The organism is Oceanobacillus sp. Castelsardo (assembly GCF_001659985.1).
Classification (GTDB): Bacteria; Bacillota; Bacilli; order Bacillales; family Amphibacillaceae; genus Oceanobacillus.
This window is the reverse complement of sequence record NZ_LYCS01000009.1, coordinates 57672-115342: the sequence shown is the minus strand read 5'-3', so window position 1 is coordinate 115342 and position 57671 is coordinate 57672. Positions and strand designations below refer to the sequence as shown.

Here is a 57671-nt window from a genome sequence, read left to right as displayed (position 1 = left end):
TACGTCCCCAATATGAAATACACTTGAATTGGAAACACTGATTACTTTAATCGCTCCAACGATTGCAGGCATATAAACATCCTCCTTCATCACAGTTTATGCTTCATTTTAAAAATGTGCGAATGTCCATGTTCATAAAAAAGGATGCTATAATAGAATTAGAATCTTAAGGATGGAGAAGGGAATGAACTATGAAAAATAATGCGATGCCATTGCAAGAATCGAATCGGTTAGAATGGATTGATGCAGCAAGGGGATTAGCGATATTTGGAATATTTATCGTAAATATTGGATCTTTTAGTGCACCTTATTTTATGTATGGTGGAGCAGAAGAAGCATGGACATCTAATGTAGATCAAGCTACTCTAATTTTTATTGATATCTTCTTTCAAGCTAGTTTTTACACATTATTCTCCCTTTTATTTGGATTTGGGCTACAAATGATGAGGGAACGGATAATGGCAAAGGGAAATAACCCTAATCTTATTTTATTAAGAAGATTATTCATTTTATTTTGTTTTGGTGCCATGCATGCGTTCTTACTTTGGCATGGAGATATTCTATTATCTTATACATTAGTTGGTATACTGTCACTTTTATTCCTTCGTGTTAGGTCAAATGTGAAACTGGCAATTGGAACATTTTTAATGGGTGGGAGTGTTAGTTTTCTTTCTTATTTATTCTATTTAACTAAAGATTTTTTAGATTATGTAGATGTTGTCATGATTGAACAGTCTTATAAAAATTATCAAAGCAATGAAATAGGGTTGATTTGGTTACAGAATTATGAGGATTGGTTGTTCGCGAATAATCCTTTTAATCTTGTTTTTCTATTACTGGTACTGCTTCCTTTATTTTTATTCGGTATGTTTATAGCAGAGAAACGTTTGCTGCATGAACCTAAAAAATATAAATCTCTTTTAATCAAATGCTGGTTCGTTTCCCTTATTCTCTTTATCGGGTTGAAAATGGGAGCGTATCTGTTCGGGAACCCAGTATGGTTTTCTTATATTCAGGATAATGTTGGCGGAATGTTTTCAGCTTTATTTTATATTTTTTCTATTACACTTTTATCAGGAACAGTCTTAGGGAGAAAAATAATAAAACCTTTTACGTATGTCGGAAGAATGGCATTATCCAATTATATATTGCAGTCCTTTATTAGTTTCTTCTTGTTTTATGGAGTAGGGTTTGGTTTATATGGTAAAATTGGACCTTTTACCGGAGTAGTAATGGTTGTTATCATTTATATAGGTCAAATTATTTTCAGTAAGTGGTGGTTTAGCCGTTTCCGGTTTGGACCATTAGAATGGGTATGGAGAAGCCTTACGTATTGGAAGCTGCAACCATTTCTAAGAAAATAAATACCAAAAATGACCATTGTACTAGATTATGGTATGATATCGTTAGAATTAATGGAAATTGAAAGGGAGGATACATACTAGATGACACATATGCATATTACTTCGTGGGTACTAGGTTTTATTCTTTTTATTATTGCACTAGTCTTCCTTAACCAAGGAAAAGAAAAACCTGCGAAAATAGTTCACATGATTTTACGTCTTGATTACTTATTTATTTTATACACTGGTGGAAGCTTACTCGGAATTTACTTCCAAAGTATTCAAATGCCATTGTTTGCGGAAGCCATTACAAAATCAGTAGCTGGTATATGGTTAATTGCTGCAATGGAAATGATTTTAGTGAAAAAATCGAAAGGGAAACCAGTCAAAAGCTTCTGGATTCAATTCGTTATTGCTTTAATCATTGTCTTGATTTTAGGTTTTGTAAGATTACCGATGTAGTTTATCATAAACGGAAAAAACTGTCTAAATGGCAGTTTTTTTTATATCTGTAAGGGCGCTTCGGCTTTTGAGCATTTATGAACCATTTTCAACAATATTGTGAATCAGGTTGACTAATCGTTTGATTGGTTAATAATGAAAGGTGAATACATATTTTTGGGGGACAGTTGGATGAAAAAAGTAATAATGCTATTCCTAATAGCATGTGTTTTCTTCATAAGTAATGAAAACGCTGTGTTATATGCAGAAGAACAACAAATTCAAGAAGAAATTATCTATAACATCTTAATCGACCGATATAATAATGGCGATCATAGCATTGATTATAACGTTGATGTTAACGATCCGTATGCTTATCATGGAGGGGATTTCCAAGGAATTATTACAAGATTAAATGAACTTCAAGAACTTGGAATTACAACACTTTCTCTTTCACCAATTATGGCGAATGCTGAAAAAGGCTATCACGGTTATTGGATTGAAGACTTCTTTCAAGTGGAAGAACAATTTGGATCAATGGAAGACTTTCAATTGCTTGTGGAGGAAGCGCATAAGAGAAATATGAAGGTTGTCATTGAATATGTAACCCAATTTATCGCACCGTCGAATCCCATCGTTCAAGACTCAGAAAAAGCGGATTGGATAGTGGACCAGGAATTATCAGAACCCAAATGGATTAATGATACTGTGAAATTAAATTTGCAAAATGAAGCTGTTCAACAATATTTATTTGATGTTGCTGATTTCTGGATGAATGAAACTGAAATTGATGGCTTTAAAATTCAAGCGGTTGACCAAATGCCAGTTTCTTTTTTACAAGCGTTAACGGAACATATTAAATCTATAAATCCTAACTTTTATTTAATAGGGGATATTCTTGAAGCAGATAAGAATAGTCAAGAAATATTAGTTAGTACTGGGATACAAATGATTGAAAATACCGCCTTAAATCAAACGATACGAGATACTTTCTTAAAAGAGGACAATGAAGTTTCTGATATTTACGAAGTTTGGGAAGGAAGCGGTAACCAACTACCAATACTCTATTTGGATGATATGTATTCGAAGCGGTTTACGCAAGAGTTCTCAGAAAATGGACGAAACTCATTGACAGCTTGGAAACTGGCATTGACATATATGTATACAACGCCAGGGGTTCCAATGATCTTCCAAGGTTCCGAGATTCCGATGTATGGGGAAGATGCGGTTGCGGCTCAAAGTCTTGTTCAATTTAATAGTGGGGATTCTGATTTACAAGAGTTCTTTCATAAAATATCATCCTTACGAACCCAATTTCCAGCATTACAATATGGGGATTTCGAATTAATAGATTCAAGTAATGCCATGAGTGTTTTTCGTAGGTCGTATGAAGGGGATACCTTATATATAGCAATTAACAATAGCAGTACATCTCAAGATATTACCGTGTCAGGTATAGAGCCTGGAATGCAATTGAGGGGGTATTTAGAAGATAATCTAGTACGTGCTAATGATAATGGAGATTATCGTATTGGATTACCTAGAGAATCCGTAGAAGTTTTTCATTTGCAACCAGACAAAGGATTAAACTGGGGATTTATTAGTTTTGTTTGTGGGATATTGCTACTCTTCGTTGTTGGGGTTATATATTTAAGTAGAAAACAAAAACAACGTGAAGCCGAGGAGTAAAAGGATATTTTCCTTTTGCTATATAATAGGGGGTGCAAAAAACGATTGGACTTATTGCATTAACACTAGTATTATGCGTTAGTCTTAGCACCATAATTTTAAGTGAAGTCACTGAATAAAATGAAGCGGCCATCTCAGATGGCCGTTCTCCCCATTTAGTATTCCTAACCAATTAAAAGTTATCTTACCCATTCACAATCGTTCCACCATTCACATGAATCATTTGCCCAGTTACATAGCTGCTATCATCGCTAGCTAAATACACATAAGCAGGTGCAACCTCTTTCGGTTGGCCAGGGCGCTTCATTGGGGTATTAGCTCCAAATGAATCCACTTTCTTTTTATTAAAAGAAGCAGGAATGAGTGGTGTCCAAATCGGACCTGGAGCAACAGCATTGACTCGAATACCTTGGTCAGCCAAAGCTCCGGACAATGATCTAGTAAATGAAGTAATTGCCCCTTTTGTTGCTGAATAATCAATCAAATCTACGTTTCCCTTATAAGCAGTAATCGAAGAAGTATTAATAATCGAACTTCCTTTTTTTAGATGAGGAAGGACAGCTTTCGTTAAGTAAAACATACTGAATATATTCGTTCGGAATGTTTTTTCTAACTGTTCACTTGTTATGTCTAAAAAACTTGGTTGAGGATGTTGTTCTGCAGCATTATTTACTAATATATTAATTTGATGAAAAGTATCAAATATCTTTTTTATTGCTTCCGAACAAAAAGCTTCATTACCTATATCTCCACTTATTAATAAACATTTTCTACCTTCCTGTTCCACGAGTTCTTTTGTCTTATTAGCATCGTCATGTTCATTCAGGTAAATAATCGCAACATCTGCTCCTTCTTTAGCAAAATGTACGCTCACCGCTCGACCAATGCCACTATCTCCACCAGTAATTATAGCTATTTTGTTCTTTAACTTATTACTACCTTCATAATCATGGCGGATAAATTCTGGATTTGGAATCATCTCTGATTCGATTCCAGGTTGTTTTCCTTGAACTTGTTTAGGTGGAGTAATCTTCCCGTTATGATGCTCCATACCCATTCACATCTCCTCCTTCATCATTAATGTACCCTTAGAGGAAGAATCCAATCATGATGAAAAAGGTAAAAGAAAAAAATCCTTTTTAAAAAGGACTTTTTCTTTTAAATATTAATAAATTACCGCAATGTCACTACCATTTTTGTAATCAAATGCTGATACGGCACCTTGCTCATGCAAGTATGCAAAGATATGCCGATAGTCTTTCACATCAATTTCCCCCATAATGTATTTCTGCTGATAAAAATCAAGTAAGTCGTTAACTGAATCTGGCATGTAATTTCGAGCTGACAAATATCTGTCTACTAAGTCGAAAATATGCATTTAGATTCCCCCTTGTTAAAGTGTAAGACTTTATATCTATATTTAATTGAATATATGTTAAAAAAATAGATATCATGCTTTTTATCTGAAAGTTTTCATGTGGTAAGGTGCACTATTAATCTGGTTTAGGTTTATTAGAAAAGAATAGTGCTATCGTTCCGGGACCTGCGTGTGCTCCTATAACGGAACCAACCATTTCAATTACAATTTGCTTTTCGTTAACACCAAATTTATCTTGAATCATGATGGAAAGTTGCTCGGCCCTTTCACGATCATCACCATGGCTTATCCCAATTGTTTGATTGGTGAAATCTGCTCCTCGCTCTTCCATTAATTCTAGCATTCGACTTAAAACCTTTTTGGATCCTCGAATTTTTTCGAGTGGAACCAACTTTCCATCTTCTACGTGTAGTATAGGTTTTACTTTTAATAAAGTTCCAACAAAAGCTTGCGCCTTACTAATACGTCCTCCACGTTTTAAGTATTCTAAATCATCCACGGTAAAAACATGTTCCATATGTTCAGATTGATATTTCACTGCATCTATCACTTCATCTAATGAAGCTCCTTGTTTAGCAAGTTTTGCAGCATGTAATACAACTAAACCTTGCCCAAGGGATGCGCATTTTGTATCAATAACATGTATTGGTGCATTAGGATACTCTTCCTTTACTTCCTGTTCCATCATTTTCGCTGTTTGATATGTTCCTGAAAGTTGGGAAGAGAAAGCTATGTATACTAATGGCTTATTTTCTTTTGCGTGGGTAATGAATATATCTTTAAATGTTTGTGGAGAGATCTGGGAGGTTTTTGGTGCTTTTCCTTGTCTCATGGCATCATAAATAGTTTTTGCTTGAATCGTTACACCGTCTTCAAAATCCTGTTCATCTAGATGCACTTTTAACGGTGCAATTTGTATGTCTAACTTTGAATACTGCTCTTCCGATAAATCGCAACTAGAGTCAGTAAGTATTTGAATTTCCATATAATCACTCCTAAAAAGAAATCTTTCTTTAAGTTTATAGCGATAACGAAATTTAGTCAAAATAAAAATGCAAATCGATTTTAAGGATTTTTAGAATAGTTTACCTTACTTCACAAAGGTGGTTAAATTTTGGAAAAGAGTTTACAATCTATCTATGCGGCGTTACTAAATCTCCCGCCTTCAAAAGCGGGAGATAAGTGCCGCCAAGCTTCGAAATAAGGGCGACTAAGTTTCAGGTGGAGTTAAAACTCTACCTGAAGCAAGTCTTCTTTATGATAGCTATAGTTATTTAAAAAGGTATGAGGAGGGAGAGAGAAAAAATGAAACAAATTATGTTATTGATATTAACCGTTGTTCTTCTAGTTGGTTGTAGCAACACTGACAGGTCGAACTCAGAAATCAGTACAACGAGTACAATAGATATTCGCAATGTGGATGTCCAGGTTGAAGAACTTACAGCCAATTTAGTAGCTGATGTAAAAACAACGCGTGAAGAAATATACTATCGAATAGAGATGGGTGAGGAAGTTTTGCAAGATGAAAAACCTATCCAACTTAATGGGGAAGAATGGAAGCCTTTTGAGATTGAATCCACGTTACCTGTAAAAGTAATGGAAGCAGAAGATGCCCCAATTTTTGTTATTTATGGAAAAAACGAAAAAGGTGAAACGACTAATCCTAACTACATACCAATAGAAATAAAATAGAGACCAAGAATAACTTTTGGTCTCTATTTTCTAGCGAAACGATTTCCTATTTGCGCTTTGCTTATGTATTAATAACCATACTTTTCCATTACCTCTACGACACGGGGTGTTAAGTCTTCCCATTCCGTATCAAATTGTTTATTAATTGTAATAAAGTTTTGATATCCAAAGACGTTATCAACGCCTTCCACTTTCATTAAATCGTTTAAAATATCGTGTTCACTTGTATTTCCTGGCATAACAGAAATACTGTTTGTACCTTCGAAAATAATTTTATCTGTTGTGAATTTCATAGCGTTTGGATTTGGTGTGCCTTCAACATGAATTGCCATATTTGTCATTCCTCCTCGAATACATACTTGTCTTTATATTACCAAATTATTTTTCATGATGAAAGTAACATCCCCTTCCCGTTATTTAAGGAAGGGGATGTTTATAAGCTTTTTGTTTTAAAGATGAGCAGAGGCTATTTTAACTGGTTCGATTGCTTCAACTGCTGCTCAAGTTGCTGTAGATGTTCCTTCTCTTGCGGAGATGCATCATCATATGCAGATTGAATCGCATTTTGTGCAGCCTGTTTATCAGCTTCACTAGCATTTCCATTAAAAAGGTTATTTACTGCATCTTTTGCTTGTTGAAATAAGTTGTTTTGCAATTAAAACCCTCCTATTTAAGCTCCTAGAGATTCTCTTGTCCATTCTCCTGTCTTTCGCGTTCAGCTAATGTAGAACGATAGGGGAAACGTTCGGCATGTCTTTTAACGGAATCAGAACCTTGCTGTACAAATCGACGTGATTTACTTCCTTTTCCCATACCTGAATTCCTCCTTAGAAATTAGAATGGATTCATCAGGAGTTCAACGGAAGCTTAACTCCTGAATGATGCTCAAGAAGTAAAACAAAAAGTGAACGTTTGTTGGACACGTTCAATTATAGTATGGATGGCCTGAACAAAATTAAGCGTGGTAATAATCGGGAATTAGCCCGAGTCTGTTCAGTCTAATTTTAAATACTTTTCAAGAAAGGTACCAATACCATTTTGTTCGTTCGTATTTGTTACATGATTAGCGACTTGTTTTAGTTCGTTAATAGCGTTCCCCATTGCAACACCAACGCCAACATAATCAATCATTTCTAAATCATTATCTTCGTCCCCAAAGGCAATGATATTTTCTTTTGAAATATTGTAGTATTTAGCAATTTTATGGAGGCCGACTGCTTTATTCATACCCTTTTTTATAATCTCTATAACATGATATGGAGCTCCCCAATTACGATGTTCGATGAATTCAGCGTGAAAATCCGTTAAATGGCTACGCAGTTGTTGAACATCTTTTTCGTTTGGAAAAATAAGAAGGGAAGTTGGATCTTCCGTTAATTTGTTTTTTAGATTGCCAATCGTAAACGGAGGATCGTTTTTGACTTCTTGAAAGAGTTCAATAACTTCTTCATCAAATTGCTCAAGGTACACATCATCCATTACCTCAGCTAAAATATTCCGCACATTTAAGTCATAGCTTGCTTCAATAATCTTTTTAGCTGTTCTTAATGACATTGGATTATGTAGTACATCCCACTTTTTTTCAGTTGGATGATGAATGAGTGCACCATTAAAATTTACCATAGGTGTATTTAGGCCAAGTTCGTGGTAATAATCTATACTTGACCGATGTGGTCTCCCAGTAGCAATAACAACTATGTGGCCTTCGTTCATAGCTTTAAATAACGTTTGTTTCGTACGATGATTTATTTCTTTCTTATCTGTTAACAACGTTCCATCTAAATCTAGCGCAATTAAGTATTTCTTTGACATTCCATTCACCCCATTTGCATTTAGAAAACTTGGCATTCGCCTAAAGGCTTTAGCAAATGCCTTAGTTGCACTTATGCAGTAGGAAAGTTTTATACTTTCCTTTCTGCCAAGTTTATAGTGGAAAAGGCATAATGTAAAGGTGCAATATGTTTACTAAATTTGCAAGAAGGAGTTCAACAGGCTTAAAATATAGTTATTAAGATATCAAGGAGAGACGTATCGTAATGATTGGTGTATTTAAAGAAGAAATAAAAAAGATACCTAGTTTAATCGTAGTTGAAGCTTCAAAAGAAAAAGAAAAATTGCCGACAGTAATTTATATTCACGGATTTACAAGTGCGAAAGAACATAATCTGGATTTAGCTTATTTACTTGCTGAGAAAGGTTTCCGGGTTATTTTACCAGATAGTTTACATCATGGTGAAAGGGAATTTGATATAGAACCGGTAAAGAGAACGTTAGCTTTTTGGGAAATTGTAGTCCAAAATTTAAAAGATATTGAAACCATATATCAAGAATTAGAAGACAGACAAATCTTATTAGATGGAAGAATAGGTTTAGCTGGTACGAGCATGGGAGGGATAACAACATCTGCAGCGTTAACACAATTTCCATGGATTAAAGCAGCTGCCGTTTTAATGGGATCGCCTAAGCTTTCGATATTTGCAAGGGAATTAATTAAAAGTTATGAGGATCAGATAAAGATACCTAATTTTGATGAGATGATTGCTCAATTATATAATCAATTGAAGGATATTGATTTATCATTAAGAATGGATACATTGAAAGATCGACCGTTATTATTTTGGCATGGTGAAAAAGATTCGGTAGTACCATTTAATCATTCTTTTTCCTTTTATAATGAAGTGAAAGAACAGTACAACAATCAAGAACATATTCGTTATATAAAAGAAAAAAATCGTGATCATAAAGTTAGTCGTATGGCAAAGCTGGAAACTGTTAAATGGTTTGAAAAATACGTATAATGGGGTTAATTGATATACATCATTTAAAAAGTATAAAAAATATGTTTAAATATAGGAAAGGTATAAGAGGGAGGTAGTAATTGATGGATCAAGCACTTAAAGAAAATATTATGGGTGCATTAGAAAACGTTATTGACCCTGAGTTAGGTATAGATATTGTAAACCTAGGACTAGTTTATGACGTTGAGATGGACGAAGAAGGACTATGTTCGGTCATCATGACTTTAACATCAATGGGATGCCCGCTTGCTGGGCATATTGAACGTGATGTTAAATTTGTATTATCGGATATTCCTGAAATAAAAGAAATAAAAGTTGAGATTGTTTGGGAACCAGCTTGGAATAAGCATATGATGTCTCGTTATGCAAAAATTGCACTAGGTATTCCGGATTAAGAACAAAAGCGCAAGCGCCCGTTTAGCGACGTACGGACTGGACTGTGCCGTAGGAGATAAAGGAAACACGACGACCGTAGGGAGTCGATGTTGACTTATCGTACGGAGGTGAAGGAAGTCTCGCTAGTCGCTGGGCGCTGGAGCTGGATGCGGCCTTTCTTAAGAATAGATTTAATAAGGTTATCATCAATAATTTTAAAGAAAGCGCAAGCTCTAAAAAGGAGCTTGCGCTTTTGTTCTTGGTTATTTACAAAAAGAAAATAACTAACAATCCTACTATGACACAATAATAGGAGAAGTATTTTAAGTTTCCTTTGGCCATGATCCCCATAAACCATTTAAGCGCAAAATAGGTTGCGATAAAGGTTGTAATGAATGCAATGATATGTGGAATAAGCATAGTTTGGAATTCGGGACTTTGAATTAAATCTGGTATTTCGAGTAAGCCTGTCCCAAGACTAACTGGAATATATAATAGAAATGAAAACCGTAAAGCAGTATCTTGCTTCATACCTACTAACATAGATCCAACGATAGTTGCTCCTGAACGACTAATACCAGGAGTAACGGCTACTGTTTGTGCTAGGCCGACGATAATCGCATCTTTTGTTGATAAATCACCATCGTTTTTTCTACCACGAAGATTACGAATAATCCACAAGGCAACAGCAGTAATTAATAAAGTATAACCGACTACTTTTGTGCTACTTAAAGCTTCCCCAATTGCATCTCCAAATAATACTCCAACGACTCCGACTGGAATAGTAGCGATAACTAAGTAAACGATAAAGCGAAAATCATCCTTAGCAGCATCTTCTTTTTTAAAAACAAATAAGTATCCATTTTTTATTAAGCGAATAATATCTTCCCGATAAATGACTAAGACTGCAAGCAAGGATGCAAAGTTAACAAAGATTTCGAATGAAAGTCCTTCAGCTTCAATGCCGAATAACTCACGGAAAATAATTAAATGGCCACTAGATGAAATGGGAATAGGTTCTGTTATTCCTTGAACTAAACCTAAAATAAAGTACTCAATCAACGTCCATAACTTTTCAAAAAAATCCAATTCATTCTCTCCTAACTTGTAATAAAATTCACCTCCAAAAATAATTCACCAACTAATAGGCTACTGAATAGTCTAGATGGTGAGGAGGTTGAAGGGATGAAACATAAACATATGTATGATTTATGTAAACAGCATATGCACTCATATGTACTAGCCGAAACAAATGATAATCAGAAATTTGATGGAATTTTAACAGGCCTTGATGAGGAATACGCTTATTTTGCTATTCCAATTGAACAAGGGAATATGGGGCAAATGATGGATTACCCACATCAGCCTGGCATGATAGGGAATATGCGAAATTATCCATCTCATCCAGGAATGATGAATGAACATACCCATGATCCCTACCAAAATGATTCACTTGGATACATGCATGGCGAACAAGAAGAAATGAGACAATTTGGTTATTATGGATACGGATATCCTGGCTATGGATATTACCCTAGAAGAAGATTTTCAAGACTTGTATTACCATTAGCTGCGTTAGTTGCCCTTACCGCATTACCGTGGTACTAAAACAAAGTAAACCCTTGCCATTTGGCGGCAAGGGTTTATCATCTAACCAATCTTTTAATTATCCTCTTTTAATAATCCGTCACCTAAAATAAAGGCTGCTACAGAGAATAATGCAGCTAAAATCAATGAATGAGAAAGTACAAATGGTTCTCCACCCATACTTGTCAATACATAAGAAATAGCAAAACTGATTAAAACTGCCCAAAAAATCGAAGCTATGTATCGCATTATTACACCCCACAATGAACTATTTATTTCTAGTTTTTTTAACAATTATAAATATAGTTTAACAAAAGAGAGCATAAAGGAAAAGCCTTATTTCTATAAAAAGAAAAGTAGAAATTTGAGGAGGTATAAAATGTCTATTTTAATTGTGAATTGTAATCATTGGATTGGTTTTCATATTATAAATACGTTACTTGAACATGATTTCAAAGTAGATGGAATTATTAATCCAAGTTTACAAGATGATTTATTGATGTTTTTTGGGAGAAATAGTGATTTTCAAATGGTTAATAATAATAAAAGAGAGTATTCGACGTGTGTTATTATAGGTGATAACCCAAATGTTGAAGAATTTAAGGCTAAAAATAAATGGCTTTTACCAATGAATGGGATTCAGAAATTAGAGGGAACAGATTTAACTACTATTCATACTCCAATTTTATTCGGGGAGTGGATGCCGATGAATGAAAATGGTATCTACCATAATAATAAGTTTATACCATTTGATTCTGAGGAGTTTAAGAATGATTCTCTTTCCATTCATTCCTTTACCCCAGTATTGCTACAGTTGATTCAGACTTCAGGCCAAAAGAATGAGCTTTTTGTTCATGCTAGACAAGAAAGGGAGAAGAATACCGAGAAGAATGGGATATACATTAGGGAAAGTGAATCAAAATGGAAATACGTAGCCGATTTGAAAAAGCATTATAAACGGCATGGAAAATTTTACTAATAATTCATGATATCTATGTTTACTCAATGGTGATTAGGCTATAAAATAGTAATAAGATAAGGTGAGTGATTTTTAGATTGGAGTGCCAATATTTTGAGATCGTCTAAAAGTATCTTGTTTATCTGCCTAACGTTCCTATTTTTATCTGGATGTAGCTATTTTGAATCAGGACAAATTCAAAATGTTGGTATGCTTCTAGATAGTACAATTGATGGCAACGCGTGGAATGAAAGCGGATATGAAGGTTTACTTCGTATCGGTGAGAAATTTGATACGGATGTATATTATAAAGAAAATATGGATACGGAAGAAGAAATAAGAAAAGCAGTTGATGAACTAGTTTATGATGGTGTTAATCTTATTTTTGGTCACGGTAGTTTGTACGGGAACTATTTTTCTGAGCTATCGCGTTATTATCCTGATGTTCACTTTGTTTATTTTAATGGTGGAATATACGGAGAGAATATTACAAGCCTTAACTTTAACTCTCACGCAATGGGATTTTTCGGAGGAATGGTTGCAGGAAAAATGACGAAGACAAATGAAGTCGGAGTAATAGCAGCTTTCTTGTGGCAACCAGAAATTGAGGGTTTTTATGAAGGGGTAAAATACCAAAACCCAAACGCAGAGGTTGAAATAGATTATATTAAAGGTTGGGATGATACAGAGGTTGCTATTTCCATGTATGAGGAAATGAAGCATGAAAATGTAGATGTTTTTTATCCAGTTGGAAATGCATATAGTGAAAAAATTATTAAGCAAGTAGAAAAAGATGGGTTATACGCTATTGGTTATGTGGAAGATCAATTAGAATTTGCTCCCAATGCGGTATTAACGAGTACCATTCAACAAGTGGACATGCTATATGAAATTACCGCAGAGAAATTTAATAAGGGGAAATTAGAAGGGGATATTCTAACGTTTGATTTTCAAGACGAAGTAATTTCTTTAGGAGAATTTAATAAGGATATTCCTAAGGATTTTATAGAAACGATAGATAAAACTGTTGAAGAGTATATGGAAAGTAATTTACTTCCCAATGAACACTAAAAAAATGACTTTTTCTTGCCAATTGCATCCTTATATATTAAAATTAGTACCAAGTCATAATAATTGATTGTATGAATTGATATATATTGCTGAACGATAGTAACGTGACATCATTCAGGGTCTTGATTAGTTTAATTATAATTTAGAAGAAGGTGGGAGAATAAACTCCCACTGAATGGGATTTTTACTTTATACAACATTTTTTAAGGAGCGGTGACTATGGGTGTTGGTTTTTTAGGGTTAGGACATTTTGTTCCACCAAAAGTAGTAACCAATCATGATTTAGAAAAAATAGTAGACACAAATGATGAATGGATCCGTACAAGAACGGGTATTGAAGAGAGAAGAATAGCAGATGATGATATGAAAACGTCTGACATGGCATTTCATGCAGCTGCTAGTGCATTAGAAGATGCCAATGTAAAAGCGGAAGAACTTGATCTTATTTTAGTTGCTACCGTTACACCAGATACATCCTTTCCATCTGTAGCATGTATCATACAAGATAAACTCGGTGCAGTGAAAGCAGCAGCTTTGGATGTAAGTGCTGCATGTTCTGGATATATTTATGCTCTTACAACTGCTAAACAATTTATCGAGACAAAAACATATAAAAAAATTCTCGTAGTTGGAGTAGAAAAATTGTCTTCCATTACCGATTGGACAGATAGATCTACATGTGTACTTTTCGGAGATGGTGCAGGTGCAGCGGTACTTGGAGAAGTATCGGAAGGAAGAGGAGTTCTCGCTCATGAATTAGGATCTGATGGGTCTGGTGGAAAACATCTATATGAAGATCCAAAAAATATGATTATTATGAACGGTCGCGAGGTATTTAAATTTGCAGTTCGAAAAATGCCAGAGGTATCTGTAAATGTCATAGAAAAAGCGGGACTAAGCAAAGAGGATGTAGATTATTTAATTCCTCATCAAGCTAACGTTCGTATTATGGAAGCTGCTAGACAAAGATTGGGAATTTCTGAAGATAAGATGAATCAATCGATAAAGAAGTATGGAAATACATCTTCAGCATCCATCGCTATTGCACTATCAGAGTCTTTTAAGGAAGGCAAAATAAAAGATGATGATGTAATTGTTTTAGTAGGATTTGGCGGTGGTTTGACATGGGGATCTATGGCTATACGCTGGGGAAAATAGAGAATTGTTAGGAGGATCCGTATTGGACAAGAGACGAGTAGTAATTACAGGTTTAGGAGCAGTTACTCCCGTTGGTAATGACGTTCAAAGTATGTGGGATAGCATTGTTAATGGGAAGTCGGGAATTGATTTTGTAACGAAAATTGATAAAGATAAATATCCTGCTAAAGTTGCTGCGGAAGTAAAAGACTTTGATCCAACTGAATTTATGGATAAAAAAGATGCTAGAAAAATGGATCCATTTACTCAATATGCAGTAGCAGCAGCGAAAATGGCTGTGGAAGATGCTAAATTAGATATAAATGATGAAAACCGTGATCGTGTTGGAGTATGGATTGGTTCTGGAATTGGTGGAATGAAAACGTGGGAAGATCAACATACCATTTTAATGGAAAAAGGACCACGTCGTGTTAGTCCGTTTTTCGTTCCCATGATGATTCCAGATATGGCTGCGGGTCAGGTATCTATCCAACTTGGAGCAAGAGGAATTAATTCTTGTACGGTAACAGCTTGTGCCTCAGGTGCAAACTCAATTGGGGATGCATTCAAAGCAGTGCAACGCGGTGATGTCGATTATATTATTACAGGTGGAACTGAAGCACCTATTTCCGATATGGCTTTCGCAGGATTCTCATCGTCTAAGGCTTTATCAACAAATGACGACCCTAAAACGGCAAGTCGTCCATTTGATAAGAACCGTGATGGATTTGTGATGGGAGAAGGAGCGGGGATTCTAGTAATGGAAGCCCTCGATAAAGCTTTAGAACGCGGAGCTAAAATTTATGGTGAAATTGTCGGTTATGGTGCCACAGGTGATGCTTATCATATAACCGCACCAGCAGAAAATGGAGAAGGTGCAACACGTGCGATGAATCATGCATTATCTGATGCTAATTTAAACAAGGAAGAAGTAGACTATGTAAATGCGCATGGTACAAGTACGGCATTAAATGATAAGTATGAAACACAAGCAATTAAAGCGGTATTTGATGAGCATGCACGTCAATTAGCTGTTTCTTCTACTAAATCGATGACAGGTCATTTACTAGGAGCAGCAGGTGGAATTGAAGCAGTTATTTCCCTTCTAGCTATTCAAAATGGAATCGTACCACCAACTATCAATTATGAAACACCTGATGAGGATTGTGATTTAGATTATGTACCAAACAAAGCTCGTGAACAAGAAGTGAATATCGTAATGAGTAATTCACTAGGATTTGGTGGACATAATGTAAGTCTAATTTTTAAAAAATACAATGGATAATAGTGCGTGTTCAAAAAGGAGGATAAAAAGGACCGAGTCGGCAAAGAACGCAAAGTCCTTTTGCAAAGCCGACACTAGCACGTCCTGTTCGTCGGAAGTTCGAGGCGGCGTAGCCTTGAGCATAAGGAAAGCTTCTCTGATTCCGCATCGCACGAAGGAAAAGTGTTCTTCTTTTCCAAGGACCGGAATGTACATTAAAGGGTACATGAGGAGCGTAAAGGTAAGCCAACGAAGAAATTCGATGTGTCATTTTTACCGGACTTTTTGAACATCCTCTAATAGAAATAAAGAGTAGTTGAACCCTGATAACTGGGAGCAACTGCTCTTTTTTCATTAATTAGGGCATATCAACCCTATGGACAAGCATATACATTCTTAAAGTGGACAAGGTGTAGGTGAAAAAAATGGGAGCAGTTTTTCTATTCTTAGTAGGATTTGGACTTGCTATCACAGGCGGAATTTCCTCCATCATCTATTTGAACTTTTTACCAGCAGGATTGATGTGGTCCGATTATTTTGCGTTCATTGTTACTAGAATCGAGTGTTACTTCTTGCCGTTAGGAATTTTAATAATGTGGATCGTTCTTTACCGATTTCCAAACAACCCATAATCGCAAAGGAAGAGAATATTTTTTATTAGGATTGGTCATAATGTATGGTAAGTTAACCATTTAGTTCAGCTGAACCAAATGATCATAATCACAATGGACTGATTTTTTAATTTAAGTTTTTATTTAAAGCGAGGGTTGTCTATGTTATATTTGCATGACGTTTGGGTGAATTGGTTTGAAGGAGAAGAAAACGGGTATAATGTTTGTTATTTTCATGAGTGGCGGAAAGATGATGGAATTGAATTACTAGATCAAGTACCTCTATTGTACATAACACCAGGATTGTTTGATTATATTGAAAATGATATGCATGATCTACCAAAAGATTTAACTGATGCTATCTATAAGCGTGCCTACATTAGAAAAGGGCATGAAAGAACAGTGCTAGAATATGCATGTGTCGTAACTAATGGGGAAGATATTTTAGCGATTGATACAGTTGGATATCATATCCCAATTCGTAAAAGTAGATTAATCCCAAGGCAAGAACAGTTAGTATACGATATGATTAAGAAAACGAAGCCTCTATCATTTGGTTTTGAAGAAGAGAATTATCAAAAAGAATATCATTTATTATCGATGTCACCGGATCTTGTGTTTGGTCTTACAAGAAAGGAACGTCAATTAAAGCATTTATTAATGATTGGGCTAGATCAATTACGTACCTCCAATAATTTGGAGGAGTTACGTTACTGGTTAACAGAATGGGATCCAAAGCAGTATCCTTATATAAAATATATGGATGAAGAGAGAGCTTGGGATACATTATATAATGGTGTAAAAGATGGTTGGAGTAGAGAGCATGAAGATTTATGTGGAAAATTAATTAAAGGTCAGCCGTTTTTGGAAAAAATGTGGGAAGTTGAAAATGGTCAAACGCAGAACACGTCAAGTCAATAAAAAAGAGGTCATTCTATCTAAATAGAATGACCTCTTTTCAATACAGAAAGTTACTTTTTCTTTTTTACTCTGCCTAGTCCCATTGCTTTTTTAGCTTTTGCCAATGTTTTATTCGCTGGAATAGCAGCTTTTTCTGCACCTTGGTCTAATATATCATCAAGGATATTGGAATCCACTAATTCTTTATATTTATCTTGAATTGGTTGTAACACAGAGATAACTGCGTTTGCTACATCTTGTTTAAATTCTCCGTAACCTTTTCCTTCGTATTTCGCTTCTAGTGCTTCGATGGATTCACCTGAGCAGCTAGAATATATAGTTAATAAGTTAGATACCCCTGGTTTGTTTTCCTTATCGTATTGAACGATACCTTCAGAGTCTGTAACAGCACTTTTAATTTTTTTCTCAATACGCTTAGGATCATCAAGCATCGAAATAAATCCTTTTTCATTTTCATCTGATTTACTCATTTTCTTCGTTGGATCTTGCAAAGACATGATTCTTGCACCAACTTTTGGAATACGAATTTCAGGAATCGTAAACACTTCATTCTCGTAACGATTATTAAATCGCCCGGCTAAGTCTCTTGTCAATTCAAGATGTTGCTTTTGATCGTCTCCAACCGGTACAATATTTGACTGGTATAGTAAAATATCTGCAGCCATTAAAGAAGGATAAGTTAAAAGGGCAGCAGATACAGCTTCTTTCCCTTTTGATTTATCTTTATATTGTGTCATTCGCTCTAATTCACCAACATAGTTCATGGATTGTAGAATCCATCCTAATTGAGTATGTGCCGGTACTTCAGATTGAATGAATAGCGTTGCTTTTTCTGGATCAATTCCTGAAGCAAGATAAAGCGCTGCTAATGAGCGGATATTGTTGCGTAATTTTAATCGATCCTGTGGTACAGTTATTGCATGTTCATCCACAATACAGAAATAGCATTCATAATCCTCTTGTAACTCTACAAATTGTTTAATTGCTCCTAAATAATTACCAAGTGTCAATGTACCACTTGGTTGTATGCCAGAAAAAATCTTTTCCATTTGTTTCACTCCATTTTATTGAATTCCCCGTTTAAAAAAGGCCATTCCCCCATAAATAAGAGGGAAGTATGAACAGAATTGCTACCTTAATTAGCTTAAATATGTAAGACTGCTTTAGACTCATAATAATGCGAAAGCCCAGTTCCAATATAACTCGGCACTTGTTCTTACTAGTCAAAAACACACGACGGCACATAATTTATTTATTATTTTTACATTTGTGTACGCTAAATATGCTAAATATGTTAGTTTCTGTAATATTATATAAATTCTTTTGTTTAAATGCAAGGGAACCGTGATATAAGTATGTATTTGGAAGTCGATTGTCAAGGCTTTGAAGGAAGAACTTGAAAAAGTAGAACTCGACGGAGAGAGAGGCCGTCAGTGTTGATTGCGATACGGAAGAGGATTGATTATATGAATTAATGAATGATTGATTTTACATTATATAACTATAAATGCAGGGGGAATATAGTAAATGGCTGATATTAAGAAACTTAAAATACCGGAATTAAAGAAGCATTTAAAAGAATATGACCAAGGTGAGCTGATTAAACTAGTTGCAGATCTATATAGACAGAATCATCATATACAAAGCTATTTATCTGTAAAGTTTTTAGGTGGTGAAACGATTCAGGATTTATATGAGAATGCTAGATGAATTTTTCCCAGCTAAGGGATTCGGGAAGATGCGTTTAACTAAAGCCAAAAGTGCAATTACTAACTTCAAAAAGTTAACAAATGATCATCTTAAAACGGTTGCCTTAATGCTATTTTATGTGGAAGTGGGAACAGAATTTACAAATACATATGGGGATATAGACGAGAGATTTTATAATAGTATGCTGTCGATGTACAACAAAGTTATTATGGAATGTGAAAAAGATGAAAAACTATTCCATGATCTTAAAAATCGGTTGTATGATGTAGTGATAAAATCAGATGGAATTGGTTGGGGTTATCATGATGGCTTAGAGGATTTGTATTATTCAATTAGTTTTTTACAGGAATAGCAAGGATTTTACTACAATAATAAACTTTTTTAGTTAGAGTGCGATTTATATGAATCATTTTGATATAACTTTTAAAAAAATATAACCAACATAAGCCGTAATTTAGGCGGTTTTCCCTATATTTTAAATCCCTTTTTCAATCTCCGCGAAACCCCTGATATATTTGACCTTTACTACAATTAACCCCAATACATACAATGTCATAGCTCCAATTAGATATGGGGGTGAAAATATGTCGGTTGGTCAATATCATGCACTTTGCCAAAGATATAGAGGGAGAGCTGTTGAAATAAGGACCCGTGATGGGAGACGTCACAGGGGAATTATTCAGCGTGTAAGCAACAACAGGGTGTTTATTCAACCACTTGGACGAAATAGAAATTTAGGTGGGTTTGGTTACGGATATGGATATGGATATGGTGGATTCGGATATGGGCTTGCATTAGGTGCTATTGTTGGATTAGCTTTGCTTCCATTTTTCTTCTGGTAATTACTAATAAAATATAATTAAGGGAGTAGGTAAAAAGATAAAACAGACGATATTTCTCTCTGTTTTATCTCCCCTGTGTTCGCCATAGATATGCCTCTTTTTACTCAACCTGTGCAATTATATCGGAGTTAATTTTTAGTAACTCTTTTGTTGTTAATCGGTTCTTTTTTACGTATTTTGTAACTAGATAATATCCGATACAATATCCAATCATACTGGGATAGCGACGAAATCCATACAAAATGTCCTGATGTTTACGATCTATTTTTAAAGTATCTTTATTTGGGAGAATTAGCTTTTTCCACCATTCCTCTAATCGCTTTTCTGAATAATACGTTGTCCAACTAGCTACATATTTTTCACCAAATCTTTCAAAAACCGCGTTTTCGGCCAAACCTTCTAAAATAATGGTATCCAACAATACGTAATCTTCTTCTTTTTTTGAATAACGGGATAGACGACAAACATGGTTATACTCATGACTAAATAGTGCTCTTATTTCCTTATCCGCATTATCAGGTGAAATAAATAGAAACAGTTTATTGTTGAAAGCAAGCCCTGATTTTCCGTTATGGTCCTGTTTCAATTTTCGGTTATTAGGATCGGAGGGGAAAATAAAAACTGGGATATCCGGTCCCCCCCATAATTTTCGGAGTTGTTGTTCTTCCTTTTCAATAAGTTCCCATATTTTATTATCCTGCAATTTTTGTATTAATTCTGTCCCATTCTTTGAGGGGTAACGATACATACCATGGAAAATCAAATGATTATAGATTTCCTCGGCATAAACACCGTCAAAGTGTGCCGTCAGTTTTTCACATAATTCAACCGGTTTGTCATACAAATCAAGTAACCATTTATCTGTTCTAATCACACTCATAGCAATACTCCTTATGACACTTCTCTAACGTACAATATGCCTATTTTCAGTTAAACGTTACATTCTTAATATAAAGGAACCAATTTTTTCCAACCACATATTGTAAATATAATTATTACGCATAAAGGAGCGGACTACGTGTGAAGAACAAATATCTTGATTGTTTGGCATTATTTGGTGTTGGGGGTGCTCACCCAGGGGGACTTCAACTAACGAAAAGAATATTATCTCGGGAAAAAATAGATAAAACGAAGACAATCCTTGATGCCGGTTGTGGAACTGGTCAAACAAGCGCATATATTGCAGAAAAATACCAATGTCATGTTACATCTTTGGATACCAACAAATTAATGTTGGATAAAGCAAGAAAAAGGTTTTTATCTTTACAATTACCTATCGAAGTGAAGCATGGGAGCACTGAAAATCTTCCCTTTGATGGGGAATTATTTGATTTTATTCTCTCAGAATCTGTAATTTCTTTTACAGATGTCCCCTTAAGTCTTCAAGAATTTAATCGAGTATTAAAACCAGAAGGCGTATTATTTGCAATTGAAATGGTACAAGAAAAACCAATCGCTAAAAAAGAATTATCATCGCTCCTTACTTTTTATGGAATACCCCGGTTACTTACTGAATCAGAGTGGTGCAATCTATTGAAAAAATCTGGCTTCAAACATGTAAAGGTTGAAAAGGATCTGCAACAAATAGATGAAATTGATTTAGAACTTGGTGCAGATTTTACACTTTCAGAAGATATAGATGGTAACTATTTTGAAATATTAGAAAAGCATCAACACCTAACGGAAGTTTACAAGGATGTCCTTGGTTTTAGAGTTTTTAGGTGCTGTAAGTAGAATGAATTGTAAGTTCGTTTTGAAGGGGATGAAAAAAATGACTATTAGAAAAGCTACTTATCGTGAAACACGAAAAATACTGGATCATTCGTTAGAGGTATTAAAAGAAGCAAGCATGGGGTATGTTATTCCGACAAAGGAAAAAGCACGTCAAATGGTGTTCCCATTTTTATCTGATGGTTATTATCTTATTTATATTGAAAATAACGTGATAATGGGATGGATTGCTGTTGCTAGTACCATTGACTATTATTCAGATGATACAGTAGGAATTATTCCTGAACTCTATGTTTTGCCTGCCTATCGTAAACAAGGATTGGCAAAAATACTGTGTAAAGAAGCGCTTAATCTTTTGAAAGAAGAGGGGCATACTAGAGTTCAATTAAATGTCTTTTCAGGAAACCATATAAAACACCTTTATCAAAAGCTAGGTTTTCAGGAAGTTTCTACGTTAATGGAAATAAAACTAGATAATGAAATCTAAAATGCATTATCACGGACGTTTTGGAAGAAAAAAAGGAAGAAGTCAACCGAGAGAAGAGCTATCGCGGTTGAGTCGGAAAGAAAAATGGAAGAAGTCAACCGAGAGAAGAGCTGTCACGGTTGAGTCGGACTAAAAAAAGGAAGAAGTCAACCGAGAGCAGGGCTGTCACGGTTGAGTCGGAAGAAAAAATGGAAGAAGTCAACCGAGAGCAGAGCTGTTTTAAAGAAAAAAATGTCCTTCACATTATTGGAAGGACAAAAGTATGATATACATTTTATATTACTCAAAGTATGACCAGCGATGTTCTCCTATTTTAGTGAATTTACGTAAAAGAATGTTTCTGATTCTTCTTTCTGGTACGACTTGACACCAATTATGAATTGTTTTAGTTGTTAGTTTTTTATTTGGGAATAAGAGTTTAAATTCTTTTATGCTTCTTAATACAGCTTCATCAAGTAACTCTTTATGCTGGCATTTTGTGCATTTATAGTGCTTTAAACCAATCGTTGCTGAAAATGAATGACAGTTAGGACAGATAATCCCCTTTTGTAGTTGATCATAACTGTAAGAAGGAAGCTTTTCATATGGGGACTCCGTCATATGCAAAGCCAGCAACTGATCTGCAAGTTTTTTATGTTTTTTAGTTAATTTTGATGGTGTTGCATTTAAATTAGCTAAGTAACTTTTAATTTGAGTTGGAAAAATAATTGGTTTATCGAGAGGTAATTGGTATAAGGTGAATTTCGGGTTGATGAAAACAACAGAAGCATCAATTGGGAGATTGAATCCGTGATTGAGAAGTAACTGACGAAGTAATGATTCACTTCTACTTAACTGGTGAAGTGGGTTAATAATTTCTAATTTATGTTTCTTGTACAATTTATCCGATTCGTAATAATAATCCCCTTCAAAATTTTTCACTTCATAAAAATGAATCTTTCCTTGCACAATAATTAAGGAATCAATTTGGAAGGTAGTATTGTTTACTTCTAATAATAAATCATTTAATATCAAACATTCACATTGTAACTTCTCGGTTAAGGAATCAAACATCACTTCTCCTTCATAGCCTTTTTTTAGATTAAAATAGTGTTGCTTATCTTTCTTGGCTAATTGCATTCGGTCGTTTAATATTTCTAAAATTGCTAATTCCTTGGATTTAGTTCGTTCTTTATAAGCCATTGTCCACTTCCTTTTTTTATAATCTAAGTCAATTATAAGAGATAATTAATAAATTTCAATGTTAGAGACGGGGCTAGAAGCAATCATAATAGTTTATTTCTTTAAAAATGACAAATATGTTAACTTCATCCCTATAATTTTACAAGTATCATACTAGTTATGTATAATTTTGTGAAAGTGTTCACTATTATGTTCGGGAGGCAAAAGCATGATTGGGCTAAAAGATATGGCAAAAAAACAGAAAGAAAAGCTAATTTTCTTAGGAATTTTTGCCATATTATCAGGTACTTCAATTATTGGTCAGAGTTACTTATTTGTCATAATCGTAGATCGTATTTTTGTAAAAGATTATCCATTCTCTGAAATAATTCCTTTATTAATGGAACTATTGGCAGTTCTTATTGCAAGAACATTATTCCATTATTTAAGTGGAAGAACTGGAATTAAGATGGCTTCTAAGGTAAAACGTGACCTTAGAAATTCTCTATTACATAAATTCTCTACTAATCCAGTGCAAACATCCATCCAAGGACAGTCAGGGCGAAAGGTTAGTGTGATGATGGATGTGGTAGATGAAGTGGATAGTTACTTTAGTAGCTATATTCCACAGCTATTTCAGGCAAGTATTATACCACTTATGATTCTTTTTGTTATTTTCACAGAGCATGTCACCACAGGGATTATCATTTTAATAACAGCTCCATTTATTCCTATATTCATGATGGTAATAGGGTTTAAAACAAAAGATAAAACAGAAGAACAATTAGACAAGATGTCGGCTTTTTCCGGCAAATTCCTTGATACGTTACAGGGGCTTACAACGTTGAAATTGTTTGGTCAATCAGCGGAGCAAAAAGTAGCGATTCGAAAAAGTAGTCTAGGATTCAGGGAAGCAACGATGGATGTTTTGAAAATTGCTTTCCAAAATTCCTTAGCGTTAGAATTTATTTCTATGTTAAGTATTGGACTTGTTGCATTAGAAGTTGCTTTTCGTATGATTATATTTCAAGACCTTTCCTTTTATACCGGATTCCTTATGTTAGTGTTGGCCCCGGAGTTTTATACGAAATTAAAGGACTTAGGAAGTGCCTTTCATACAGGTAGAGGAAGCATGGGGGCAGCTAAAAAATTAGATAATGAATTAGCAACTTCCGCAAAGCCTATTGAATGGGGAGAAGAAAGTTTAGATAACACAACGCCACCTAATATTGAATTACGGGGGGTAGAATTTAGCTACGGAGAAACTGATGCATTTGCCTTAAAAAATATTCATGTATTAATAAGTCCGTTTGAACGAGTTGCAATTGTCGGAAAAACTGGATCTGGAAAAACAACATTATTACATGTTATTGCTGGGCTTGTACCACTTTCTAAAGGGGAAGTATTTTTAGATGGAGACCCACGAAAAGTATACAGTGAAAAGTCCTGGTTTGATAGAATTAGCTTTATTTCACAAAATCCATATCTTTTCTCGGGTACTATTGCTGAGAATATTGCGGTCGGTGGTAACGCGAATGCTACGAGGGAAGTCATCGTAGAGGCCGCCCGAAAAGCCGGAATTTCCGAGTTAGTCCAATCGCTATCTAATGGATACGAAACACCAATAGGGGAAGCGGGGAGAGGGCTTTCCGGTGGAGAAAAGCAGCGGATTGCCATCGCTAGAGCATTTTTAAAAAGTCCATCCATTATTCTATTCGATGAGCCGACAACTGGCCTAGATTTGCAGACAGAGCGTATTTTGCAGACCTCAATGATAGAATTATCAAAGAAGTCCACCGTTATTACAGTGGCACATCGTCTTCATACGATTAAAAATGCTGACCAAATTCTATTTATGGATAATGGGGAAATAATAGCATCCGGTACATATAATGAATTGCTCCAATCTAATGAAATGTTTCGTAATATGGTATCCGTACAGCAGGGGAGGCTTTAGAATGAAGGATTTACTCGCGATTACCAAAGTAATGTTCGTGGAGAAAAGGGATATTATAATCTCCATTCTTTGTGGATTTATTGCTGGAATAACAGCAATTGGTTTATTTGCCTTAAGTGGATATTTAATTTCCAAGTCCGCACTGGCACCTCCTATTTATACGTTAATGATTCTCGTTGCATCCGTTAAAATGCTAGGAATTATTTCAGCGTTAAGCCGTTATGGTGAGCGTTATTTTTCACATCGAGGAACTTTTACAATGTTAAGTAATTTACGTGTTTCCTTTTACGAGAAGCTAGAGCCATTAGCACCAGCTATTTTTCAAAGATATAGAAGTGGGGACCTTCTTTCAAGGATTGTTGGTGATGTAGAGACATTACAAAATTTCTTTTTACGTGTTTTTTACCCACCAATTGTTTTAATGTTAGTCTTTTTATGTACTATTTTCTTCACCATCTTTTATTCAATCGAGGTAACATGGATTATTCTTGTTGGTTTTATTTTGACAACGTTTATATTCCCAACAATCATTACATTAAGACAAAGAAAAGTTGAGCGGAGAGTTAGGGAAAGTAGAGGAGAACTGTCTACAGAAGTATCGGAATTTCTATTCGGATTTCGCGACCTGAAAATATATCAAAAACTAGAGTTAAAAGAGAGTAGCTTACGTCATTCCGCTGATGTCTACTTAAAAGAACAGGAACATGAAAGTGTTTATAACTTATTTAGTGAGTCATCCAATACTTTCTTATCCTTAGTTGTTTCGTTCACCGTTCTAGGCTATGGGGCTTATTTAGTCTCTATGGGACAATTAGATGGAATCTTTCTAGCAATGCTAGTAATGGTATCATTAACCGCTTTTGAGAATACGACACCAATGGCGGTATTTCCAAGTCACTTAGAGGATAGCAGACAAGCAGCTACTAGATTGAATAACGTTGTTGGTAATAAACAAGAACAGGAAACGATGAGTAAAGAAGAACTGATTATAAAGAAATCACCATGCATTAGAGTGAATGATGTATCATTTGCGTTTCCTGATGAATCAAGGAATACTTTATCTGGTATATCCTTTTCGTTACCACCTGGTTCCAAAACAGCTATTGTTGGGCCAAGTGGATCTGGAAAGTCAACGTTGATGCAATTATTATTACAAATATACCCCGTCAATGAGGGTGAGATTGATATAAATAATAGGTCGATGTATTCATTATCAAAAGAAAGCATTTGGCAAAGCACGAACGTTGTACTGCAAAAGAATCATTTCTTTTATGGAACCATTCGTGAAAACTTAATGATTGCCAAAAGCGGATTGACGGATGAAGAGATGGAAAATGTATTAGAAAAAGTGAAACTCCATCATTTTGCTTTAAACGACCGGGTACTTGAAAAGGGAGAGAACCTTTCGGGAGGAGAGAAGCAACGACTTGCAATTGCTAGAGTATTGCTAAAGAAAGCTCCGATATGGCTTTTGGATGAGCCGACCTCATCGATTGATGCATTAACTGAAGAGTACATTTATAATTATCTTTTTGAAGAAGCAAAAGAGGATACCGTTGTACTTATCAGCCATCGATTAACAGGATTAGAAAGTATGGATCAGATAATCGTAATGGAATCTGGAAGAATTGTTGAAATAGGAACATTTGATGAACTGATGGGGAACAAAGGATATTTTTATGAAATGAAACAAATTGAGCAGAGTGTGTTTTTAAATGGATAATTTAAATTAAAAGAAAAGAGCTTTGTCCAAACCCAGTGGCAAAGCTCTTTTGATGTTTAATTTTCTTCATTAATTACAGGGTCATCCCTAAACGCTACAAAGAATGCTAGTATCAGTGCCACAATGATGATAATAAATGGAGCGACAAAAATCAGAAAATCTGTTAGCATGTCTTTCACTCCTTCTTTTGTTTTCCTTTTAGATAATTCTTATCAAACAAGAACAATTTAAATAATAAATAGATAGAAGGTATTAACAGTGCAAGACCGAGAATAAATACAACGACGAGTGAAATGGCCATTGCTTGATTGGTAAACCCTTCGTAAATGGTTAAGTATGGATATAACAAGTATGGATAATGGGAAATTCCGAATCCATAAAAAGCTAGTGCAAATTGACCGAACATTAGCCAAACGGAAATTCCATACTTTCTTCGTTTCCAAATGAACCAAACGGTTGCAATCCATAATAAAAAGGATAAACCAAACATCCACCATAGGTCTATGATTCGTTCATAATGTTCAGGACTGTGGAATTTTAATTCATAAATAATTCCGCCCGCGGTAATGATTAAAGGTAATGCCCAAATGAGTGCATATTTGCGCATTAAATTGGTAGCTTTTAAATCACCTGTTTTATTTGCATACCAAGTAAGAAATACGGCCGAAATATAAAGCACTGCTACAATACTTAAAATGACAATCGACCATGATAATGGACTGGTGAATAATGCCCAATAATCAAGGACAGGATTCTCATCTTCTATAAAAACAAACCCACCTTCTGATATCGTGAGCACAATGGAAAGGGAAGCAGGAATAATAAGTCCGGATAGTCCATACATAATCGCATATCCTTTATGTCCTTTAGTTCCATAAGTTTCAAATGCATAATAGGACCCACGTATTGCTAGTAAGATTAACGCAATACTGCCCGGTATGAGAAAAATGGTTCCAAAATAGTAGGCTGTATCGGGAAAGAATCCTACAATCCCTACAAAGAAAAACACGAAAAATACATTGGTAACTTCCCAAACAGGGGATAGGTAACGCTGAATAACATTAGATAAAATATGATCCTTCCCTGTGATGATACTGTATGCATTAAAGAAACCAGCACCATAATCAATCGATCCGACAATAATGTAACCAAACAAAAATGTCCACAGTACGGTTATACCTAAAATTTCTAGTGTCATGCGTTTTCACCACCTTGTGAAGCTTTAAGCTCTTTTTCCACTGGATTGTCTTTAAATATGCGGCGAAGTACAACAACTGTACCAATTCCTAATATGATATATAAAGCAATAAATAGAATGGATATTAATCCTACATAGTCACTCGATGTGGCTGCCTCTTCTACAGTCATGATTCCGCGAAGAATCCATGGCTGTCGTCCAACCTCTGTCATCCACCAACCCGCTTCGATAGCTAAAAAGGATAATGGACCACCAAGGACGATTAACCAACGGTACCATGTTGCTTTTACAAAAGCCCAACCACGCTTTATACCTATCCAAAAAACAAGAGATAGAACAATCATAAAGACACCAATGGTAATCATTAAGTCAAAGTAATAATGGACAATAAGGGGAGGAGTTTCCTCAACAGGAAATTCATTTAATCCAATAACTTCTGATGTAGGAACACTAAAAGCCAATATACTTAAAGCGTATGGTATTTTGATAGCACCCTTCACTTCATTATTTTCATCTAGTACCCCGTATAATAATAGGGGTGCTCCTTCTTCGGTTTCAAAGTGCCATTCTGCTGCAGCTAGTTTTTCTGGTTGATACTCTGCTAAATATTTTCCAGAAAAATCTCCAATAATCGCTGCTGCAATGGCGAAAATTAATCCAACTTTCATCGTTAAATGAAGTGCCTTTTTGTGATAGACATGCTTAGAACCTTTTATTAAATTGTAAGCGGCAATCGCTGCAAGCATAAATGCGACAGTCATGTAAGCAGTCGCAAGGACATGCGATACTTTTGTCGGCATAGCTGGGTTAAACATCGCAGCAATTGGATTTGCATTAACGATTTGCCCATCCATGATATCGAACCCTTGTGGTGTATTCATAAAAGAATTTACTATCGTGATGAATAAAGCTGACATCCCCGCTCCAAGGGCGACTGGAATTAATAAGAAAAAGTGTTTTCGCTGATCTTCAAATCGGTCCCATGTGTACAAGTAAATACCTAAAAATATCGCTTCAAAGAAAAACGCGAATACTTCCATGAATAAAGGAAGTGCTATAATTTGACCTGCCAATTCCATAAAGTTCGGCCAAAGAAGGGAAAGTTGAAGTCCAATCACAGTCCCTGTAACTACACCAACTGCAACCGTTACAACAAATCCCCTGGCCCAACGTCTAGCCATCAAAATATAATGTTCATCGTTTTTTCTGATTCCAATCCACTGCGCAATCATAATCATAAGCGGAACACCTACTCCGATCGTTGCGTAAATAATGTGAAAGGAAAGAGTAAGTAACGTTAAAAATCTACTAGCTATTACTGGATCCTCAAATAGCATGTTTCTAATTCCTCCTTTAACTCTTATACAATTAAGTGTAATACTGAGCATTCGTCTACTGAAGTTAGAGTTAACACTATATACATGGTGTAAATGTACTTAGCTTAATTATAGATGAAATTTCTAATAGGAAATTAGTAACTTATGACAAATTAGCTAATACATTATGAAATTATTGTGAATGAAGATGGTATTACTGCTGGGAGGCACGAAAAAAAGGATTGCACCCGACCGAGAGGAGCTATCACTACCGGAAGCACGAAATAAAAGTCCGGACTCGACCGAGAGAGGGGTAATCACTGCCTAAAGCACGATAAAAAAGAAAAAAGTAATGATGAAAATCTAATACTAATTTAGCGACCCAGATAAAGTTTTTAGCAAAAGAAAATTTAAAACTTGCTTTCCTCCCCAAAATATGTAAAATAGGGTAGAAACTATCAACTCTGCCAAACTAATATTTAATGGCGCTATGCTTTCTTGGTCCCCTCACTGGAGGAAGTATTAAGAGCAATCAAATAGATGGACATGTTTAGGCAGAATATAGTTTTTCCCAAACTCTTTTCGCATCGGTTAATCTACCAGATGTAAAAGTGAACCACCTCATACACTAGTCATTTAGGAGAAACACCGTCTCTTTCAACATTTGTTGAAAATGAATGACACACACTTGTTCTAAAATCTAAAAACAAAATATCGTTAAGTGAAACGTGACGAATAGTTAGGTACCATCACTAAATAGTTACTTTGTTACGCATTTCACATAATATCTAAAAAGGAGGTAAAAATGAAAGTTAATCTAATTTTTAGCAATTGCTAAACTTATAAAAAACCACAGGATTAATTTATCCTATAACATGTTTTCAAAAGTTAAATATTGGAAATGCTTTTTAATATATTTAAAACCCTCAAGGAGGTTATAACATGCAATTATTGCCACGTGAAATAGATAAGTTATTAATTGTTGTTGCAGCAGATCTCGCTAAACGACGAAAACAGAGAGGTCTAAAATTAAATCATCCAGAAGCGATGGCACTTATCACTTATGAAGTATTGGAAGGTGCAAGGGATGGTAAATCTGTTGCTGAATTAATGGAGTATGGAGCAACCATTTTAACACGAAATGATGTGATGGATGGGATTCCTGAAATGATTGATGATATCCAGGTAGAAGCTACATTCCCGGATGGTACAAAACTTGTTACAGTGCATAATCCAATTCGCTAAATAGTTGGATCAGACTTACTAGTAATAGTCAAACTTATGTGATTTCTAATACGAAAGGGCTGAGATAGTGATGATACCAGGAGAAATAATCCTAAAAGAAGAAGAGATTATTTGTAATGAAGATAGACAAAGTTCAAAAATTACGGTTGTTAACACAGGCGACAGACCTGTACAAATAGGTTCACACTTTCATTTCTATGAAGTAAATAATGCGCTCAAATTTAATCGAGATGAAGCATATGGGAAACGATTAAATGTTCCTGCGGGGGCTGCGGTACGCTTTGAACCGGGTGATGAAAAGGAAGTCGAATTAATTGATTATGCTGGTAAACGTGAAATATATGGATTTAATAACAAAGTAGATGGACCATTAGAAGGCAGGGATAGCAAATGAGTTTTAAAATGTCTAGGGAACAGTATTCACAAATGTACGGACCGACGACTGGTGATTCAATCCGCTTAGCAGATACAGACTTGTTTATCCAGATTGAAAAAGATTACACAACCTATGGAGAAGAAGTTGTTTTTGGTGGGGGAAAGGTAATTCGTGATGGAATGGGACAGCACCCACTTGCTACACGTGAAGACGGTGTTCCAGATACGGTTATAACTAATGTTATTGTTGTGGACTACACTGGGATTTATAAAGCGGATGTAGCACTAAGAGATGGGCTCATTTATAAAATAGGTAAAAGCGGAAATCCACTTGTAATGGATAATGTCGATATTGTTATCGGAGCTTCCACAGAAGTCATTGCAGGTGAAGGGAAAATTTTAACCGCTGGTGGAATTGACACCCATGTACATTTCATTAATCCAGAACAAGTCGATGTAGCTCTAACAGCTGGATTGACTACGCTAATTGGTGGAGGTGTTGGGCCTGGTGCTGGATCTCGTGCCACTACTGCGACTCCAGGTGAATGGAATATGTATCGCATGCTACAGGCTGTTGAAGGGTTGCCAATTAATGTAGGTCTAACTGGAAAAGGGCATGCAGCTAGTGAAGAACCGTTGGCTGAACAGGTTCGTGCAGGAGCAATTGGTCTAAAAGTTCACGAAGATTGGGGCGCAACTACTTCTTCATTAGATTATTCACTAAGGGTTGCGGACAAGTATGATGTTCAAGTAGCTCTTCATGCAGATACGTTAAACGAAGGCGGGTTTATGGAAGACACGATGAGTGCTGTTAAGGATCGTGTTCTTCACATGTATCATACAGAAGGGGCTGGGGGAGGCCATTCGCCAGATTTAATTAAATCGGCCGGAATGATGAATATCCTTCCTTCATCAACTAATCCTACATTGCCATACACTGTCAATACTATTGATGAACATTTGGACATGTTGATGGTTTGTCATCATTTGAATCCTTCTGTACCGGAAGATATTGCTTTTGCCGATTCTCGAATTCGTAGTGAAACCATTGCAGCGGAAGATATACTGCAGGATATGGGTGTATTTAGTATGGTTAGTTCCGATGCACAAGCAATGGGACGAGTTGGTGAAGTTGTCTTAAGAACGTGGCAGACAGCGGACAAAATGAAAAAGCAGTTAGGGATTATGAAAGGTGACCAAAAGTACGCAGATAACAATCGTGTGAAGCGATATATAGCAAAATACACCATCAATCCAGCCATTACACATGGTATTTCAGAATATGTTGGCTCGATAGAAGTTGGTAAAGTTGCAGATCTCGTATTATGGGATTCGAAATTTTTCGGGGCAAAACCAGAAATGATTTTGAAGAATGGTTTAATTGTCCAAAGTTTGATGGGGGATGCCAATGCTACTATCCCAACACCACAGCCATTAATTTACCGACCAATGTATGCATCTGTCGGTAAGGCGTTAGGTAAAAGCTCGTTTACATTTATCTCTCAGGCTGCATACGACAATAAGGTTCACGAAAAACTTGGTCTAGAGAAGCAGATTCGACCTGTAAGGGGCATCCGTAACTTAACTAAAAAAGATATGAAATTAAATACCGAGACACCTGATATTGATGTGGATCCACAAACATATGAGGTGAAAATTAATGGGGAAGTAATCACTTGTGACCCCGTTGATACAGTTCCAATCGGTCAACGTTATTTCTTATTTTGAGGTGAAGACAATGATTATCGAAAAAGTTGTAACAAATATACATGATTTAGAATCAAAGGATTTAGAAAAGCGCCACAAAGAAAAGGTTTATTTAGAAAGTGCGCACTTAGTGAAACGGATCCAGAGAGTGGAAACAGATCATGGACGTGAGTTGGGGATTAGGTTAAAAGAACAGAAAGACCTCCAAGATGGCGATGTTCTGTACATGGACGATGAAAACATGATTATCATCGATGTCCTGTCCGAAGATTTGTTGATTATACATCCGCGAAGCATATACGAAATGGGAACTATCGCACATCAATTGGGGAATAGACATTTACCAGCACAGTTCGAAGGAGACGAAATGCTGGTTCAATATGATTATTTAGTAGAGGATTTATTAAAAGAGTTAGGAATCCCATATACACGTGAGGATCGTAAGGTGAAAGAAGCGTTTCGTCATATAGGACATAGCCATGGATAAGACATTATCTTTGTTTCAATTATGTGATTCTAACTTTCCAACGGGAGCATTTAGCCATTCGTTTGGTCTGGAAAGTTACATTCAAGACGGAGCGGTCTATGATGAAGTGACATTTTCAAAATGGTTGGAAGTATACTTACATGAACAACTTGTCTATTCGGATGGCTTGGCAGCAAGTCTTGTTTATGAAGCACTTGAAGCTAATAATTTGGAAAAGATATGGGAATTAGACCGTAAAATAACGGTACAGAACCTTGCAAGAGAAACGAGAGAGGGTTCGGCGCGAATGGGTGAAAGAATGGTTACGATAGCGGAAACCCTATATGAAGCACCTATTTTAACTCTATATAAAAAGCGAATAAAGGGAAAGCAATCATTTGGAAATCCAGCAATTGTATTTACGATGGTAGGACACTTTTTACAAGTACCAAAGGAGACAACCCTTTTATATTACTTATATTCGACTATTGCAAGCCTCGTTCAAAATGCGGTTCGTGCTATCCCATTGGGACAAACAGTTGGACAGAAGATAATCTATACGTTTCAATCCGAATTGACAAGAGCTGTCAAAAGTATCACTAATCTAAGTGAAGATGAATTCGGAATTGTTTCTCCTGGACTAGAATTGTCACAGATGCAGCATGAACGGTTAAATATTCGAATATTTATGTCTTAAAGTTAACACAAGCACTAAAACATTCAATAGATCTTTTATTAAGGAAGTGTTTAAATGGAAGCTATTAAAATTGGTATTGGTGGACCTGTAGGAGCTGGTAAAACAGCCTTAGTTGAAAAATTAGCGTGGGAATTAAAAGATGAAATAAGTATTGCGGTCATAACGAATGATATATATACAAAGGAAGATGCCAAAATTTTGGTGAATACAGGTGTGTTACCAGAGGATCGCATTGTTGGAGTAGAAACAGGTGGCTGCCCACATACAGCAATTCGTGAAGATGCATCCATGAACTTTGCTGCTATCGATGAATTGCAGGAAAAACACCCAGATGTCGAGCTAATTTTTATCGAAAGTGGTGGGGATAACTTGGCAGCCACTTTTAGTCCCGAGCTTGTGGACTTTTCCATCTATATTATAGACGTTGCTCAAGGGGAAAAAATTCCACGAAAAGGTGGACAAGGGATGATTAAATCAGACCTATTCATTATTAATAAAACCGATCTTGCTCCATATGTTGGTGCAAGTCTAGAAGTAATGGAATCTGATACAAAAGTATTTCGTGGAAACAAACCTTTTGTATTCACGAACTTAAAAGATAATACAGGTCTTGATAAAGTGGTGGATTGGATTAAACAGCATGTTTTATTAAAAGGATTAGAGCAAGATGTCTAATTGGACGGGAATCCTTGAATTAGATGCTGAAGCACGTCAAGGAAGGACTGTTACGAAAAATCTATTCTTTCAAGGGGCGTTTAAAATTATGCGCCCCGTGTATCTCAATCAATCATCCCAACCTTGTTACTATATTTTGAACCCAGGCGGAGGGTATTTAGATGGAGATACGTATCGGATGAGCGTGTCACTTGATAAAGATGCGAAACTAACACTCACCACCCAGTCGGCAACAAAAGTATATAAAACACCGATAAAACCTGCTTATCAGGAAACGGAAATATATCTTAAGGAAGGCAGCTATTTAGAATATTTGCCCGATCCACTTATCGCTTATAAGGATGCCCGCTATTTTCAAAAAAATGTTGTACGAATGGAAAAAGGGGCTACATTCCTTTATGCGGATATTCTGACACCGGGCTGGTCACCGGAGGGTAAGCATTTCAGTTATGATTCCCTTCGATTATTAAATGAAATCTATTTAGAAGATGAGCTAGTTGTCTATGATAATATTAGGCTTTGCCCAAAAGAAAAGCATATCAATGACCTTGGCTTCATGGAAGGTTATTCCCATTTGGGGTCCTTCATTCTAATCGGAGATCGAACAGATACAAAGTTGCTTGATCAATTATATGAAATAATAAATCAAGAAACGGCTGATTTTAAGGCGGGTTTGTCCAAGCTTGCGGTTCCTGGGATTTCCATCCGGGTCATGGCTAACAGAACCCAAGTAATTGAGCGGATTTTTATGGAGTGCCATCGAATTGTAAGTCAGGAATGGTTTCATGTTAAACCAAGTTTTTTAAGGAAATACTAGTCCTCAAAGCCCGGCAAACGAATTGGTTTGCCGGGTATTTTACTTTTTAGCATAAAAAAAGAGTAGAATAAAAAACTGTGGTACCTACAGATTTGTATTCTAAGAAATATTTCTTTGACATCGTAAAGGGAAATATTTAGGATATAGGTAACTTGCATAAAATCTTATAAAAGTTGGAATAACAATAAGAGATGCAAAAAACGTAACAAATCTGTGAGGTGTGTCCATTGGTAGATGGTTTCGAGGTAAAAACATTGTATGAAGATCGGACGTATGAACGTCATCAATTTAGCTTTTCGATAGACGGGAAAGAGTATAAAGGGGATTACCATGAAGATGAAATTCACTGGCTTCATCCCCATCCAAAACAGGATCTTGATAGTAAGCAATTGGAATGGGTTGAAAAGGAAGTTCATCGATTATTAAGTGATCATGATGTTATTGAAGATGTTGAAGGTATCGAGGTTAAACCAATACTAGAGGAACATTCCCGTGATGCTCATCAATTCAAATTAACGATTAATGGGGAAGAATTTAAAGGGATGGTTCATGATGGTGAGTTAGAGTGGTTCCATCCAAAACCGAGACGTAAAATGAAAGATGAACATGTGAAGAAAGTTGAAAAAAAAGTACATGAAAAAATGAGACAACATTTAAATGAGTAGAAATGATTTTCTAAAGCATGTAGAAAAAAAGGATGTTCCAAAAAAGGAACATCCTTTTAATATTTGTTTAAATTCATCCAAAGTGAACCCCCCAAGTATCGGAATGCAAGGAAAACCTCAACGCTCCGCAACTCATCCGGTCGATGAGTGCCGTAACGCAAGGAAAACCTCAATACTCCGCAACTCATCTGGTCGATGAGTGCCGTAACGCAAGGAAAACCTCAACGCTCCGCAACTCACCCGGTCGATGAGTGCCGTAACGCAAGGAAAACCTCAATACTCCGCAACTCATCCGGTCGATGAGTGCCGTAACGCAAGGAAAACCTCAACGCTCCGCAACTCACCCGGTCGATGAGTGCCGTAACGCAAGGAAAACCTTAACGCTCCGCAACTCATCCAGCCAAAAATCTGGATTAACGTATTTGGGATGGAAGTTTTCGGAAGGTGGGAGTATTTAAGTATTTTACTCATCTGTGGGAACAATACGTTTGAACAGAAGAATTCTAAAGGAGGAATATAAATGGATCAAGAAATGAATTACGGTAGTGATTATAAATATATACCTACAACGTCCATACAAAGTGGAATGGGGATAGAAGTATTACCGGATTTATATTGTCACACAGTCCAAATTGTTAACATTCATTTAGTTGGAAAACCCGAATCAAGCGATTTCGTTTTAGTTGATACAGGAATGCCACATTCAGCTAAGGAAATTATTTCTACTACAGAAGAACGATTTGGTGAAAACAGTCGTCCAAAAGCTATCATTTTAACACACGGCCATTTTGATCATGTTGGGGCTGTTATTGATTTGGTTGACCATTGGCAAGTGCCGGTTTATGCACATGAATTAGAAATGCCTTTTTTAACAGGTCAGAAGGCATATCCTGAGCCAGACCCAACAGTAGAAGGTGGTATGGTCTCAAAAATGTCACCAATGTTTCCAAATGAACCGATTGACTTAGGAAATCATATTGAAATGCTTCCTTCCGATGGAACAGTTCCGTATATGCCTGAATTTCGTTGGATTCATACACCTGGACATGCACCGGGACACGTTTCCCTCTTTAGAGAAAAAGATAGAGCATTAATTGCAGGGGATGCATTTATTACAGTAAAACAAGAATATTTATATAAAGTTTTAACACAAGAACAGGAAATAAGTGGACCACCACGATATTTGACTACAGATTGGAAAGCCGCAAAGGAATCGGTTAAAAAATTAGCAGCGTTGAATCCATCAGTTGCAGTTACTGGCCATGGGTTGCCGATGTCTGGTGAGGAACTATCCGAGAATCTGGAAAAATTAGTTCTTCATTTTGAAAGTATAGCTATTCCAGATTATGGGAAATATGTAGATAAAAATTTACACTAATTAACAAACAAGCCCTGTCTTATCAATTTTGATAAACGGGGCTTATTTATATCTAGGGTATTCACTTAGTACTAGCGAGTTCTATATATTTAAAGTGGAGGTTTAAACACGTATGATCATATAATCTCCATTCGTTATTTGTACAACGTCTGCTTTCATTGCCTTTGCTATATCAACTGTCATTTCTTTCGAGGCTTCTTCAGATTCAGCGTATAAGGCCAGGCAATTACTCGTTATTACTCGTTCTTTTTCTCTTGTTACATATGCTATAATCCTATAATCAGGTTTCATGGATGCTTCTCTTCCCATATTTTACTACTCTCCCTTCAAGTTTGTTTTCATAACACTATGGGACTTCTTAGTACTCTCAAGCAATGGGCATTTTTTAACAACCTCAATAAGAGCATCAATATCTTGTTTAATTGGAACAAGGGTAATCACAATTCGTCCCTGTTCATAGTCTTTTCTTGTAAAATTATAACGTTTATTACCAAGAGCTCTTGTTGCTTCGAACAGGGCGGCCTGGCGTTGACCAAAGTTATCTAGGTTGATACGATAATGATTTTCATTAGGATAAATGACAACAGCTAAACCTTCCTCTTTGAATAACTTTTCCGCGTTATCCGTTCCTAAAAGATTACTAACAAAAATACCATCCACATAAAGACTTGAATTTTTAACTTCTACTTTACCTTCTTTGACTTGAGCAATATCTCCAATACTTTTTCCTTTTGTAAAATTTTTCAAATAAGATACAATGGCTATTCCCACTATAATACCCGCAATAATATTAACCCATATGTTTAATGGTACGATGGTAATGGTTAAAGATACAAAAAATGCAGTAACAAATGCAATATAATTTCGTGATTCAAATGTTTTTGCAATTCCATCAATATAAGCCGTCCCACGGTATGTATACTCTGTATTTTCTAAATCAGTTAAACTTTCTTTCTCCATCTTTCTCACATCTCTAAATTGTTGAAGTGCTAACGTTAAAAAGGTAACGGCAACGAAATTCTTGCTCATTAATGCAGGTATCGCAACTGCTCCCAAGGCAGAGGCAACAAAACCAGTAATAATGTGAATGAGATATCCATTTGGATAACTTGGATACTGTCTATAATCTTCTTTTAAAAGCCAAACCCTTGCTAAAGTCCCGACTATTATAGCGGCTACAATAGTACTTACATTCTCTAAAGTTAAATTTTGCCCCTCCATTTATACACTCCTATTATCATAAATTTTTTCTTATTATTTCCATATAAGTGTTAACTATGTAAAAGTGAATTTTGAACCTAGAAAATTAAAGTAATGCTGCTTATCCTTGTTATCTTTATGTAAGGTCTTACAAACGAAATAAGCCTCCTTCCATTTTGGAAAGGAGGCTTATTTTATATTACTTTTCTATTACTAAAATGGTTTTATTGCTCCGGGTTTGATTCACCCTTAGTAACCACCAAAACCGCCTACATAGCCTGATGCGCCAACAATGATTAGGAGAATAAACAGCACAACAATTAGAGCGAATCCCGCTCCGTATCCGCCTGCAACTTCACTCATATTTTAGCACCTCCTTTTGAAGGGGTACTATATCTTACGTTCATAATCCGAAATGTTGTAGACACGTAGATAATTTTCTAGCCCATTTTTTCGTTTTAGGCGAGAAGATTCCCACTTCAAGGAATGTGAAATGCAATAGTCTCAGTGAGTAGGTGGGAGATGAATCGCCTTCGGACAAGGGATAGCATTATCTATCTCCTCCGCCAGGGGAATGTCGGGGCAACATCGGACCACCTGGCATGACCAGGCGCAGTCCGTACGTCGCTAAACAGGGCGCTTACGCTTCTGTTCCTTCGATTGGTAAGTGGAAAAGATGACCCCACTCACAATAAATATCGAGCCCACAATCTCTATTCCAGTAATCGGTTTGAATAGTAGAAGTAATCCCATAATCATTGCTACAAAGGGCTCTAGATTAGATAAGATAGAAGCTTTAGAAGCATCGACGTACCGTATGTTGTAATTCCATAAAAGAGTCGCTATACCATGAACAACAACTGCTGTTCCAATAAGAAAAGCCCAGTCAGAAATGTCCCCACTAATTCGAAGTGGATTATCCAGTAAAAAAGCAAAAGGAATGGAGACTATAAATCCAACTATATTCGAATATAACGTTATGGTTAGCGGGTCTATTCTATTGGAAAGAACTTTTGTCATAAGGATCATAAAAGCAAATGTAATCATTGTTACAACAATCCATATAATGCCTTTGTCAATATTCAAAGAAGATAAATCCCCTTTTGTAACAACAAAATAAATCCCTATTATCGCAATAAAAGATCCTATCAACGTTCGAATCGTTAACTTTTCCTTTAAAAAAATAGCTGCTAGAACGCCTGCTAAGATAGGGGTAGTTGCCAAAATTAATGCAGATGTTGTAGGGTCAGCCGTTTGTAATCCAAAAAAGAATGACCATTGATTAATGAAAACGCTAATAATTCCGAGAGCAGAAATGGCAACTATGTCTTTTTTATGAAGTGCTTTTAAATGTTTCTTGTAAATTGCTAACCCCACCAAAAAGAGGACAATAAATAAAAGTCTTAATGAAGTTAGCAGGGAAGGGGAGAAATATTGAACTAATATCTTTCCAAATACAAAATTACTTCCCCACACAATAACACAAAAGGTAAGCCAAGCATAAGCCTTTAACATATTTTGTAATTCTCCTATAAATTAAGATTAACCTATTTATTTTAGACTAAATAATATGTTCTGTATACCGATTTACCTAGTTTATATCATTCCTTTATTGGTAATACCTATGAAACCGAATATAGTGGTGTATCAATGTTTTGAGGTGAAGGGTAACACGGATCATGGAATGGGAAATCACCGAAGAAATGATCAGATAAGTGTTATCACGGTTGACTCGAGAGGGAAAATGGAGGAAGTCAACCGAGAGACTGGTTCTCACGGTCGACTCGAGAGGAAAAGTAGGAGTAGTCAACCGAGATAGAGGTTCTCACGGTCGACTCGAGAGGAGATGTAGGAGTAGTCAACCGAGATAGAGGTTCTCACGGTCGACTCGAGAGGAGATGTAGGAGTAGTCAACCGAGATAGAGGTTCTCACGGTCGACTCGAGAGAAAAAGTAGAAGTAGTCAACCGAGATAGAGGCACTCACGGTCGACTTGAGAGGGAAAAGATAAAGTCCATATAATTGTGTAAAAAGAAAGGTCATCTTTCATGACCCATGTTACAATGTTTTCGACCAAGAAAATAAAACATGGAGGTATGAAAAGATGACCCAGATTAATATTACTATAAATTTGGAAGACCTAAAAGAGAAAGTTGAAAATAGTTCTCTAGAATCCCCTGTAAAATCTTCCCTGGCCTTAATTTTGAATTCATTAATGGAAAAGGAAAGGGACGAATATATTAATGCTCTCTCTCATGAAAGAACTAGTAATCGCAAAGGGTATCGGAATGGTTACTATGAACGTGAGTTAATCACAGGTGCTGGCTCACTTAAATTAAAAGTCCCTCGTACGAGAGATGGGGAATTTTCACCGACAGCCTTTAAGAGATACGAGCGATATGACCAGGCATTAATCATATCCATGATGGAGATGGTTATTAATGGCGTCTCAACGCGTAAAGTATCTAATATCGTAGAGGAGTTGTGTGGAAAGAAAGTTTCGAAGTCCTTTGTGTCAGAAATTACGAAGGCACTGGATCCAATTGTTAATGAGTGGAAAAGTCGACCACTGAATGTCTATTACTACCCCTATATTTACGTAGATGCTATGTATATCAAGGTTCGAGAAGGTAGGCGTGTGGTTTCCAAAGGGGTTTATATTGCTTGTGGTGTAAATGAAAGAGGGTACAGGGAAATCATTGGCTTGAAAATTGATCATAAAGAATCTAAGGAATGCTGGTCTAGCTTTTTCGAGTACCTAAAATCTCGTGGTATTCATTCACCAAAAATGATTATCTCTGATGCTCATGCTGGTTTAGTTAAAGCTATTAAACAAACATTTTTAGGTACTTCTTGGCAAAGATGTGCAGTTCATTTTTTACGAAATATCATTGATACGATGCCTAAAAAGAATATGGAAGAAGTCAAGGATGATCTTAAGGCTATTTTCAGAACATCCAAACGTAAGCATGCCAATGAACTAAAGGAACGTTTTATGGATAAATACCAAAATACAAAAAGCCTTGAAAAGGCGATAAAATTGTTAGATTCAGGGTTTGAAGATGTGATGCAATACCATGCCCACCCACTAAAATATCATAAACATTTGAGAACTACTAATATGTTAGAACGTGTAAATAGGGAAATACGCAGAAGAGAAAAGGTAATTTCTATCTTTCCAAATGATCAATCAGCTATTCGAATAATCGGTTCTGTACTTATGAACATTGATAAGGATTGGGAGAATAAACAATACTTTAAGAATTATGACAAATACGAAGACGATTAGGAGCTTTACTCGAATAACGCCACCATTGACTTTACTTTTATCCGTGTTAGTGGTGCTGTCAAAGGATGGCTAAAAAACACCCTTTACGGGGCATCCTTCTCTAAATTGTAACACGGATAAATCGATTCTAAGCATCTGCTGGCGGGGCCCCGTCCCCTTCCAGCAAATACTAAGAATCGGGCGCTACAGTCAACGGCAAGCAGCATAGCTGTGGCTTGATCTGGTACTTAGATTTCACTTTAATAATATTTTGGTCGGAAATGTACTTTTACACACAAATATGGACTTGACTAGGGAAAAAGGAAAAAGTCAACCGAGAGACTGGTTCTTACGGTCGACTTGAGAGGAAAAATGAAGATAGTCACCCGAGAGAGAAGAATGATAATTTGGGAGTATTAATAACATTATTTAATATCAGGCATTCAACCTCTTCTATATCGTTTCTTATAAATGGTTTAACTTGCAAATAATCCAATGATTTAAGTATAGTTTTATAAAAAGGGTGAAATAGACAGATTTGAGTTTTTGTATGTTTTTAATTGAAAAATGAAAGGAGAATTGCAATTGAAAATGAAGGGAATTATTGTCAAGAAGCCGGGTGGACCTGAACAATTGGAATTAACCGAATTACCGATTCCAGTTTTATCGGATGGAGAGATACTTATAAAAGTCGAGGCTGCTGCTGTAAATCGTACAGATATTGTTACTCGAGAGGGAAAAGCAGGTTATGCCAATAACGAAATATTGGGAGTTGAAGTGGCTGGTACAGTTGTGAAATCTTCTAGGACAAGCCGCTTACAAGTAGGTGACCGAGTTATGGGCCTAGTAAATGGAGGGGGCTATGCACAGTATGCCGTTATGCCGGCTAACCGGGCATTAAAAATACCAGGTAACTTTTCATTTGCGGAGGGTGCGGCTATTCCGGAAGTATTTCTAACAGCGTATCAAACGCTTTACTGGATTGGAAAACTAAAGCAACATGAAACAGTGTTAATTCATGCTGGTGCGAGTGGAGTAGGTACAGCTGCTATTCAGTTGGCTAAACAAATTTCTGAGGCAAAGGTTATTGTAACGGCTGGTTCCAAAGAGAAACTGGAATTCTGTAAACAACTTGGTGCTGATAAAGTAATCAATTATAAAGAACAATCGTTTGATGAGGAAATTTTACAAGTGACAGATGGAAAAGGAGTCGATGTTATTTTAGATTTTATTGGTGCTAGTTACTGGAAGAAAAACCTAGCAAGCATCAATAAAGGAGGAAGATGGGTGTTAATTGGCGTCCTCGGTGGTGGTGTTGTGGACAAAGTGAATTTAATGGAATTAATGGCTAAGTATGTTCAGCTATCTGGAACATTATTAACCCCAAGAGATGATGAATACAAGACGAATTTAACTAAAGAATTTGCAGAGATTGCTATGCCATATTTAGAACGTGGAAGCATAAAACCTATTATCGATACTGCCTTTTCAATCGAAGAAGTTGCAAAAGCGCATCAATATATGGAAGATAACCGCAATATTGGGAAGATTATTTTGCAGGTTGGAGATAGGACTTATTAATAATAATTAGGTGAGACATATTACTGGTCTCACCTTCTTTTTATATTAATTAAGAGTGGAAAATCTTACTTACCGGCTTATCCAATATAATCACCAAAATAGCAGATACTAACATATGCGTTTTACTATAATAAATTTTGGAGGTTGTATGGATGGAAGCTTCAACCTATCAAGGTACAAATAAATTGATTATCGGTATTGTGTTTGGGGTTATTACATTTTGGTTATTTGCTCAGGCAATGGTAAACATCGTACCTGCAGTTCAAGCGGATTTAGGTGTAGACTTAGGTGTGTTAAATATTGCTATTAGCTTGACCTCGCTGTTTTCCGGAATGTTTATTGTTGTTGCGGGTGGAATGGCAGATAGAATAGGAAGGAAGAAACTCACCTATGCTGGTTTAATACTAAGTGTTATTGGCTCGTTAGCGCTCGTTTTGGCTCAAGGAGCGGTACTTTTAATTGTCGGGCGAGTATTGCAAGGATTATCTGCTGCATGTATTATGCCAGCTACGATTGCGTTAATGAAAGCTTATTTTGAAGGGGCAGAAAGGCAGCGGGCACTTAGTTATTGGTCTATCGGTTCATGGGGTGGATCAGGAATTACCTCGTTCGCTGGTGGTGCGATTGCTACGTATATGGGCTGGAAATGGATTTTTATTTTTTCTATCATTTTCGCCTTACTCGCTATGTGGTTAATTCGTGATGTTCCCGAAAGTAAAGCAGAAACTACAGGTAAGTTTAAATTCGATTTTGGTGGGTTAGCTATTTTTATCGTTACGATGCTAGCAATCAATATCGTTATAACACAAGGGGCAACATTGGGCTGGACAAGCTTAATAACACTTGTTTTGGCTGCTGTAGCCATCGTTGGAATAATCGTGTTTATACGATATGAAGGAAAGAGAAGTAATGCGCTGATTGACTTTAAGTTGTTTAAAAGTAAACCGTATACTGGTGCGACTATATCGAATTTCTTATTAAATGCAGTTGCGGGTACCTTAATTGTGGCGAATACGTATGTTCAAGTAGGTCGTGGATTTACCGCGTTTCAATCTGGAATGCTATCCATAGGTTATTTAGTAACAGTACTTGCGATGATTCGCGTCGGTGAGAAAGTTATGCAACGTACCGGTGCTAAAAAACCAATGATTTGGGGAACTATAGTAACATTAATTGGAGTTTCCGTAATGGGATTAACCTTTTTACCAGATTTACTTTATACAATAATTGTATTTGTTGGATTCGTTTTATTTGGTTTAGGTCTTGGGATGTACGCTACGCCTTCAACAGATACAGCTGTTTCAGCAGCACCTGACAATAAAGTAGGGGAAGCGTCCGGGATTTATAAAATGGCGAGTTCTTTAGGGAATGCATTTGGGATTGCCATATCTGCAACGGTGTACAGTACAGTTGCTACGGTAAGTTCCGTTCATATTTCTGCTATGGTTGGGATTATTACGAACGTTATATTTGCTGCCCTTGCCTTAATCTCTATCCTGTTTCTTGTTCCGGGGAATGTTGGCAAAACAAGCCCATCACCGAATAAGAATAAACGAGTTGTTATCGGACATTCGTAAATCATGTAATTTTAAAAACCAGAGGAGGCTTACGTGATGAAAGAAGAATTAATGAAAATGCTGGAAAAACGGGAAGATGAGATGATTGAAATCCGACGTTACTTACATGAACATCCTGAACTTTCTTTTAAAGAGGAAAAAACAGCAGCATACATTGCTGATTTTTATAAAGGAAAAGATGTTGAAGTAGAAACGAATGTAGGTAACGGATATGGAATTATTGTTACTATTAAAGGAGCATCAGAGGGCAAAACAATTGGCCTTCGTGCTGATTTTGATGCTCTGCCAATTACTGAGGAAGCAGGTGTTCCATTTAAGTCGAAAAAAGAAGGTGTTATGCACGCATGTGGACATGATGCCCATACAGCATATTTGTTAATTTTAGCTGATTGTCTAATTCAATTAAAGGATCAAATCAAAGGGACGATAAAAATTATTCACCAACATGCAGAGGAACAGCCTCCTGGTGGCGCAAAAAGTATAATGGATACAGGAAAACTTGATGATGTAGATGCCATCTTTGGTATTCACATTTTACCACTAGCACCAGCAGGAACGGTTGGATATCATAGTGGATATTCCTTTAATGGTCGAACCTATTTCAAATTAAAGATTCAAGGGGTTGGTGGTCATGGATCATCTCCTGATAAAGCAAATGACTCGATTGTTGCAGGTGCCTATTTTGTAACAGCGGTACAAACAATTGTCAGTCGCAGAGTAAATCCAATGGAAGCTGGAGTTGTAACCATTGGTTCTTTCGATGGAAAAGGAACCTTTAATGTAATTAAGGATAGCATTGAAATAGAAGGGGATATACGTTATTCCAATGATCAAGTACAGGAAGTTATTGATAAGGAATTCAAAAGGATTGTGAAAGGATTGGAAGGGCTGTTCGGTGTGACATGCGAACTTACGTATACGCCTGACTATCCACCATTGTATAACGATCCAGAATTAACTACATTAGTTGCAGATACCTTAAACGGAATCCAGGATAAAGACATTAAAGAAGTAAAGGAATTTCCAAAAATGGCACCATCTGATGATTTTGCCTACTATCTAGAAAAAATACCTGGTTCTTATTTCTATATTGGCTGTACTCCAAAAGGGGTGGAAGAACCTTATTTTAACCACCACCCGAAATTCGATATTGATGAGGATGCGATTCTTGTTGCAGCTAAGTCAGTGGGATATGTTGCTTGTCGTTATTTAGATATGGAATAACTTTTTGATAAAACGTTATATTAGAAAGAGCGGAGGAGATTTCCCGCTCTTTTTCCTCATAAATTTTTATTTTACTTATCCTCTGTGATTGCCTCTTTAAAGAGTGGGTCAATTTTTTGATGAACATTTTTGATTCTATTAATTTTGATTTTCTTTAATGAGATAACTTTTCTTTTACTAACGACATGGATTAACTGGTTGATTTCCTCACGCAATTTTTGAATATCCTTCTTTGTTGCTGCTTTTTGGTCTTCATTTAATAAAACAGTGAGATTCCCACTAGCCTCTAAAACTGCCACTTTTACATCATTTATATTTCCCACTTGGACTAGCCGTAATCGCATTTCTAATTCATCCATTGTCATCCTTGCTTTCTTTAGATTTTCCACGTTGATTTCACCATTCATAATCAATACAGTTGGAACTCCAAAAATGTACCTTCTTAATCTTGGAAAAGCAATTTGCAAAAAAGCGATCAATATCATTCCTACAACTAACAGTAAACCACCGTACATTGCCATCCATTCATTTTTATTGCCTAAAGGCTGGATCAAAATGGTACCCACTGCAATCATTAGCACAGCCTCTGGTACAGTTAATTGAGAAATGGCCCGTTACCCTGCTACTCTAAAAATAATTACCCCAAAAATCAAAATTATGATGGCCTTTAGTGTATATGGTAATTCTGGTAACTTTTCCAAAAGAATGGTCATTTTTCTTCACCCAGAATTATTTTATCCAACGTGGAGCATATCATCCTACAAAAAAGAACAAAAAAGACCTTGATAAATTTTCTAAGGCTAAATATTAAGTTGTAATCAGGTTTTATCCCTCTAAATGATAAAGTCTAGGTATTTATCCATATCGCTATTAGGTTGATAGCATATAGTAACTATATAATGCATAAGGAGGTGCAGTAGTACATGAGTGAAGTTGGTGGTGCAGGATATGGTGGAGGTTTCGCCTTCATTGTTGTGTTGTTCATTCTTTTAATTATTGTTGGTTCAGCTTATGTTGGAGGAGGTTATTAAGAATAAAATAATTTTCAAAATGAGATAGTCGATAATCACAATTCAACTATTCAGTGTGGAATCAACTTGTCTATATCCAAGACTTTTTTCCTTTTTAAATTAACGGTAAAGGGTAGCCAGTAATACTGGCTACCCTTATAGATTTTGCTTAGAATCCTTTTTTTTTCTATTTTATTCCTTATAGTAAAGGGACTTCATATAATGTTCTATCAATGCTAAATGTAGTTTAGCTTCAGTTTTATCATTTTCTTCCAAGGAAACGGTCAACAGTTCAATTTGTTGCTCTAAATTGTCGTAGGTTGTTTTATCACTGATTAATTGGTATTTCCACTTATTATCTTTATATAATTTCTTTATTGACTTCGCCTTTTGTTTTGCTTTTCCCCAATTATCCTCCTTTACAAATGTTTTAATATCTTTCGCCCCCTGATAAATAGGCTTATCTTCAATCGTTCCACTTGAACATCCGAATAATATTGCTACACATGTAAAAATAGTAAATAATTTCACCACTCTCATGGGCTGACCTCCTAAAGAGTATCTTTTCCATTAACTTAACCATAATAAGAAAAGATATGAATTGGAGGGTAATCTAACCATGCCTGAATATGTTTTAGTAATGATTCGATCGATATTTGCATTCTTTATTCTTCTATTATTAGCAAGAATTCTTGGAAAAAAACAAATTGCTCAACTAACATTTTTTGATTATATTACAGGTATTACATTTGGTAATATTGCCGCTGATTTAGCGATTAGTACAGATATGTCATTATTTAATCCAATTATTGGATTATTAATATTTACAGTATTTACTTTATTAATGGCATATGGGTCTTTGAAGTCTTTAAAATTTAGAAATATAGTGGAAGGGGGTCCTAAGATTCTAATAAGAAATGGAAGCATCTTAGAAAAAAATTTATTTAAAGTGAGATTAACATTTGATGAATTAATGATGGGGTTAAGGGAGAAAAATGTTTTTAAATTGGCAGATGTGGAAACGGCGGTATTGGAGACGAATGGAAAAATCAGTGTAATGAAGAAAACTGAGTATAACCCATTAACTCCTAAGGATATCGGAATGCCCGTAGAGTCAGAACATACTCCGTCACTCATAATAATTGATGGATATGTATTAACGAAGCGTCTGCAATATCTTGGATATTCCGAAGAATGGCTGCTAGGTGAGGTTATGATGCAAGGGGCTAAAGAATTTAAAGATGTCTATTTAGCACAAATTGACTCAAAAGGGAATGTCTATATTGATTTATTTGATGATAAAGAAAAGACACAGCAAATAAAGCAAAAGCCTCTACTTGCTGCACAACTAAGGAAAACGCAAGCAGATTTAGAAAGTTTTGCCCTTCAAACCAATGACCAAGTAGCAAAGCAAATGTATTATAACCAATCCAAAGAACTACAAGCTCTTATTGCTAAAGTAAATCCATATCTTAAGGAGTGAATCTAAACTTTTTGTATCTAACGGTCCTGTAGATTATTCGATTGTCTGTATTGCTTTTGCTATAATTATAATAATTAGCAATGAAAAGGAGAGGGGAAAAGATATGAGATTATATACAAAATCTGGGGATAAAGGCCAAACAAGTTTAATTGGCGGTAGAGTGGATAAGGACAATGTTCGAGTGGAGGCTTATGGAACATTAGATGAATTGAATTCCTTTATAGGTAAAGCAATTTCTGAGCTCCAACGTGATAAAGAACTTTTCCATGATATGATTGATGATCTTGAAAAAGTACAACATGAATTATTTGATTGCGGTACGGAGCTATCCAACGTGTCAAAAAATAAAAAACATACATTATCAGAAGAACCGATTACGTATATGGAAAATAAGATTGATGAGCTTATTGATGAAGCACCAGAACTGGAAAAGTTTATTCTTCCTGGTGGATCGGATGCATCTGCAACGATTCATATTGCAAGAACCGTCGCAAGAAGAGGAGAAAGAATGATTGTTACCCTTATGAAAGAAGAGGAAGTTTCTCCAATTGCTTTAAAATATGTTAACCGACTTTCTGATTATTTATTCGCTGCTGCGCGAGTGATAAATGCTAGATTACATGTTCCGGATGTTGAATATGCTAGGAGTGCTAGAGTGTTTCGGGGGTCGAATAAGAAAAAAACTAATGAGTAAGTAATAGGATAGCTTAAGAAAAATGGAGGGAATTCACGTGTATTTGTACCGTAATGATTCTATGTCACTTGAAGAGTACCTTCAAGTTCGTGAAGAATCAGAAGAAATATTAGAATATATTGATGGGTTTGTTTACATGTCTCCCTCACCTTCGACAAAGCATCAGCGCATATCGAGTAAACTACAACTAAAATTTGGAAATCATTTGGATGGAAAGATTTGTGAGGTGTTCTCTGCTCCTTATGATATCGAATTGAAGAATGACAACATAGAAGGTACCAAAATCATCGTACCCGACATCAGTATTATTTGTGATAAAACGGGTTTTACTGATGCAAGATATGTTGGGGTTCCGGATCTTATTGTTGAAATCTTAAGCCCATCAAATCAATCACACGATTTAGTAACAAAGTTAAATCTTTATATGGATTACGGGGTAAGAGAATATTGGATTGTTAATCCGATGCTGAATACTGTAACGGTGTATACATTAAATGATGAAAAATTGTATGAACAACATGATATTAAAAAAGAAACTGGAGAAATAACATCAAAAGTATTCAATGATTTTCATGTAGATTTAAAATATATTTTTGAGAATTAATCGTGAAAAAGTAGACAAAACCTTCCAATTATATTGGGAGGTTTATTTAGGTTCGTTCTGCTTTTCATACATAAAAATTTTATGGATTTTAATGGTAGAGAAGTGATTTTCGTTCTCTTTAACCTTTAATTACAAACTATATTCTGTCTCAACCTTCATATAATAAGGTTAATTAAAATTTCACCAATAACCACCATTAGCATCTTCCAATCGATTATTTTTATTCAAAGGAGATTGGTACAGATGATGAAGAAATTTTTATTAAACATTTGTTTATTCACTATCATAACAAGTCTAATCTTTCCAAACGCAATTAGCGGTGAAGAAGTTAATTTTCATGAGGTTAGAGAATTAAATCTCCCATTATTTGAAGAAGATATTTCTCTTGAACGATTTCAACCAACATCTGAATACAATTTTACGTACCCTGATGCAGTAAGAGGGATTTATGTCTCCAGTAAAACAGCAGGTTCCAAACATTTTAGCTCCTTAATTAATCTGATAGAAACAACCGATTTAAATACGATGGTAATCGATGTAAAAGATGATTACGGAAATTTATCGTATAAGGTAGACAATGTTTCACCATATCATTCCATCGCTACTAATAATATACCGAACCCAAAAGCGTTGATGGAAACATTAGAACAGAAAAATATCTATCCCATTGCGAGGGTAGTTGTATTTAAAGATTCCATGTTAGCGAATCAAAGACCAGATCTCTCCTTTACTGAAAATGGGAAAGTATGGACAAATAATAAAGGAGAAGCATTTGTAAATCCCTTTGAAAAGGAAGTGTGGGATTACAATATTGGTATTGCCAAGATGGCTGCAGACATGGGATTTCGAGAAATTCAATTTGACTATGTACGATTTCCGGAAGGCTTTGAGAAAAAGGATAAAATATTGGAATATTCAACAGGAGAATATGAAAATTTAAATATGAATAACGTGAAAAAGCGGGTTGAAGCAGTATCGGATTTTGTAGCTTATGCGAAAGAACAATTAAAAGAGTATGATGTAGATGTATCTGTTGATATATTTGGTTATGCAGCAACCATTGAGGAGGCGCCAGGAATCGGGCAAAATTTTTCACGAATATCAGAAAATGTAGATGTTATTTCATCGATGATTTACCCAAGTCATTGGTCAAACAATTACTTTGGAATACCTTTCCCTGATAAAGATCCATTTCGCTTAGTGGATGAGTATGCGAAAGTGGAAAATGATGTCCTTAGTAAATTGGACAAAGCTCCGATTTCAAGACCGTGGATCCAAGACTTTGAAGCGCCATGGTTATATACCGATGGGAAGACTAAAGCATATGGTGTGGAAGAAGTGGAAGCGCAAATTCGCGCACTTTATAAAAATGGAATTAATGAATTCCTACTATGGAATGCCGGGAATCAGTATACGAAGAATGTTAATTATTTAATTGGCAACCAAGAAGAATGAATTTTTAAATATATAAAGCAGATTTCCCGATAATGGGAGATCTGCTTTGCTATTATCGATAGATATCTGAAAAACGCAGTAGAAGTATGTATTCCGTAATTTACCGACTTTTTCAATTTTAACTTCAACGGTTATACTAATAAGGTAGCTTTTAAAAAGGTTCAAAACAAAAGGAGTAGATCAATGAATTGGTATGAAAAGTTAAAGGAATATTTCCCCATTGAAGAAATGAAATCAAAGAAACATATGGAATTGTTATTAAAAGAAAAAGGCGATGTTTACCATAAAGATGAAAGTGATAAACATGTTCTTATGTATGCGGAATTTGAAACGTTTATCTTCATTGATTATATTTGGGTATCCAGTAAAACTAGAGGACAAGGAATTGGTCATCAACTAATTGAGAAATTAAAGGATAAAAATAAACCAATCATTTTGGAAGTAGAACCAGTTGATTATGAAGATAGTGATACAGAAAAAAGGCTGCATTTTTATAATCGAGAAGGCTTCACTCATGCACAGTCAATTGGATATAACCGGAAATCGTTAGCAACGAATGAAGAAACACCAATGGAAATTTTATATTGGTCACCAAACAATGAATCTGAAGAAATGATATATAAACAAATGAAAAGAATGTATGAGGATATTCATACGTATAAGGACGAAGAAGTATATGGTAAAGCTTATCAACCGGCTGATGAAGTATTGATATATGATGAAGCAAGAGAAGCTGACAATATTCTTGATGATTTAGAGTCGAATTCTTAAGATAAACAAGGAGTATTTTTCCGAATCTTACCGGAAAATGCTCCTTCTTTGTGAAATATATGGAATTTATTTCAATTCCTTGGTTTAATTGAAAAAGGTTTAGGGTATCTTATGTAGTAGTTGGAATCGAGTTTGTTAATAACAGTGAATAATACCTATTATTTCTAAAATAACCTCTACCTTTTACTTGACATTTGTAGTATACTAAGTAGTGGAGTTATTTAAACTTATTTTAATTTAATAATGAAATAAGTTTTCATAGGTTATTTAGAAATATATACTTAGAAATGAGGAGTGAAGTTACATGGTAACGCTTTATACCTCACCAAGTTGCACATCTTGCAGAAAAGCAAAAGCATGGTTGGAAAAACAAAACATACCATATAAAGAGCGTAATATATTCTCGGAACCTTTATCATTAGATGAAATTAAAGAAATATTACGCATGACTGAAGATGGAACTGATGAGATTATTTCAACACGTTCTAAAGTTTTTCAAAAATTGGATGTTAACATTGAACAACTACCAATGAAAGAATTATTCCAATTAATTCAGAAAAATCCTGGTCTTTTAAGAAGACCTATTATTCTAGACGAAAAGCGTCTTCAGGTAGGGTATAATGAAGATGAAATTCGTAGATTTTTACCAAGAACTGTACGTACATTCCAACTACGTGAAGCTCAAAGAATGGTTAATTAATAATTCAAGAATAATCGCATATAAATAGATGATAAAAACGCAGAATGATATACAGTTCTGCGTTTTTATTCTGTAGAAAGATTTTAAGAACTATACCGTGACAAAAGTACCTAAATCCATTAGAATAGTATATTAACCATTCTAGTTTAATTGTATGGAAATTTGTAAATTGGGACTTATATAGGTTGTTAAACATGCACGTATAGGAACTAATTAATTAATCTTAAAATTTATGAAAAATATATAGGCATATTAATTTCCATTATTCCGTACACTATCATACAATGGAATTAACAGAGTGGTTTAATCAGCAGTTTATAACGAAAGCATTTCATTTTTTCAATATATAGATATGGTGAAGTAATCTCTTCCACCGGACTGTTTTAGACTTTGTAGAGAATATTTAGTAAGCGAGACAAACGCTTATCTAATTAAGAAGGGAGAGAAAGAAATATGGATATAGAGAGAATAAATGAAAACACAGTAAAATTTTATATTTCTTATTTAGACATTGAAGACTTAGGCTTTGAACGTGAGGAAATCTGGTATGATCGGGAAAGAAGTGAACAGCTTTTCTGGCAAATGATGGACGAAGTAAATTATAAAGAAGAGGATTTTAATATAGATGGTCCTTTATGGATTCAGGTCCAAGCACTTGAAAAAGGTCTAGAAATTATTGTGACTAAAGCCAAAATCAATAAGAATGGCGAATTACAAGCGGATGGAATGCTAGATGGTCACTTTGAGGATAAACTTGAGAATTTTCTTGAAGATAAATTCGGTAAGAATCTAGGCCATGATGAGGAAGATGATGATAATGATTTTATGGAGGATGGGATGTGGATTATTGCTGAGTTTGGTAATTTCGAAGATGCCATTCAACTAAGTCATTATTTCCAAGATGATACAGATAGTGTGGAAGAAACGGTTTATTCTTATCATAATAAGTATTATCTATATTTAGAGTTTTCACCGGACCTATTAGATGATCACTTGCAAGAAGACTTAATTAGCCAAGTTTTAGAGTTTGCAAATGATTCGGATATGTCAATTCATGTATTAGAAGAATATGGGAAGAAGTTGTTTGAATATAACGCCTTTGAACAAATCCGTTCCTACTTCCCAGCACAAGTATAGGTGCTCGTTTAATAAAACGGGTACCTATTTTTCTTTTAATTTTAAATCAAAGACAGGAATTGAAAAAAGGGTTTAGTAAATATTTGTCGAATGTTAGTAGTGGAGGTGGTGAATGTTATGCTGCAAGCAAAATTAAATAATGGGAAAATGGTTACATTAATGAATTTAACAAGAAAAGAAATTGAACACTTAAAACAAAAAGAAGTGAAGTTTTATTGTCCAGCTTGTCATGATGCCGTCTTAATAAAAGCAGGTAATCAAAAGCTTCCCCATTTTGCTCATTATGCAACTAATCAATGTCCTGCAAGTGGGGGAGAGGGAATATATCATGAACAAGGAAAGTTTTTACTTTATCGATGGTTAGAGAAACAAGGTTTAAAAGTAACTTTAGAAATGTATATCCCCGAAATCCGGCAGAGACCAGATATTATGTTGAAAATTAATGAAAAACAAATTGCAATAGAATACCAATGTGCGAGAATCTCCGTAGAGGAAATACTCAGTCGTAATAAGGGATATAGATCGATTGGAATAACTCCGATTTGGATTTTAGGAGCAAACCTATTAGATAGGAAAGGAAAAAACACCTTTACAATCAATTCCTTCACTCAAAAATTTATTCATCGATTTTCTCACCAAATGCCCTCTGTACTATATTATTTTTGCCCTCAATCACTTCAGTTTATTTTTCTTCAAGACCTCTTTTTTACTACCAAAACCCAAGCGATAGGAAAGTTAAACGTATTCGATATTAGAAAAATTCATTTTAAACAATTGTTTGCACTCTCGCATTTTATGAAAAAAGAAATCTATTCGTTATGGGAAAGGCAAAAACAGCATTTTCGGCTCAAACCAAGAAATAGTATATACGGGAAGGAATTAGCTTGGCATCAGTGGTTATATTTGAAACGAGTTAATGTAGAGAGCCTCCCATCTATTATTTATTTGCCAGTATCCACACAATACCGAATGAAATCACCTCCATGGGATTGGCAAAGTAGAATTTGCATAAATCTGCTTCAACCTTTAGAAATAGGAAGTACCATTTCTTTTCATTCCATCCAATATCAGCTAAGAAAACAAATGAGATTCCCTTCATTCCATCCTTTAATTCAATACCATGATGACCCAATAAAAGAATATCTTGAAATTCTAGAAAAACTTAATATATTGTCCATTTTGCCAAATTATACGTATAAAATGAACCAGGCGATTTCATTATACAGCCACATTGAAGACGCAATAAACGGAGATAAGGTGTTAATGAAACAATTAATAATGAAGGAAGAAAACAAAATTCGAGCATGAATCGACTGTATTTCGATATACTAAGTAAATAGGAGAGAATAAAAAGGAATATTTTAGTAAATCTAGAATTATTAAGGGTAAGGAATAAAGGAGGAATTAGTAATGGCACAATCAACTAAGGAATTACCGAAACGTGAGGAAGTCCCTGTAGAAAAAACATGGAAACTAGAGGATATATTCGAAAACGATGATCTTTGGAAAAAAGAGTTCGAACAATTACAAAAGGATATTCCTGAAATTACAAAGTTCCAAGGGAAATTATCTGAATCAGCAGATAATCTTTATAATCTATTGATATTGCAAGATGACCTTGGACAACGATTAGGAAAGTTATATACATACGCTCATATGCGCTATGACCAAGATACGACGAATTCCTTTTACCAAGCAATGAATGCTCAAGCAGATACTGTCTTGACGCTTGCATCCAGTTCCATGAGTTATGTAGTTCCTGAGATTCTTGCGATGGATGAAACGAAATTAGAGTCGTTTCTACAAGAAAAGAAAGAATTACAAGAATATAAAAAGGTTTTAGATGAAATTAACCGCCAACGTCCACATGTTTTAAGCGAAAAAGAAGAAGTGCTCCTAGCAGAGGCTTCTGAAGCATTATCAACAGGTTCACAGACTTTTAGTATGTTAAATAATGCCGATTTAACATTCCCTGCTGTTAAAGATGAGAATGGGGAAGAAATCGATTTAACACATGGTCGTTATAGTCGCTTCATGGAGTCAAAAGATAGAAGAGTTCGTGAAGATGCATTTAAGGCGATGTATGATACGTATGGCAAATTTAAAAACACATTTGCTTCTACTTTAAGTGGAACAGTGAAAACACATAATTTCTCTGCAAAAGTTCGAAATTATGATTCGGCAAGACAATCCGCTTTGGATAACAATAATATTCCAGAAGAAGTGTATGATAACTTAGTTGCAGCGGTGAATGATAAACTACCGTTGCTCCATCGCTATACCGAACTTCGTAAAAAAGTTCTTGGTGTGGACGAACTTCATATGTACGACATCTATACTCCATTAGTAAAAGATGTGGAGATGAAAATAAGCTATGAAGAAGCGAAAGATTATGTTCTCAAAGGGCTAAAACCATTAGGCGAAGAGTACGGAAAGATTCTGGAACAAAGTTTTGAAAGTCGCTGGATTGATGTAGTTGAAAATAAAGGTAAACGAAGTGGGGCTTATTCTTCAGGTACGTATGGAACCAATCCGTATATTTTATTAAACTGGCAAGATAATGTAAATAATACATTTACACTTGCACACGAGCTTGGTCATTCATTGCATAGCTACTACACAAGAAAAAATCAACCATATCGTTATGGGAATTATTCTATTTTCGTTGCTGAAGTAGCATCCACATGTAATGAAGCATTATTAAATGATTATATGTTAAAAAACTTAGAAGACGAGAAAGAAAAGTTATATTTACTAAATCATTTTCTAGAAGGCTTCAGAGGAACGGTATTCCGTCAAACAATGTTCGCCGAATTTGAACATGATATACATGTACAAGCACAAAATGGGGAAGCATTAACGGCAGATAAATTAACCGAAATTTATTATGCACTTAATAAAAAATATTACGGCAATGCTGTTGTTTCCGACGAAGAAATTGGCTTAGAATGGGCAAGAATTCCACATTTCTATTATAATTATTATGTGTATCAATATGCAACAGGTTATTCTGCTGCTACAGCCCTTGCAAATCAAATTTTAACAGAAGGTACTCCTGCTGTAGATCGTTATTTAGAATTCTTAAAAGCAGGAAGCAGTGACTACCCGATTCAAGTATTGAAAAAAGCTGGGGTAGACATGACATCAAAACAGCCAATTTTAGGTGCGTTAGATGTATTTGAAGAGAAGTTAAATGAAATGGAAAAATTATTGTTGAATCAATAAGAATGAGAAAAGGAGCAGGTGTAACTGCTCCTTTTTACATAAAAATTGAACTTTTTGTGAATGCATGAACAAAAACCTTGAAAATTCGACATGAACTTGTTATTATAGTCTTGTAAGTTTAATACAAACAAATACCCCTTTTGTTTGATCATGAAACTTTCTCCCATCCCCCCTTTGTTTATACAAAGACGGACTAAGGATATGCGCTGCCCCGCATATCCTTTTTTATTTGTTTACAATTAAAAAAGGATAAATTTCTTATCTTGGCCTCCGATTCCTCACTCTACCATAAAGGTTTTATTATTATAGGATTGTTTCAAAACTCCGA

Annotated in this window: 65 protein-coding genes (1 of these 65 only partly in view); 43 read left to right on the top strand and 22 right to left on the bottom strand. The window is 35.5% G+C overall.

Annotated features, from left to right (window positions below; genetic code table 11):
- Positions 1–72, bottom strand: the start of a protein-coding gene (locus tag A9178_RS14710) for a spore germination protein (protein WP_068676610.1). It extends 144 nt beyond the left edge of the window; the window shows 72 of its 216 coding nt (coding positions 1–72); its start codon is at positions 70–72; its stop codon lies off the left edge, out of view.
- 119 nt (positions 73–191) lie between these two features.
- On the opposite strand from A9178_RS14710, the gene A9178_RS14705 reads away from it, so the two are divergent.
- From A9178_RS14705 to A9178_RS14695, 3 genes are all read left to right on the top strand, one after another.
- Positions 192–1364 (top strand): DUF418 domain-containing protein, encoded by a 1173-nt coding sequence (locus A9178_RS14705; protein WP_068676608.1) that lies wholly within the window; start codon positions 192–194, stop codon positions 1362–1364.
- An 81-nt stretch (positions 1365–1445) separates the two neighbouring features.
- The gene (locus A9178_RS14700) at positions 1446–1805 is read left to right on the top strand and encodes a YisL family protein (protein ID WP_068676606.1); all 360 of its coding nucleotides are present in this window, start codon (positions 1446–1448) and stop codon (positions 1803–1805) included.
- A 171-nt stretch (positions 1806–1976) separates the two neighbouring features.
- Positions 1977–3473: an alpha-amylase family glycosyl hydrolase gene (locus tag A9178_RS14695; protein ID WP_068676604.1), complete on the top strand. Its 1497-nt coding sequence runs from the start codon at positions 1977–1979 to the stop codon at positions 3471–3473.
- 184 nt (positions 3474–3657) lie between these two features.
- Here the strand turns inward: A9178_RS14695 and A9178_RS14690 are convergent, their stop codons facing one another.
- The 3 genes from A9178_RS14690 to A9178_RS14680 form a co-directional block, all read right to left on the bottom strand.
- The gene (locus A9178_RS14690; RefSeq protein ID WP_068676602.1) at positions 3658–4530 is read right to left on the bottom strand and encodes an SDR family oxidoreductase; all 873 of its coding nucleotides are present in this window, start codon (positions 4528–4530) and stop codon (positions 3658–3660) included.
- A gap of 108 nt (positions 4531–4638) precedes the next feature.
- The gene (gene yppF, locus A9178_RS14685; RefSeq protein WP_068676599.1) at positions 4639–4851 is read right to left on the bottom strand and encodes a YppF family protein; all 213 of its coding nucleotides are present in this window, start codon (positions 4849–4851) and stop codon (positions 4639–4641) included.
- A gap of 115 nt (positions 4852–4966) precedes the next feature.
- A complete protein-coding gene (locus A9178_RS14680; protein WP_068676597.1) occupies positions 4967–5836 on the bottom strand; it encodes a DegV family protein in 870 nt (289 codons plus the stop codon).
- A 320-nt stretch (positions 5837–6156) separates the two neighbouring features.
- On the opposite strand from A9178_RS14680, the gene A9178_RS14675 reads away from it, so the two are divergent.
- Positions 6157–6543 carry a hypothetical protein gene (locus tag A9178_RS14675; RefSeq protein ID WP_068676595.1) on the top strand — a complete coding sequence of 129 codons (387 nt, stop codon included), beginning with the start codon at positions 6157–6159 and terminating at the stop codon, positions 6541–6543.
- A gap of 68 nt (positions 6544–6611) precedes the next feature.
- Here A9178_RS14675 and A9178_RS14670 read toward each other — a convergent pair whose 3' ends face one another.
- From A9178_RS14670 to A9178_RS14660, 4 genes are all read right to left on the bottom strand, one after another.
- Positions 6612–6875, bottom strand: a complete 264-nt coding sequence (locus A9178_RS14670) for a NifU N-terminal domain-containing protein (RefSeq protein ID WP_068676593.1) — start codon at positions 6873–6875, stop codon at positions 6612–6614.
- Between the two features lie 134 nt (positions 6876–7009).
- Entirely contained in the window at positions 7010–7198 is a 189-nt protein-coding gene (locus A9178_RS14665) for a DUF3813 family protein (protein ID WP_068676591.1), read from the bottom strand.
- A gap of 23 nt (positions 7199–7221) precedes the next feature.
- Positions 7222–7356, bottom strand: a complete 135-nt coding sequence (locus A9178_RS19510; protein WP_255376724.1) for a hypothetical protein — start codon at positions 7354–7356, stop codon at positions 7222–7224.
- 180 nt (positions 7357–7536) lie between these two features.
- Complete coding sequence (locus A9178_RS14660; protein WP_068676589.1) at positions 7537–8355, bottom strand: Cof-type HAD-IIB family hydrolase; 819 nt, start codon at positions 8353–8355, stop codon at positions 7537–7539.
- 224 nt (positions 8356–8579) lie between these two features.
- On the opposite strand from A9178_RS14660, the gene A9178_RS14655 reads away from it, so the two are divergent.
- Both A9178_RS14655 and A9178_RS14650 read left to right on the top strand, forming a co-directional pair.
- Positions 8580–9341 (top strand): alpha/beta fold hydrolase, encoded by a 762-nt coding sequence (locus tag A9178_RS14655; protein ID WP_068676587.1) that lies wholly within the window; start codon positions 8580–8582, stop codon positions 9339–9341.
- A gap of 83 nt (positions 9342–9424) precedes the next feature.
- Positions 9425–9736 (top strand): metal-sulfur cluster assembly factor, encoded by a 312-nt coding sequence (locus tag A9178_RS14650; RefSeq protein ID WP_068676585.1) that lies wholly within the window; start codon positions 9425–9427, stop codon positions 9734–9736.
- 247 nt (positions 9737–9983) lie between these two features.
- Here the strand turns inward: A9178_RS14650 and A9178_RS14645 are convergent, their stop codons facing one another.
- On the bottom strand, positions 9984–10805 hold the full coding sequence (locus A9178_RS14645) for an undecaprenyl-diphosphate phosphatase (protein WP_068676583.1): 822 nt from the start codon (positions 10803–10805) through the stop codon (positions 9984–9986).
- A gap of 96 nt (positions 10806–10901) precedes the next feature.
- Between A9178_RS14645 and A9178_RS14640 the strand changes: the two genes are divergently transcribed.
- On the top strand, positions 10902–11324 hold the full coding sequence (locus tag A9178_RS14640; protein ID WP_068676581.1) for a hypothetical protein: 423 nt from the start codon (positions 10902–10904) through the stop codon (positions 11322–11324).
- A gap of 54 nt (positions 11325–11378) precedes the next feature.
- Here A9178_RS14640 and A9178_RS14635 read toward each other — a convergent pair whose 3' ends face one another.
- Positions 11379–11552 carry a DUF2929 family protein gene (locus tag A9178_RS14635; RefSeq protein WP_068676579.1) on the bottom strand — a complete coding sequence of 58 codons (174 nt, stop codon included), beginning with the start codon at positions 11550–11552 and terminating at the stop codon, positions 11379–11381.
- A gap of 130 nt (positions 11553–11682) precedes the next feature.
- Between A9178_RS14635 and A9178_RS14630 the strand changes: the two genes are divergently transcribed.
- The 6 genes from A9178_RS14630 to A9178_RS14605 all read left to right on the top strand — a co-directional run bounded on the left by A9178_RS14630 (position 11683) and on the right by A9178_RS14605 (position 17265).
- Positions 11683–12282 carry a hypothetical protein gene (locus A9178_RS14630; protein WP_068676577.1) on the top strand — a complete coding sequence of 200 codons (600 nt, stop codon included), beginning with the start codon at positions 11683–11685 and terminating at the stop codon, positions 12280–12282.
- Between the two features lie 93 nt (positions 12283–12375).
- Positions 12376–13332: a BMP family ABC transporter substrate-binding protein gene (locus A9178_RS14625; RefSeq protein WP_068676575.1), complete on the top strand. Its 957-nt coding sequence runs from the start codon at positions 12376–12378 to the stop codon at positions 13330–13332.
- A 219-nt stretch (positions 13333–13551) separates the two neighbouring features.
- Complete coding sequence (locus tag A9178_RS14620) at positions 13552–14490, top strand: beta-ketoacyl-ACP synthase III (protein WP_068676573.1); 939 nt, start codon at positions 13552–13554, stop codon at positions 14488–14490.
- Positions 14491–14512: 22 nt separating this feature from the next.
- Positions 14513–15754, top strand: a complete 1242-nt coding sequence (gene fabF / locus A9178_RS14615) for a beta-ketoacyl-ACP synthase II (protein WP_068676571.1) — start codon at positions 14513–14515, stop codon at positions 15752–15754.
- Between the two features lie 404 nt (positions 15755–16158).
- A complete protein-coding gene (locus A9178_RS14610; RefSeq protein ID WP_068676568.1) occupies positions 16159–16365 on the top strand; it encodes a YuzI family membrane protein in 207 nt (68 codons plus the stop codon).
- 141 nt (positions 16366–16506) lie between these two features.
- Positions 16507–17265 (top strand): YjbA family protein, encoded by a 759-nt coding sequence (locus A9178_RS14605; protein WP_068676567.1) that lies wholly within the window; start codon positions 16507–16509, stop codon positions 17263–17265.
- Between the two features lie 50 nt (positions 17266–17315).
- On the opposite strand, the gene trpS is transcribed toward A9178_RS14605, so the two are convergent.
- The gene (trpS, locus tag A9178_RS14600) at positions 17316–18314 is read right to left on the bottom strand and encodes a tryptophan--tRNA ligase (protein ID WP_068676565.1); all 999 of its coding nucleotides are present in this window, start codon (positions 18312–18314) and stop codon (positions 17316–17318) included.
- 478 nt (positions 18315–18792) lie between these two features.
- On the opposite strand from trpS, the gene A9178_RS19395 reads away from it, so the two are divergent.
- The 3 genes from A9178_RS19395 to A9178_RS14590 all read left to right on the top strand — a co-directional run bounded on the left by A9178_RS19395 (position 18793) and on the right by A9178_RS14590 (position 19817).
- A complete protein-coding gene (locus A9178_RS19395; RefSeq protein ID WP_082918215.1) occupies positions 18793–18975 on the top strand; it encodes a hypothetical protein in 183 nt (60 codons plus the stop codon).
- Positions 18965–19327, top strand: a complete 363-nt coding sequence (locus A9178_RS19220) for a DUF6155 family protein (RefSeq protein WP_231889859.1) — start codon at positions 18965–18967, stop codon at positions 19325–19327. The genes A9178_RS19395 and A9178_RS19220 overlap by 11 nt, the downstream gene beginning before the upstream one ends.
- A gap of 232 nt (positions 19328–19559) precedes the next feature.
- Entirely contained in the window at positions 19560–19817 is a 258-nt protein-coding gene (locus tag A9178_RS14590) for a hypothetical protein (protein ID WP_068676563.1), read from the top strand.
- 100 nt (positions 19818–19917) lie between these two features.
- On the opposite strand, the gene A9178_RS14585 is transcribed toward A9178_RS14590, so the two are convergent.
- Positions 19918–20697 carry a DUF2268 domain-containing putative Zn-dependent protease gene (locus tag A9178_RS14585; RefSeq protein WP_068676561.1) on the bottom strand — a complete coding sequence of 260 codons (780 nt, stop codon included), beginning with the start codon at positions 20695–20697 and terminating at the stop codon, positions 19918–19920.
- Positions 20698–20837: 140 nt separating this feature from the next.
- On the opposite strand from A9178_RS14585, the gene A9178_RS14580 reads away from it, so the two are divergent.
- On the top strand, positions 20838–21551 hold the full coding sequence (locus A9178_RS14580) for a class I SAM-dependent methyltransferase (protein WP_068676559.1): 714 nt from the start codon (positions 20838–20840) through the stop codon (positions 21549–21551).
- 37 nt (positions 21552–21588) lie between these two features.
- Positions 21589–22035 carry a GNAT family N-acetyltransferase gene (locus A9178_RS14575; RefSeq protein WP_068676557.1) on the top strand — a complete coding sequence of 149 codons (447 nt, stop codon included), beginning with the start codon at positions 21589–21591 and terminating at the stop codon, positions 22033–22035.
- 279 nt (positions 22036–22314) lie between these two features.
- On the opposite strand, the gene A9178_RS14570 is transcribed toward A9178_RS14575, so the two are convergent.
- Positions 22315–23217 carry a nuclease-related domain-containing protein gene (locus A9178_RS14570; RefSeq protein WP_068676555.1) on the bottom strand — a complete coding sequence of 301 codons (903 nt, stop codon included), beginning with the start codon at positions 23215–23217 and terminating at the stop codon, positions 22315–22317.
- 208 nt (positions 23218–23425) lie between these two features.
- Here A9178_RS14570 and cydD point away from each other — a divergent pair, with 208 nt between their 5' ends.
- Both cydD and cydC read left to right on the top strand, forming a co-directional pair.
- On the top strand, positions 23426–25153 hold the full coding sequence (gene cydD / locus A9178_RS14565; protein WP_068676552.1) for a thiol reductant ABC exporter subunit CydD: 1728 nt from the start codon (positions 23426–23428) through the stop codon (positions 25151–25153).
- A 1-nt stretch (position 25154) separates the two neighbouring features.
- Positions 25155–26876 (top strand): thiol reductant ABC exporter subunit CydC, encoded by a 1722-nt coding sequence (cydC, locus tag A9178_RS14560; protein ID WP_068676550.1) that lies wholly within the window; start codon positions 25155–25157, stop codon positions 26874–26876.
- A gap of 56 nt (positions 26877–26932) precedes the next feature.
- Here cydC and cydS read toward each other — a convergent pair whose 3' ends face one another.
- Genes cydS through A9178_RS14550 form a run of 3 tightly spaced genes read right to left on the bottom strand, consistent with a single transcriptional unit; the run spans position 26933 to position 29411 of the window.
- Positions 26933–27046: a cytochrome bd oxidase small subunit CydS family protein gene (gene cydS, locus A9178_RS19775; RefSeq protein ID WP_483310465.1), complete on the bottom strand. Its 114-nt coding sequence runs from the start codon at positions 27044–27046 to the stop codon at positions 26933–26935.
- 5 nt (positions 27047–27051) lie between these two features.
- A complete protein-coding gene (locus tag A9178_RS14555) occupies positions 27052–28074 on the bottom strand; it encodes a cytochrome d ubiquinol oxidase subunit II (protein ID WP_068676548.1) in 1023 nt (340 codons plus the stop codon).
- Positions 28071–29411, bottom strand: coding sequence for a cytochrome ubiquinol oxidase subunit I (locus A9178_RS14550; protein ID WP_068676546.1), 1341 nt, complete (start codon positions 29409–29411; stop codon positions 28071–28073). The genes A9178_RS14555 and A9178_RS14550 overlap by 4 nt, the downstream gene beginning before the upstream one ends.
- A gap of 921 nt (positions 29412–30332) precedes the next feature.
- On the opposite strand from A9178_RS14550, the gene A9178_RS14545 reads away from it, so the two are divergent.
- The 9 genes from A9178_RS14545 to A9178_RS14505 all read left to right on the top strand — a co-directional run bounded on the left by A9178_RS14545 (position 30333) and on the right by A9178_RS14505 (position 37415).
- The gene (locus tag A9178_RS14545; protein ID WP_068676544.1) at positions 30333–30635 is read left to right on the top strand and encodes an urease subunit gamma; all 303 of its coding nucleotides are present in this window, start codon (positions 30333–30335) and stop codon (positions 30633–30635) included.
- A gap of 70 nt (positions 30636–30705) precedes the next feature.
- The gene (locus A9178_RS14540) at positions 30706–31029 is read left to right on the top strand and encodes an urease subunit beta (protein ID WP_068676542.1); all 324 of its coding nucleotides are present in this window, start codon (positions 30706–30708) and stop codon (positions 31027–31029) included.
- Positions 31026–32738, top strand: coding sequence for an urease subunit alpha (ureC, locus tag A9178_RS14535; protein WP_068676540.1), 1713 nt, complete (start codon positions 31026–31028; stop codon positions 32736–32738). Before A9178_RS14540 ends, ureC begins: the two co-directional genes overlap by 4 nt.
- 10 nt (positions 32739–32748) lie before the next feature.
- Positions 32749–33204, top strand: a complete 456-nt coding sequence (gene ureE, locus A9178_RS14530; RefSeq protein WP_068676538.1) for an urease accessory protein UreE — start codon at positions 32749–32751, stop codon at positions 33202–33204.
- The gene (locus tag A9178_RS14525) at positions 33197–33880 is read left to right on the top strand and encodes an urease accessory protein UreF (protein ID WP_068676536.1); all 684 of its coding nucleotides are present in this window, start codon (positions 33197–33199) and stop codon (positions 33878–33880) included. Before ureE ends, A9178_RS14525 begins: the two co-directional genes overlap by 8 nt.
- Positions 33881–33934: 54 nt before the next feature.
- Entirely contained in the window at positions 33935–34555 is a 621-nt protein-coding gene (ureG, locus tag A9178_RS14520) for an urease accessory protein UreG (RefSeq protein WP_068676534.1), read from the top strand.
- Positions 34548–35372, top strand: coding sequence for an urease accessory protein UreD (locus A9178_RS14515; RefSeq protein WP_068676532.1), 825 nt, complete (start codon positions 34548–34550; stop codon positions 35370–35372). The genes ureG and A9178_RS14515 overlap by 8 nt, the downstream gene beginning before the upstream one ends.
- Before the next feature lie 218 nt (positions 35373–35590).
- Positions 35591–36037 (top strand): DUF5342 family protein, encoded by a 447-nt coding sequence (locus A9178_RS14510; protein ID WP_068676530.1) that lies wholly within the window; start codon positions 35591–35593, stop codon positions 36035–36037.
- Positions 36038–36557: 520 nt separating this feature from the next.
- Positions 36558–37415: an MBL fold metallo-hydrolase gene (locus A9178_RS14505; protein ID WP_068676528.1), complete on the top strand. Its 858-nt coding sequence runs from the start codon at positions 36558–36560 to the stop codon at positions 37413–37415.
- Between the two features lie 102 nt (positions 37416–37517).
- On the opposite strand, the gene A9178_RS14500 is transcribed toward A9178_RS14505, so the two are convergent.
- The 4 genes from A9178_RS14500 to A9178_RS14490 all read right to left on the bottom strand — a co-directional run bounded on the left by A9178_RS14500 (position 37518) and on the right by A9178_RS14490 (position 40130).
- A complete protein-coding gene (locus A9178_RS14500) occupies positions 37518–37724 on the bottom strand; it encodes a capping complex subunit for YIEGIA (protein WP_068676525.1) in 207 nt (68 codons plus the stop codon).
- A gap of 6 nt (positions 37725–37730) precedes the next feature.
- Entirely contained in the window at positions 37731–38636 is a 906-nt protein-coding gene (locus A9178_RS14495) for a YIEGIA domain-containing protein (RefSeq protein WP_068676523.1), read from the bottom strand.
- A gap of 228 nt (positions 38637–38864) precedes the next feature.
- On the bottom strand, positions 38865–38978 hold the full coding sequence (locus A9178_RS18720) for a YjcZ family sporulation protein (RefSeq protein ID WP_082918214.1): 114 nt from the start codon (positions 38976–38978) through the stop codon (positions 38865–38867).
- Between the two features lie 264 nt (positions 38979–39242).
- Entirely contained in the window at positions 39243–40130 is an 888-nt protein-coding gene (locus A9178_RS14490) for a DMT family transporter (RefSeq protein ID WP_068676521.1), read from the bottom strand.
- 588 nt (positions 40131–40718) lie between these two features.
- Between A9178_RS14490 and A9178_RS14485 the strand changes: the two genes are divergently transcribed.
- From A9178_RS14485 to A9178_RS14470, 4 genes are all read left to right on the top strand, one after another.
- Positions 40719–41903 carry an IS256 family transposase gene (locus tag A9178_RS14485; protein ID WP_068673896.1) on the top strand — a complete coding sequence of 395 codons (1185 nt, stop codon included), beginning with the start codon at positions 40719–40721 and terminating at the stop codon, positions 41901–41903.
- Positions 41904–42473: 570 nt separating this feature from the next.
- Entirely contained in the window at positions 42474–43463 is a 990-nt protein-coding gene (locus A9178_RS14480; RefSeq protein ID WP_068676660.1) for an NAD(P)H-quinone oxidoreductase, read from the top strand.
- Positions 43464–43615: 152 nt separating this feature from the next.
- Positions 43616–45040 carry an MFS transporter gene (locus A9178_RS14475; protein ID WP_068676519.1) on the top strand — a complete coding sequence of 475 codons (1425 nt, stop codon included), beginning with the start codon at positions 43616–43618 and terminating at the stop codon, positions 45038–45040.
- 36 nt (positions 45041–45076) lie between these two features.
- Complete coding sequence (locus A9178_RS14470; protein ID WP_068676517.1) at positions 45077–46264, top strand: amidohydrolase; 1188 nt, start codon at positions 45077–45079, stop codon at positions 46262–46264.
- 71 nt (positions 46265–46335) lie between these two features.
- On the opposite strand, the gene A9178_RS14465 is transcribed toward A9178_RS14470, so the two are convergent.
- A complete protein-coding gene (locus A9178_RS14465) occupies positions 46336–46839 on the bottom strand; it encodes a DUF421 domain-containing protein (RefSeq protein WP_068676515.1) in 504 nt (167 codons plus the stop codon).
- A 348-nt stretch (positions 46840–47187) separates the two neighbouring features.
- On the opposite strand from A9178_RS14465, the gene A9178_RS18715 reads away from it, so the two are divergent.
- Complete coding sequence (locus tag A9178_RS18715; protein ID WP_082918213.1) at positions 47188–47295, top strand: YjcZ family sporulation protein; 108 nt, start codon at positions 47188–47190, stop codon at positions 47293–47295.
- Positions 47296–47466: 171 nt separating this feature from the next.
- On the opposite strand, the gene A9178_RS14460 is transcribed toward A9178_RS18715, so the two are convergent.
- Entirely contained in the window at positions 47467–47814 is a 348-nt protein-coding gene (locus A9178_RS14460; protein ID WP_068676513.1) for a DUF4363 family protein, read from the bottom strand.
- A gap of 79 nt (positions 47815–47893) precedes the next feature.
- On the opposite strand from A9178_RS14460, the gene A9178_RS14455 reads away from it, so the two are divergent.
- From A9178_RS14455 to pepF, 9 genes are all read left to right on the top strand, one after another.
- Entirely contained in the window at positions 47894–48757 is an 864-nt protein-coding gene (locus A9178_RS14455) for a DUF421 domain-containing protein (protein ID WP_068676511.1), read from the top strand.
- A gap of 103 nt (positions 48758–48860) precedes the next feature.
- Positions 48861–49451 carry a cob(I)yrinic acid a,c-diamide adenosyltransferase gene (locus A9178_RS14450; RefSeq protein ID WP_068676509.1) on the top strand — a complete coding sequence of 197 codons (591 nt, stop codon included), beginning with the start codon at positions 48861–48863 and terminating at the stop codon, positions 49449–49451.
- A 37-nt stretch (positions 49452–49488) separates the two neighbouring features.
- The gene (locus tag A9178_RS14445; RefSeq protein WP_068676507.1) at positions 49489–50055 is read left to right on the top strand and encodes a Uma2 family endonuclease; all 567 of its coding nucleotides are present in this window, start codon (positions 49489–49491) and stop codon (positions 50053–50055) included.
- 246 nt (positions 50056–50301) lie between these two features.
- The gene (locus A9178_RS14440) at positions 50302–51510 is read left to right on the top strand and encodes a putative glycoside hydrolase (RefSeq protein ID WP_068676658.1); all 1209 of its coding nucleotides are present in this window, start codon (positions 50302–50304) and stop codon (positions 51508–51510) included.
- Positions 51511–51693: 183 nt separating this feature from the next.
- On the top strand, positions 51694–52281 hold the full coding sequence (locus A9178_RS14435; RefSeq protein ID WP_068676505.1) for a GNAT family N-acetyltransferase: 588 nt from the start codon (positions 51694–51696) through the stop codon (positions 52279–52281).
- 304 nt (positions 52282–52585) lie between these two features.
- A complete protein-coding gene (gene spxA, locus A9178_RS14430; protein ID WP_068676503.1) occupies positions 52586–52981 on the top strand; it encodes a transcriptional regulator SpxA in 396 nt (131 codons plus the stop codon).
- 453 nt (positions 52982–53434) lie between these two features.
- Positions 53435–54118, top strand: coding sequence for an adaptor protein MecA (gene mecA / locus A9178_RS14425; protein ID WP_068676501.1), 684 nt, complete (start codon positions 53435–53437; stop codon positions 54116–54118).
- A 117-nt stretch (positions 54119–54235) separates the two neighbouring features.
- Complete coding sequence (locus A9178_RS14420; protein ID WP_068676499.1) at positions 54236–55426, top strand: competence protein CoiA; 1191 nt, start codon at positions 54236–54238, stop codon at positions 55424–55426.
- Between the two features lie 102 nt (positions 55427–55528).
- The gene (pepF, locus tag A9178_RS14415) at positions 55529–57343 is read left to right on the top strand and encodes an oligoendopeptidase F (protein ID WP_068676497.1); all 1815 of its coding nucleotides are present in this window, start codon (positions 55529–55531) and stop codon (positions 57341–57343) included.
- Positions 57344–57671 lie beyond the last annotated feature (328 nt).

Excerpts from the sequence above, each read along its gene's own strand:
- A9178_RS14470 (WP_068676517.1), top strand. The coding sequence starts at position 45,077 with ATGAAAGAAGAATTAATGAAAATGCTGGAAAAACGGGAAGATGAGATG.
- A9178_RS14475 (WP_068676519.1), top strand. The coding sequence starts at position 43,616 with ATGGAAGCTTCAACCTATCAAGGTACAAATAAATTGATTATCGGTATT.
- A9178_RS14655 (WP_068676587.1), top strand. The coding sequence starts at position 8,580 with ATGATTGGTGTATTTAAAGAAGAAATAAAAAAGATACCTAGTTTAATC.
- A9178_RS19510 (WP_255376724.1), bottom strand. The coding sequence starts at position 7,356 with ATGGGAAAAGGAAGTAAATCACGTCGATTTGTACAGCAAGGTTCTGAT.
- A9178_RS14495 (WP_068676523.1), bottom strand. The coding sequence starts at position 38,636 with ATGGAGGGGCAAAATTTAACTTTAGAGAATGTAAGTACTATTGTAGCC.
- A9178_RS14460 (WP_068676513.1), bottom strand. The coding sequence starts at position 47,814 with ATGAGAGTGGTGAAATTATTTACTATTTTTACATGTGTAGCAATATTA.
- A9178_RS19220 (WP_231889859.1), top strand. The coding sequence starts at position 18,965 with ATGCTAGATGAATTTTTCCCAGCTAAGGGATTCGGGAAGATGCGTTTA.
- A9178_RS14670 (WP_068676593.1), bottom strand. The coding sequence starts at position 6,875 with ATGGCAATTCATGTTGAAGGCACACCAAATCCAAACGCTATGAAATTC.
- trpS (WP_068676565.1), bottom strand. The coding sequence starts at position 18,314 with ATGGAAAAGATTTTTTCTGGCATACAACCAAGTGGTACATTGACACTT.
- A9178_RS14515 (WP_068676532.1), top strand. The coding sequence starts at position 34,548 with ATGTCTAATTGGACGGGAATCCTTGAATTAGATGCTGAAGCACGTCAA.
- A9178_RS18715 (WP_082918213.1), top strand. The coding sequence starts at position 47,188 with ATGAGTGAAGTTGGTGGTGCAGGATATGGTGGAGGTTTCGCCTTCATT.
- A9178_RS14680 (WP_068676597.1), bottom strand. The coding sequence starts at position 5,836 with ATGGAAATTCAAATACTTACTGACTCTAGTTGCGATTTATCGGAAGAG.
- A9178_RS14610 (WP_068676568.1), top strand. The coding sequence starts at position 16,159 with ATGGGAGCAGTTTTTCTATTCTTAGTAGGATTTGGACTTGCTATCACA.
- A9178_RS14570 (WP_068676555.1), bottom strand. The coding sequence starts at position 23,217 with ATGGCTTATAAAGAACGAACTAAATCCAAGGAATTAGCAATTTTAGAA.
- A9178_RS14500 (WP_068676525.1), bottom strand. The coding sequence starts at position 37,724 with ATGGGAAGAGAAGCATCCATGAAACCTGATTATAGGATTATAGCATAT.
- mecA (WP_068676501.1), top strand. The coding sequence starts at position 53,435 with ATGGATATAGAGAGAATAAATGAAAACACAGTAAAATTTTATATTTCT.
- A9178_RS14620 (WP_068676573.1), top strand. The coding sequence starts at position 13,552 with ATGGGTGTTGGTTTTTTAGGGTTAGGACATTTTGTTCCACCAAAAGTA.
- A9178_RS14450 (WP_068676509.1), top strand. The coding sequence starts at position 48,861 with ATGAGATTATATACAAAATCTGGGGATAAAGGCCAAACAAGTTTAATT.
- A9178_RS14435 (WP_068676505.1), top strand. The coding sequence starts at position 51,694 with ATGAATTGGTATGAAAAGTTAAAGGAATATTTCCCCATTGAAGAAATG.
- A9178_RS14545 (WP_068676544.1), top strand. The coding sequence starts at position 30,333 with ATGCAATTATTGCCACGTGAAATAGATAAGTTATTAATTGTTGTTGCA.
- A9178_RS14585 (WP_068676561.1), bottom strand. The coding sequence starts at position 20,697 with ATGAGTGTGATTAGAACAGATAAATGGTTACTTGATTTGTATGACAAA.
- A9178_RS14505 (WP_068676528.1), top strand. The coding sequence starts at position 36,558 with ATGGATCAAGAAATGAATTACGGTAGTGATTATAAATATATACCTACA.
- A9178_RS14490 (WP_068676521.1), bottom strand. The coding sequence starts at position 40,130 with ATGTTAAAGGCTTATGCTTGGCTTACCTTTTGTGTTATTGTGTGGGGA.
- A9178_RS14705 (WP_068676608.1), top strand. The coding sequence starts at position 192 with ATGAAAAATAATGCGATGCCATTGCAAGAATCGAATCGGTTAGAATGG.
- A9178_RS14550 (WP_068676546.1), bottom strand. The coding sequence starts at position 29,411 with ATGCTATTTGAGGATCCAGTAATAGCTAGTAGATTTTTAACGTTACTT.
- ureG (WP_068676534.1), top strand. The coding sequence starts at position 33,935 with ATGGAAGCTATTAAAATTGGTATTGGTGGACCTGTAGGAGCTGGTAAA.
- A9178_RS14590 (WP_068676563.1), top strand. The coding sequence starts at position 19,560 with ATGTCGGTTGGTCAATATCATGCACTTTGCCAAAGATATAGAGGGAGA.
- A9178_RS18720 (WP_082918214.1), bottom strand. The coding sequence starts at position 38,978 with ATGAGTGAAGTTGCAGGCGGATACGGAGCGGGATTCGCTCTAATTGTT.
- A9178_RS14485 (WP_068673896.1), top strand. The coding sequence starts at position 40,719 with ATGACCCAGATTAATATTACTATAAATTTGGAAGACCTAAAAGAGAAA.
- cydD (WP_068676552.1), top strand. The coding sequence starts at position 23,426 with ATGATTGGGCTAAAAGATATGGCAAAAAAACAGAAAGAAAAGCTAATT.
- A9178_RS14630 (WP_068676577.1), top strand. The coding sequence starts at position 11,683 with ATGTCTATTTTAATTGTGAATTGTAATCATTGGATTGGTTTTCATATT.
- A9178_RS14480 (WP_068676660.1), top strand. The coding sequence starts at position 42,474 with ATGAAGGGAATTATTGTCAAGAAGCCGGGTGGACCTGAACAATTGGAA.
- A9178_RS14690 (WP_068676602.1), bottom strand. The coding sequence starts at position 4,530 with ATGGGTATGGAGCATCATAACGGGAAGATTACTCCACCTAAACAAGTT.
- pepF (WP_068676497.1), top strand. The coding sequence starts at position 55,529 with ATGGCACAATCAACTAAGGAATTACCGAAACGTGAGGAAGTCCCTGTA.
- A9178_RS14650 (WP_068676585.1), top strand. The coding sequence starts at position 9,425 with ATGGATCAAGCACTTAAAGAAAATATTATGGGTGCATTAGAAAACGTT.
- A9178_RS14660 (WP_068676589.1), bottom strand. The coding sequence starts at position 8,355 with ATGTCAAAGAAATACTTAATTGCGCTAGATTTAGATGGAACGTTGTTA.
- A9178_RS14575 (WP_068676557.1), top strand. The coding sequence starts at position 21,589 with ATGACTATTAGAAAAGCTACTTATCGTGAAACACGAAAAATACTGGAT.
- A9178_RS14440 (WP_068676658.1), top strand. The coding sequence starts at position 50,302 with ATGAAGAAATTTTTATTAAACATTTGTTTATTCACTATCATAACAAGT.
- A9178_RS19395 (WP_082918215.1), top strand. The coding sequence starts at position 18,793 with ATGGCTGATATTAAGAAACTTAAAATACCGGAATTAAAGAAGCATTTA.
- A9178_RS14555 (WP_068676548.1), bottom strand. The coding sequence starts at position 28,074 with ATGACACTAGAAATTTTAGGTATAACCGTACTGTGGACATTTTTGTTT.
- A9178_RS14635 (WP_068676579.1), bottom strand. The coding sequence starts at position 11,552 with ATGCGATACATAGCTTCGATTTTTTGGGCAGTTTTAATCAGTTTTGCT.
- A9178_RS14465 (WP_068676515.1), bottom strand. The coding sequence starts at position 46,839 with ATGATTGCAGTGGGTACCATTTTGATCCAGCCTTTAGGCAATAAAAAT.
- A9178_RS14455 (WP_068676511.1), top strand. The coding sequence starts at position 47,894 with ATGCCTGAATATGTTTTAGTAATGATTCGATCGATATTTGCATTCTTT.
- A9178_RS14420 (WP_068676499.1), top strand. The coding sequence starts at position 54,236 with ATGCTGCAAGCAAAATTAAATAATGGGAAAATGGTTACATTAATGAAT.
- cydS (WP_483310465.1), bottom strand. The coding sequence starts at position 27,046 with ATGCTAACAGATTTTCTGATTTTTGTCGCTCCATTTATTATCATCATT.
- cydC (WP_068676550.1), top strand. The coding sequence starts at position 25,155 with ATGAAGGATTTACTCGCGATTACCAAAGTAATGTTCGTGGAGAAAAGG.
- ureC (WP_068676540.1), top strand. The coding sequence starts at position 31,026 with ATGAGTTTTAAAATGTCTAGGGAACAGTATTCACAAATGTACGGACCG.
- yppF (WP_068676599.1), bottom strand. The coding sequence starts at position 4,851 with ATGCATATTTTCGACTTAGTAGACAGATATTTGTCAGCTCGAAATTAC.
- A9178_RS14640 (WP_068676581.1), top strand. The coding sequence starts at position 10,902 with ATGAAACATAAACATATGTATGATTTATGTAAACAGCATATGCACTCA.
- A9178_RS14540 (WP_068676542.1), top strand. The coding sequence starts at position 30,706 with ATGATACCAGGAGAAATAATCCTAAAAGAAGAAGAGATTATTTGTAAT.
- spxA (WP_068676503.1), top strand. The coding sequence starts at position 52,586 with ATGGTAACGCTTTATACCTCACCAAGTTGCACATCTTGCAGAAAAGCA.
- A9178_RS14700 (WP_068676606.1), top strand. The coding sequence starts at position 1,446 with ATGACACATATGCATATTACTTCGTGGGTACTAGGTTTTATTCTTTTT.
- ureE (WP_068676538.1), top strand. The coding sequence starts at position 32,749 with ATGATTATCGAAAAAGTTGTAACAAATATACATGATTTAGAATCAAAG.
- A9178_RS14605 (WP_068676567.1), top strand. The coding sequence starts at position 16,507 with ATGTTATATTTGCATGACGTTTGGGTGAATTGGTTTGAAGGAGAAGAA.
- A9178_RS14675 (WP_068676595.1), top strand. The coding sequence starts at position 6,157 with ATGAAACAAATTATGTTATTGATATTAACCGTTGTTCTTCTAGTTGGT.
- A9178_RS14525 (WP_068676536.1), top strand. The coding sequence starts at position 33,197 with ATGGATAAGACATTATCTTTGTTTCAATTATGTGATTCTAACTTTCCA.
- A9178_RS14695 (WP_068676604.1), top strand. The coding sequence starts at position 1,977 with ATGAAAAAAGTAATAATGCTATTCCTAATAGCATGTGTTTTCTTCATA.